The sequence below is a fragment of the Occallatibacter sp. genome (genome assembly GCF_049582745.1).
GTDB lineage: Bacteria > Acidobacteriota > Terriglobia > Terriglobales > Acidobacteriaceae > Telmatobacter.
Genome location: NZ_JBAUUO010000146.1, coordinates 1 through 51,144 on the forward strand (window position 1 = coordinate 1; position 51,144 = coordinate 51,144).

The window sequence follows — 51,144 nt, forward strand, 5'->3', positions numbered from 1 at the left end:
CACCCTTCCCACAGACCTTGGAAATCGATAATGCCGATTCCCACATTCCCGCGCCACGACTACGACGAGGATGAATATCTCCTCAAACCCGCAGGGCTAAGAGATACGCATTCTGAGGGCAAGGTCAGATCGGGTGCATTCATAGGGAGAAGATCGAAACTCTTTGGCCCAATCCAAGCCCTCTGATCCAGACGAAAGTTTTTCACCGTTTCGTCTATCGATTCCTTAGTGGCTTCCACTTGGGCTTTCGAGGCGTCCGCTCCTGCTTTGGCGGCATCTGCGGCGATTCTGGCTATTCGGGTAGATTCTTTGGTTTGAATCCAAAGAGCCACATTCGCGCCTGCTACAACAACGCCGATTATCAGAGCAGTAACTTCAACGTAAAGTCTGATTCTGTCTCGAAATTCCGCGCTGGATGCGCGTATCTCCTTATGGGTTTCGCGGGCGCTTTCTGCCTCTATCTCGGAGCGATCACGGTGCAGAACAGCGGTCACTTCAAGTTTTTGCTCGGGCTTTTCCTTGGCATTTTCGGCCTTATTCTCTGCGGATGCGGATTCAATCTTGCTGCTTATTCTTTCTATTCCGCTTTGAATGTCGGCAGCCAAACTCTGTATAGACTCGGCGATTTGCCGCAGCACTTTTCCGTAGTACATGCTCCAGCCCCTCCTTATGTTGATGGGAGTAACTGCGTCAAGTATCTTATTGGCCTTTACTCCCCCACTATACGAGGCGACAATGAGCCATGCCTAAAAAAGAGACGTGGATCTTCATCTTTGCCGCGCTCGGAGGTTTCGGGGGGTTGGCCTGCATACTCCAATGGCTTGAAATCACGCCAAAGGATTTATCGATGACCAAGCTAGTCGGTATACCTCATGTCCTCTGGCTAATTACTGGGCTAGCGTTGTTTGCCGCAAGCCTTTGGTCGTCGTTGCGTTCTGGATTCATTCAGAAGAAAACCATTAAACATCTCAAAGAGCAACTATCCAAAGAAATTGAGGATTCGAAGGGTTTTGCACGGCGAAACTTAGAGTATCGAGCCAAGTTGGATGAGTTGTTCGAAGAAGGCAAGGCGCATAGAGCTGAGCTAGAAAATTCGCAAGAAGCATATCGGCAATGCATGGTGGAGCGAAGTGCTTTCATGCAAGGAGCTAAGGAGAGTATGGCGAAGTTAGCTATGTTTTCGTCGCTCCAGATTGAAGCATTCCAGCTAGCAAAAGAGATGAGAGGGTTTTTAGGGAACTTTGAGCCAATCCCACCCCCTATCGATTACGGGGCCACAGATAAGCAGAAGATCATTCAATCAACTGAGCGAAGTCGATGGCGACAGAAGATCATGAGCGCCTACGAGCTACAATTCGCGGATCGTAAGCGAAAAATTACTCTAGAGTTTGGGGCATTGGGTTTCCCCATGGCGCTGTCTCACGCCGATCATGGAATACATGAGCCAATACCTGCAATCGAATGGGAGGCCGATGTTATTACAGCGATGGCTCATCGCATAGATGGAGCTAAGTTGACTGTGGAGAGGTGAGATGAAACCTGAATACCGCAAAGGCGCAGGAGCGCGAAAGAACTTCGAAGGAACAATGCAAAAGCTCTTCCGCGCTCCGAAACCAGTTAAAAAGGAAAAACCAACTGCAAAGGTGGCCGTGAAAGAGAACGGCAAGTAATGCGCTTACCGCGACCCCATCTACGTTTTACGTCAGTCCGCACCTTGCCACGTCAGTTGGGTGTAGGTAAGGCGACGGCCAACCGTCTGGATCATCGCCAGCGCGAAGCGGTCTTCATCGGTGAGCGGGTTATCCTTCGTGGCGCGATTGTTGAAGCGGAAAACTTGCTCACTCAGATAACGGTCCAAGTGGAACGGCTCGACGGCGACGTAGGTACCGCGCAGACCTCTCTTGAGCAAACTCCAGAAGTTTTCAATCCCCTGCGTGTGAACATTGCCGTTCACGTACTCATGCGAGTGATTGATGACCTTGTGAACGAATTGTCTACTCAGGCCGTCATACTGCATTGCTTCGTCGGTGTAGACCCTAGCAAACGGAGTCACGTTATTGAGAATCGCATTCTGCAAAGTCTCGCGCTTCACGTTCGGCATAACCTTAGCGCGGACTTGGCGAAGCTCACGGTCAAGCATTCCGTGGACAGCGGTCTTGCCTACATATCCACCCTTGAGTCCATCGCGCGCCTGCACCTGAGCCTTGCGGCTCTTGTGCATCTTGGCAGGGTTCGGGCCAATGTAAACCTCGTCCGCTTCTACGGGACCGCCAAAGCCAAACTTGTGCGATGCGTCGGACTTCATCGCCTCACGAATCCGATGCAGCATGAACCACGCCGACTTCTGGGTAACTCCAATCGAACGGTGGAGTTCATAGCTGCTAATTCCGTTCTTGCAGTTGCAGATCATCCAGACCGCTGTCATCCACTTGTCCAGACCAATAGGCGAGTCCTCAAAGATCGTCCCAACTTTGACGGTGAACTGCTTCTTGCAACCCTTACAGAACCACAGTTTCCGCGTGCTCACAAACGAATTGGAGTCAGAGTCGCAACGGGGGCACGTAACCTTGTCATCCGGCCAGCGCATCCACTTGGCATACTCGAAAGCTCTGTCTGGGTCACCGAAGTAAACTATTGCCTGCTGAAGAGTTACGGGCTTTTTCATTTCCTTGAACCTCGATCTATAAGCAGAATACTACTTACGATCTTGTGTGTCAAGTATGTTATTGCCCCGCCAACTCACACACTATAGGGTATTTAGCCAAAAAGACCCCTGGGGGGGAGGGGGTGCCCCGGAGTGATCCACTCCCGAATTTGAGGTCTGCGCGAGGCAGACCGAACTCGGCATGACTTCGAGGGGGATTGTCCAGAAAGCCTGGGCGGCTCAATCCTCAATCCATTGAAAGGCTCAATTGATGCCGCACATCCGCGCCGCGAACCCAGAAGATCACGTCCGTCGCAATATTGGCGGCGTGGTCCGCGATCCGCTCCAGGCTGCGCGAAACCATCAGCCCATTCATCGCCTGCTGCGTAAACTTCGGCTGCTCCTGGATCATCTTCAGCAGGTCGGCATGCGCCCGGCGGTTCATGCGATCGATCTCGTCATCCATCTCGCGCACCGCATCGGCCAGCCGCGCGTCTCCCTCCAGCAGCGAAAGGATCGCCGTCCGGATCATTCGCCCTGCAACCTCGCCCATGGCGCTGAAGTCCACCGGCAGTTCCGCCGGCTCGGTCTTCATAATGTCGCGCGTGCGCCGCGAGATGCCCATCGACTGGTCGCCAATGCGTTCGAGATCGCCATTGATCTTGATCACGGCCAGGATAAAGCGCAGGTCGATCGCCATCGGCTGTTCCTTGGCGAGAAGTTCGTACGCCATTTCGTCCAGTTCGCGCTGGGCTGAGTCGATTGCCGTTTCGTTCTGCTTGACGAATTGGCACAGATTCTTGTCCCGCAGGAGATAGGCCTCGACCGCGGACTCTACCGCCTGCTGCGCCATCGCAGCCATGGCAAGGAGTTTGTCCTTAAGTTCAGCAAGCTGAATTTGAAAGTGAATACGCGGCACGGCCCGTTTTTCTCCTAACGACCATTGTGCATCAACCTATGTTACGGGGAGACAAATTTCCCCGAGGCATCCCATTTGACATTACTTACGCCTCAGCGTTGTCCCTGCGCCCGTTCGCATGACGGCGATGATCTAGCCTAACAGAATGAACGAATCGAGTTCGACTCCAAAGTCCATGCTCAGCATCGATCCCGCCGCGCACCCGCAAAGGCAGATCTACAAATTGATGACCGGGATCATTGTCCCGCGGCCCATCGCCCTGGTCTCCACCGTTGACGCCGACGGCAACGCTAACCTTGCCCCTTTCAGCTTTTTCGCCGGAGTCGGCGCGGCGCCGCCGACTCTGCTCTTCTGCACCGCTCTCCGTCCCGCGGGAACCGACCAGGCCGGCCAGCGCAAAGACACTCTCCGCAACGTCGAGCAGACGCGCGAATTCGTCATCAACATTGTCAGCGAATCCATCGCCGCACAGGCGAATATATCCGCCGCCGAAGTCGCCCCGGAAGTCGACGAATTCAAGCTCTCTGGCCTCACGCCCCTAGCCAGCGAAGCAGTAAAGCCGCCGCGCGTCGCCGAGTCCCCCGCGCAAATGGAGTGCCGCCTGATGCAGGTGATCTACACCGGCAACCAGCCCGCCAGCGGAGTCGTTGTGCTCGGTGAAGTGTTGCGTTTCCACATACGCGAAGACCTGATCGAAGACTTCCGCATCGACCCCGCCGGCCTCGACGCCGTCGGCCGCATGGCCGGCAACACCTGGGTGCGCACCCACGATCGCATTGAACTCATCCGCCCGAAATAGCCTGCCCCTCCGCGCTTTCCACAAGACTATACTGGTCCCCACGATTCGTCGGTTCCACCAAGGCGATTGCAAAGGAGGCATGCGGGATGCATCTCTGCGAATCGACTTTACCCTCCACATTCGTCGACCATTCCGCGAGCCTCATGGCGCGCATTCTGCTGCTTCTTGTTCTCCTGCTTTGCGCTCCCTTCTTCGCCGGATGTCGCACCAGCAATCCACCCGCGGCGATCCCCTCCGTCGCATCCGCTGCAACCGACGCCTCCATCACACTATCGAGTGACAGCCTCGCCGGTGGAACCGTTCCGAAGGAGTTTACCTGCGACGGCGCAGACCAGTCGCCGCCGCTCAAGTGGACCGCCCCGCCCGCCGATACGAAGAGCTTCATCCTCACCGTCACCGACCCCGATGCTCCCGGTGGCACCTTCACCCACTGGGTCGTCTTTAACCTGCCGGCAAACACCAGCGCATTAGCGGCAGGCGTACCAACACAAGATCAACTTCCCGACGGCTCGCGCCAGGGACGCAACGATTTTGGCAAAGTCGGCTACGGTGGTCCCTGCCCGCCACGCGGATCTACGCACCGTTACTTCTTCGACCTCTTTGCGCTCAACTCGACACTCGTTTTGCCTGCGCGTGCCACGCGTGCGCAGATTGAGGACGCCATGAACACCCACGTCCTCGCTCGCGGCAAGCTCATGGCACGCTACGGACGCTAACGACCAGCTGATCGAGAGCTCCTTCAATCCGCCGACATATCCCTGCCCCTCACCTCATGCCCCAGCGAAGCCAGCAACGCCAGTGCGAGCGCCACAATCACCACCGAAATCGCCAGCACGTTCCGATAGCTTCCCCACTTCTCCGCCGCCAGCGACTGCGCATTCGCATTCCACGAAGTCACCAGTCCGCCGAGTTGATATGCCAGTCCCGGCGCCGTCGCACGCACCGGCGCAGGCGTCAGCTCGGCAAGATATGCCGGCACCACGCCCCAGGCGCCCTGCACCATGAACTGCATCGCCACCGCGCCCATCGCCAACGTCACCGCCGAGTGCCCATACGCCCACGCCGGTATCGCCACGAGCGACAGCAGTGCCGCCGTAATAATCGCGCGCTTGCGGCCCCACTTTTCCGATAGTGTCCCAAAGACGAATCCGCCCAGGATCTGCGCAAATCCGTAGATCACTCCGATCGTCCCCACTGCCCGCGGCGACAATCCTATCTGCACCTGGAGAAACGTCGGATACACATCCTGCGTCCCGTGCGAAAACGACATGAACGCCGTCATCAGCACGATCAGAAAAAGAAACGTCGGCAGGAACGACTTGAGGGACGCAAGTTTCTTCGCATAAGAATCTCCAGCCGGTTCAGATCGCCGCTTGCGCTCTACCGCGAGCCATACCGGCGATTCTTCAACCCGCGCCTGCACATAAAACACGAGCAGTGCTGGGCTCGCCCCTACCATGAACAACCCGCGCCATCCCAGCGAGTGAAACAGTAATGCAAACGCCGCCGACGCCAGGATCGATCCGAATGCGTATCCCTCCTGCAGGATCCCCGAGAAGCCGCCGCGTCCCTCTGTTGGCAACGACTCAAACGCCAGCGCCGCTCCCACTCCCCACTCGCCACCCATGGCGATGCCGAACAGCGCGCGCAACACCAGCAGCACGACCAGAGACGGCGCAAACGCGCAGGCCAACTCAATCACCGAAAAGCTGAGAATGTTGAACATCAGCACCGGACGCCTGCCATAGCGATCGGCCAGCATCCCGAACACCAACGCGCCAACTGGGCGAAATATCTGCGTCAAAAGTACCGCGGTGAATACATCCGACGGCTTCGCGTGGAAATCCGCCGAGATGGCTTTCACGCAAAAGATCAGCAGAAAAAAATCAAGGCTGTCGAGCGTCCATCCAAGGAAAGACGCAACAAAGGTGTGACGCTGCGACGAACTCAGACGCTGGAAATCGCGAATGAACGACATGAGCGGGAGGATACATTAGCAGGCGTCCGGCGAGTAGCCGACGCCTCGATCGCGCAGAAAAACATTCAGCAGCGTTCGGTGTACCTTGATCTGGCCGTTGTAGTCGATAAACCCCATGAACCAGTAACACTCACCTGGAACACCTCCAACCCGTCGCCACCGCGCCGCCTCCTGCCCCGGCGCCCACAGCTAACATCTCGGCTTCCCCAACTGCCGTCACTGCCGGTGCCTCCATCGGTGGTCTCGGAGACGTTGCCACCTCCGGTACAAAGACAGTCACCCCGAGCGCGTCGACTACTTATCACCTGATGGCGAAGGGCAATGGAGGCACCGCCGACGCCTATGGCCGCGTAACTGTCACGCGCGCTCCGGTCGCCGCGGCCGCTGCGCCCAGCATGTCTGAGGAAGAGACCTTCCGCCAGCACGTGAAAGACATCTTCTTCGACTACGATAAATACAATGTCCGCAATGGCGATGAATCGGTCCTCTCCCAGGATGCTGCATTCCTGAAGAGCCATCCCGAAATGAAGGTCGTCATCGGCGGATACTGCGACGAGCGCGGTTCCGACGAGTACAACGTTGCGCTCGGGCAGAACCGCGCCAGTTCCGCCGAAAAACTGCTGATCGGCTCGGGCGTCGATGCCAACCGCATCCGCGTCATCAGCTACGGCAAGGAAAAACCCTTCTGCGCCGATGACAACGAATCCTGCTGGCAGGAAAACCGCCGTGCAGGCTTTGCCCTTGATCGATAGAAATTCAATTGAGCCTGAACCACTCGGCTCCGTGAGGTAACGTCGCTCACGGAGTCTTTTCTTTACGACGACTCAACTGAGCACGCTGAAATCAAGCAGCCCCATGCTGGCTAATTGGCAATTACCATCAGCGAAGTGCTGTGAAGACTCAGTGTCGACTTGGGAACAAATGGAACGCTCAGGGGAAAACTGTAGGTGACTCTTACTTGCACTGCGTCGCCCGCCGCATTACACGGAGTTCCGCACGCCGTCCACGTTATAGGAGGAGCAGAACTCGGACGTATCATGTCGTCGTCGCGGTTGTGATTCGCGGAATTCATTCCAGGATATCCCAGGCTCTGCACATAACTCTGAATCTGCGCTGAAGTCACTCCGCAGTTGGCGAGTTAAGTGCAGGACGATCCACGTACGATGGCATACCGTGTCGCTTCCCTTGCGGCGTCCGAAACATAGTTGTAGGTGTACATTGCCAGCGACAGCTCAATGATTCCAAACAGAACCACGAACAAAAGCGATCTCACCACGGCCATCTCGACAATGGCTGATCTCTGTTCGCCAATCAAAGCCTCAGAAACTCTTGCAGTGACTTTCTGTCCACCAGTTTTCCCGGCTCGCGATTCTCCTTTTTCGCGTCTTCGGTTTCCGGAACAACGAAGGAAAAACCCACGCCGTCCGGGCCCCAGCGGATCACCTTTGAGTGTACGGCGATCGAATTCCCCAGTTTGTCCCCTTTGCTCCCCGTTCTTTGCAGCGTCATCAGAATCAGGGTTCCGGGATATGGGCGTTCGTCGGTGAGGAGGAAGAATCCGGATTCGCTTATGTTGCCGAGTTGGTAGGGTTGCGGCGCCCCCCCGCTCCAGTGATATGCAACCAGACCCGGAAGAATCTGACGGTTTGATCGCTGGCTGCTCGCCGATTCGGAGGAAAACCACCGCTTTATCCAAGCGGCAAATGAAGTCCCCTTCTCCGGCGCCGCCTCACCCCCGTCCGCGATCTGCTGCACGGGCACACCGTGTGGGCCGGAAGTCGATCGGAGAAATTCGTCCCGGTCAGCTTTTGATTGTTCCGCAATCGCCGCGCCATGTGCGTCCACCTCCTCATCGCCGATGGCGAAGGTTTCCAGGATGCCCTCGAGCTCTTCGACACCGCATATCGAGAGTTGATCGCCTGAGCGGAGCTGCGACGCAAAGATGGTGTGCGCGGGCAGAAGCAGCGCGCTCGCCGGCTCATCCTCTAAAACTGTGAATTGGGGATTGGGATAGTGATCGACGTTCCACGCGACGCGGTTCTCTTCATCGAGATAAACCAGATCGAAGAATCTAGCGCCCTGCGAAGCCGGAACACCTCGGTACGGCTTTAGCCATAATCCGGTCGCGCTGCCATGGATAAGAAAATCGAAAAGCCTTTTCAAGGGCTCAGCGGTCGTGTCGAAAATTGCGACTTCTAAGCTGAGAAAGGCTTCCCTGGAGCGGTTGTAGACCCGGAACGGTTCGTTTTTCTTTGGCGAACGTCCGCCTGCATCGTCCGATACTGGAGCGTGGTGCGTCGGATTTGGATCTGCGCCGGCTGGAAGCATGCATTCACCCAGTCCACTCGTCACGAACCAAGAGGAGTCCAGTCAGATCATAAGTGCATTTCGCCTTAGGGTAAATACCCCCTTGGCTGTACGAACGGTACTTTTGAATCACCACGCCCGGCGATCTCCACTCCCAAAATCGCTCAGCACATCCAAGTCAAATTGCAAGAACTTTCAAAGATCAATTAATTTGCAGAGCCCTCGCGGGGAAATTAGTGGACTTTCGTACTGAACTTCGAGTTCTTTCGTTACCGAAGCGTTAGGTACCCCGGCACGTTTGAACTATTTCACAATAACTCGATTCTCCCTAGAATTCGCTTAGGCTTGCGTTCAGCGGTGACACTTCCACCGTCGCCTCTGGAGGCGGACGCACTGCCCGAAATGAAAGGGCTACGATGTTCGTCCCAGACTTTGCGACCACACCTTCCGCGGTTGGCGATGTTCCGCCTTCCCATGTTTCCTCCAAACTCTCGGGATCGAAATCAAGACCCAAGCGAATGCTTCGGTTTTCGATTCGGGGAGACCACGGCGGTGCACTCGTTGAAATGGCGCTCGTCATGCCCATCATGCTTGCGATGCTGACCAGCATCTTCTCCTTTTCCGTCGTTCTCTATCAGAAACTCCAGCTTGGCGAGGCCGTCAGCAACGCCGGCCGCGTTATGGCTCTGGAGCGCGGCGATAGCGACCCCTGCGCAACAACCGCCAGTGCGATCTACGCGTCCGCGCCCGCACTTGCCAAATCCAACATGACGCTCACCTTTATCCTCGGCGGCACCAACACCAGCGGCACTGTCTCTGGCGGCACCACGTATGGCGGCACCAAGGGCGCGGCGCCCTCGTGCACGGCAGCGGGCAACGGTGGCGCTGCTGCCCTGCAATCCGGTTGGCCTGCCCAGATACAGGCGACGTATCCGTGCAGCTTCTTTGTCTACAACACCAAATTAGGTGCCTGTTCAGTCACGACCCAGGTAACGGAGGTAATTCAATGAATTTGCAAACGCATTCACTGTTCGGCCGCTTTCTCAAAGACGAGCGTGGCCAGATTATCCCCTGGATGACGTTCCTCAGCGTGCTGGTTATCGGTGCTGGCGGAATCACTGTCGATCTGGGTCGCGCTTATGTCTGCTACCGGCAGCTACAGGCAACCACGGATGCAGCCGCGCTTGCAGGCGCATACGCAATGGGCCAGGGGTCCGCCACCACTGACACCGTAACGAGTGCGGTCGACCTCTATACTTCGACGACAGGCGGAGCCAACTTCAACACTAATCTTCCCAGTCCCACCAGGTCCGTCACCTTTAGCTGTGTCACGGATTCCGCCATGGTCGCAGCACCGTGCCAGGCTTCGGGTACGGGATACAACGTAGTTCGCGTTACGCAAACCGCGACCATTCCCACTTTTTTCATTCGGGTGCTTTCGGTCATGGGTGTGAATTCGGCTCGCTCTCTCACCTTGACGTCAACTGCAACCGCGACCATGGCCAGCGGGCAGAACGACCAGGTCAATGTGGCCATGGTCGTTGACTCTACGGCATCCATGCAAACCCAGGACAACGACGCAAGCTGCGGAAATACCCGCATCTACTGCGCGCTGCAGGGTGTCCGCACGATGCTGGGCCTTCTTGCGCCATGTACGGCAAGCACGTCGAAGTCTTCGGCAACATGCACTCCGTACGATCAGGTCAGCCTCCTTACGTTTCCGACCGTCGCCTCGACCACGGCTTCACTCTCCGCCGAGACCGACTGCAAAACGAGTACAACGCCTAGCGTTGTTCCCTACACCACCCCTGCTGCCGGGGCAACCTGGTCTGCTCCCACCGGAGGCGCGGGCACCTATCAGATCACCGATTACGCGAGCGATTGGACGGCCTCGAACTCTGTTGGTGGGTCTTTGAGCAGTTCTTCGACTCTGGTCAATGGTTCGGGGGGAACATCGGGCAACTGCGGCCTCGACGCAAAGGGCGGGGACGGAACCTATTATGCAGGCGCCATTTATGCCGCGCAGTCTTCGCTGGTCGCCGCGAAGGCGGCAGCACCGGGATCGCGCAACGTCATGATCATCCTCAGCGACGGGGATGCCAGTGCATCGAGCGGAAAGATGGTCGACTCCAAGGGCAAAAACGTTGGGAACAATGGCAACACCTATCCCTCTCTCGATGACCAATGCCACCAGGCGATCACTGCGGCGCAGTACGCTGCAAGCAATGGCACAACTGTGTATACGATCGCTTATGGCGCGTCCAGTTCGGGTTGTTCTACTGACAAAGGCAGCTTGTCCATTACACCCTGTCAAGCAATGATGCAGATGTCTTCCGGATACGTGTCATCCACGAATGCGCCCAATTTTTACTCTGACGCTACTGCGACTCAGAACAAGGGTCAGTGCACCTCGGGCAGCAATCCAAATCTCTCTCTCAAAGGAATTTTCGGGAACATCTCCGCGCAGCTCACCAAGGCGAGGCTGATCCCCAACAACATAACCTAAGAATGTAAGCCAAGTCTGATCGGAAAGGCCGGAGCAACTTCTTCGGCCTTTCTTTTTTGCGCCAGGTTGATCTTGCCCATCAGGTGCGACGCATGTGTTCACCGATGCGAATCTCCCGTCGACGCACAAGCACCCTTCGATACACGTGACCGCAAAAAGTTGCGCATATTTATTTCGCACGTCATGCCGCAACCTTCGCGAACCGCGGTGTTTGTACACACCATGAACGGCGCGGCAGGAAGCAGCAAGAGCCAAGCTTCCAGGGCCGGCAGCCGAAATGGTTTTACCAACGGAAGGACGGAGGAGTTATGAAAAACTTTGGCAAATTCATGCTGGGTGCAGCGATAGTGGCTGGCGGGTTGGGCCTTGGAGCGACCACGGCCCAGGCAGCCGAGGTGAGAGTTGTTGTGGGTGGGCCGGCGGCCTACATTCCTCCGTGCCCTGGTGCTGGATACGTCTGGGTGGCCGGCTATTACAACAACGGCTATTGGGTCCCCGGATATTGGAACTACACCGGCGTTGGTTTCGTTCGTGATCGCGGCCCTGTCGTGGTCCACAATCGCGACCGCGATCGCCGCGTCTACGCCGACCGCGATGATCACCGCTTCGACGGCGACGACCGTCGTGGCGGAGACCGCGACGGCCACTTCCGCCGCTGAACGTCAAGTTCGCCAATTGAACTGAACTTGTCCGACCTGCCTCACGGCCTCTCCTTCCCGGAGAGGCCGTTCTTTTATGCTCGCCTTCCTTTGAAGATGCGACGCACTCCAACCGCTACGGCCACCGGAACCGAAAATAGCACGGCAAATCCCACCACGTTGCCTGCCATTTCGATCAGCAGCAGACCTGCTGTCTGAATCGCATTCATCTGGCCAACGCGGAATCCGTGCGCGGCAGGTAACAACAAGGGAAGCACCGCAGACGAGTTTCGATGCAGAAATCCGCCGATCTCAATCAGGACAGCGTACACCGCTCCAAAAACCGCTCCCATCCCTGCCGCCACCAACACAGGATGGTTCCGCCATACGCGCATTCCGACTTTGAGCATCGCTCCATTCTAATAACCGCGGGCGGGGCTAAGAGCGACCAGGCCTTTTGCTTTTGCCTTTTATCGCCTCTACTGCATGCCCCGCATTTGACTGGTTAAGACTTGCGCATATCCGTAATGTGCCAGAGAACGCCGGCCGGATCGCTCAGGTAGAGCACCCGAATGCCCCACGGCTGCAGCTGCGGAGGCTTGCACATGATTCCAGGGTACTTCTTCGTTAACTCGAGCCTTTGAATGTGGTCCCACCAGGCATCGGCGTCCTCCACGGACAGGCTCATCATGAAATTGCCCGCATGCTCAGCCACGTAGAACGTCTGCAGCAGAAATCGGAACGCACCGATCTGCAGTTCTGCAATCTGCTCATTACTCCAATTGATCGTAAAACCGAGATCCGTATAAAACTTCTTCGAAAGCTCAGCATCTCTGGCAGGCACAAATGTCTTGAGATCAGTAACCGGACTAGGCATCATGGATCCCCACTTCACCTCAGGCGTTCAAAAAAACAGCGCCAGAGTAGCAGACGGCTCATTCCTGATTCGACCGGCGAGGCGACGCACGAAACATCCTTTGGAGCAGCAAGACTAGCGTTGGTCGCGATCATGATAAAGAAATATAGCCCGGCCGCGTTGAGAGCCGACTCGAGAGCTCGCCGGTTGAGGCAGTGTCACTATTGCCCGGATAGGGAAACCCAAAGTGCCCGGTTTCAAGGGGTAAAGGAAAGTTCTCAACTGACCGCAACTTATTCCCAGATCAGTTGTTCAAATGTACAGTAGCCGGGACAAGCGAAACGCTGACCGGTATGTGCTGAAAGCCAAGATCCTGAGTCGGAACGCCCGTTCAGGCGGCACAAGGAGGACGTAATGAAAAGTTTGAAGTTGATCCTGTTCGCGATGATCCTGGCGCTGCCCTTCGCAGCAGTCTCTGCTAACGCTCAGGTCGCAGTGGGGATTGGGGTTGGACCGGATGTGGTTCCGGCGCCGATGGATTATGGTCCTCCCGTATGTGATTGGGGCTATTACCCTTATTACCCTTACGCTTGCGCGCCCTACGGCTATTACGGTCCCAACTGGTTTGACGGTGGCCTCTTCATCGGTGCAGGTCCCTGGTATGGCTGGGGCTGGCGGCATGGATGGGGCGGATACGGCTATCGCGGCGGATACGGATACCGTGGCGGATACGGATACCGTGGCGGATACGGATACCGTGGCGGGTACGGCTATCGCGGCGGTCATGACGGTGGATACCGCGGCGGTTATGCCGGTGGTGGATACCGCGGTGGATACGCCGGCGGCCAGAGGGGTGCAGTGGTTCCGCGGGCCTTTAATGGTGGTGGATACCGCGGCGGATACGCTGGTGGCGGGCACGTAGCCGGCGGCGGTGGATTCCGAGGCGGCACTGGTGGCGGATTCCACGGTGGTGGCGGCGGTGGCTTCCATGGTGGAGGCGGTGGCCACGGCGGTGGCGGACACCGGTAAGGCTTAGAAATACATACAATTCAAAGCCCGGTTGCTTCGGCAGCCGGGCTTTTATATTGCAGCTATCACTTCGTCCAACGGCTTGGCCCCAGACAAATTGCTAAAAACTGGGCAGGCATGGTTTTCTCAGCATTCAACCCGAGGGCCAGTCAGCCTTTACCGCAGCCCTCATCTCGGCCGCAGCGTCTGATACTTCGCGATCGTGTAACCAAGAGCCGAACCAAGCCAAACGTCCGATGGAAAATGAGCTTGCTCGGTGATCCGCGAGCCACTGATGGCGGTAGCCAGCGTATAACACAGCACCGGAATCCACGGCTTGCCCCGATGCCGGTACCGTTCCGCGACGATGGTCGCCACTGACCACACTGCAGTCGAGTGCCCTGAAGGAAAACTGCTTCCCTTGAGCGGCGATTTGCCGCCGTTGAAGAACGTGCCGGTGAAGGGAGCGCCCATGGGAACATCGGCAGGTCGTTCCCTGCGGGTCACGGCCTTGATCGCCAGATTGACGATCAGGCTGTCTCCATAGGCTTCTGCAGCCAGAAGTGCAGTGTTGACCTCTCGGTCGTCATGGCGGATGTATCCTGCCGTCATCAGACCGGCCGGCAGCGAAATCACTTCCCCGGTCGTGATCAACGGATCGAACACGTCGTTAAAGTCATCCCAGTTCCGCTGGTGCGTTTGGAAGTAAGGCATGGCGTGCGGGTCAGCGTAGATCAGTCCAGCCGTTCCCCCGACGACAATGAGCGTCGGCACCCAGTGGCGCCCGCGCGCAAGCTGCTTGGGAAACGTCCACCAGATGTCCTTCTGGTCGTGGAGAAAGTCACCGGGCAGACTTCGCCACGTAGCCTCTCTTTGCGGAACACCGGTGGTGGTGTCGACTGTCGGCTTCATCGTCTGGCCGTGATCATCGGGCAGGTTGGCGTAGTCTTTGGCGAGACCCTCGGCCGCAGGTTTCACGCTGAGGCCGGGATCGTCGGGCAGGTTGGCATATTCCTGGGCGAGCCCCTGGGTCACCGCACAGGTCAGCAAGAGAGAAGTCGACACAAGCCAAGTACAGCTCTTAATCCTGATCATCAACAGAGTTGGATGCAGGATTTCAAGAAAGCCGTCAGCTTTTAGCTCGAAGCTCCTCCTTGAACCACTTTGCCGTCCCGGGCCGGAACAGCAGCCACGCGATCACAATGCAAAGCGCCGCATGAATCAGGAGTTCCCTGAGCGGGTGGAAAATGCTGATGACCACGTGAAAGATCACCCATGCCAGCGCAAGCCACCGCGCCCAGTTCTGCCGCAAAAGCAAGCCGACGCCGGAAACTACCGCCAGCAATTCCGTCAGTTCAATCGCGATCGCATCCTGATGGCCTGAAGTCAGCTCATTGAAGTGGTAGACGAATCCCATCACACCCACCAACATGTAGACAGCCACCACGATCAAGACGGGAACAGGTCGCTTGCCCATGGCAACTAGTATCTACGATAGAAATGGAAGACCAGTCATGCCAATGCATCTAAAATGGCGTTGAGGGAAATTTTTTGCCAGCCTACGAGTATCTTTGTGAAGAATGTGACCGCCATTTTGATCAGCGCCAGAAGATGTCAGATGCCCCGATCGACCAGTGCCCCGAGTGCGGAGGTCACGCCAAACGCCTAATCAGCGGCGGAGCCGGCGCCATCACCAAGGGAGCGAACCAACCGCCGGCTCCTGCCTGTGCGTCCGGTGCCTGCTGCGGCCAGGGTGCTTGCGCAGGCAATATGTTCTGCGACAATTGAGTTCGACGCGCGGCAGAATTCCACTTGCGCCGCGCGGAGCAATGCCTTTTCGCCGGGTTCGCCCGCTTGGCAGTTTACGCGAAGACCAGCCCGAGTGCCGAGTCAATCTGCTGCTTCATCGGGATTGGGTCGGCACTCATCTCCTGTGACATAAAATCCACGGACGATGCTTCAGAGCCGGTCCCGACCAGGACTTTCAGCGCACTGATCGCTGAGTCAATCTGCTCCATGCGATTCCGCAGCCGCTTGGCCTCCTCGAACAGATTGTCCAATTCGCCCGTAGCCGCTTCCATCGCTGCGCGATAAGGACCTGAATAAGCTTGATGGTTCATTTCGACCTCCATGGTGAGAAGTCTAGCCCTGCCTCAACCCAAATCCCATTACACAAACCGTGCGACAGCAGACCACTTTTGTGCTACAACGTGATCGCTTCGGCGTCTCGTGGCAACTGAATTTTTCCTGAGACCCGAATCTGTCAAACTAGAACACAGTGAAAGATCCATCAACAAAATCTCCGCTTCCCTCGCCACTTCGCGTGCTGATCGCAGGCGGGGGTACGGGGGGGCATATCATTCCAGCGCTGGCGGTGGCGCACGAGCTGGTCACGCGGCATGGGGCCGACGTCCTGTTTGTGGGGACGCCGCGCGGGATGGAGTCGCGGCTGGTCCCAGCTGCGGGGTTCCAGTTGCGGCTGATCGACGTGGGACCACTCAAGAACGTCTCTCTTGCCACGCGGCTGCGCACGCTGGTCGATATTCCGCGCAGCCTCTTCGCGTGCCGGCGACTGATCCTTGAGTTCAAACCGGATGTCGTGTTCGGAGTTGGTGGCTACGCTTCGGGGCCGGGAATGGCGGCTGCGGTGATGATGGGGGTTCCGACGATGGCATTCGAGCCGAATGCGATGCCGGGGCTCGCGAATCGGCTGGTGGGGAAACGGGTGCAGGCTGCTGCGGTGAATTTTCCGGCGGCGGCGATTTTCTTTCGCAATGCGGTGGTGACCGGCATCCCGGTCCGGCCGGATTTCTTCAAGCTGCCGCCGACTACCGGGGATGCCCCGCACCTGCTGGTCTTCGGGGGATCTCAGGGGGCGCGGCTTTTCAACAACACTCTGCCGGCCATCGCGCCTGACCTGCTGGCGTCTGTGCCAGGACTCACCATTCTGCACCAGGCCGGCATGCGTCATGTCGAGGCCACCGAGGCTGCCTACAAGGCCAGCGGCGCCAATCCCGCACAATGGCAGGTCAGCGGATTCCTCGACGACATGCCCACGCGATTCGCGCAGGCCAACCTGGTCATGTCGCGCAGTGGAGCCTCCACCGTGGCCGAACTTGCCGCCGCGGGCAAGCCGGCTGTTCTCGTCCCCTTCGCTGCCGCGGCCGACGATCACCAGACGCGCAACGCCGAGGAGATGGTCAAGGCTGAAGCCGCGGTGATGTTGAAGGAATCCGATCTCGCCGATCACGACAAGGTCATCGACACCCTCATCCAGCTACTCGGATCGCATGAACGGCTGGCGGCCATGTCTGCCGCCGCGTTGACTCAATCCCATCCGCAAGCTGCCGAGGATATCGCCAACCGGCTGGTTTCGCTGGCCCCGGCTTGACATTCCGGCAAGGTCCCCTGGCTCAAGAGGCAGAAGCTTGTTCGGGGGGGTATATTCCCCCCTCTGGAACGAAAGTTTCTGTTTTCAATGGTTTACCAGCGAATATCGCCGCAGAGAATTGCAAACAAATAAGATCGCCGTAGAGATTCCCAAGGAAAGGACTTACGGGCGTTTCCGTGCCCAGAAGGCGGTGCCGGTCAACGCCCCGAAGTTCTCCTATTTCCATTATGAACAAGTCGGCGAAATAACCTGCAAATTTCCGGCCGATTTTCCGGATTTATTTTTTGAGGGTTCGGTGAGCCCTTCGGAGCGGGCAATTCTACAGCCGGCGCACTGCCTTTGCGCTATACTTCTCGCCTTCGAACATTGCTGAGCAATTCCCCCCGAAGAAAATCTGCGTTTGAAAGAGGTCTGCATGAAAGTAATGTCTACGTACAGTGTGCGTCCCGGCTGCATTAAAGAGGCAACAGCGCGATTCCTCGCCGGAGAAGGAGCGCCCGTGGAGGGCGTAAAGCTGTTAGGACGCTGGCATAAAGCCGACGGCAGCGGTGGATTTGTGCTGCACGAGTCGGACAGCCCTGAAGCCCTGATCAAGGGATCGATGAAATGGGTGGATGTACTGGAGATTCACGGCAGCATCGTGGTCGATGACAACGCGGCCGGAGCAGCCATGGCGGAGTACTACGGCAAGTAGGGTGAGTTCGTGGTTCTAAGTTCTGAGTTCGTAGTTTACGGCCCGAACTTCTAGCTTCCAGTTTCCCAGGTCCGATAAACCCCGATCTCCACCCGATGGGCGAGACCTGTCGATGGGGACCCGGACCTGGGGCGTCTGCACATGCTTCAGTGTGCGCTATTTTTTTTTGCGCATCGAAGGCGTAAAGGTGATCCCGATCAGCAGTCCCTCGGGCGCGAGAAAACGGCTGACAATTTGTCCCCAGGGTTCCTTCTTGTTCTTGATGAGCATGCGGCAGCCTCGCGACTCCAGTTCCGCAGTGGCTAGTTCAACATCGTCGACATCGAATTCAAGCCACGCCTGCGGGACCGGTATGCCGTCGGGCCAGAAGTCTTGAGCGAAACAGGACTGGGCTGCTTCAGAGAGCGGCCACAGCGCGAAGGTCTTTGCGCCGTCCAGGGATTCCGTATGGAGATAGCCGCCGGTCTCCTCTTTGAAGCGAATGCCGAGAGCATCGCCGTAGAGTTTTCGGCTTGTCTCTCTGTCAGGAACGATAGGGCCAAAGCCCGCGACGAACAGAATCCTGCTGTTCTCCATGATGCGACCTCTGCTGAGGTTTGAAGCAAGGGATCGGCTCCTGGTTTACCGGCTATCCGGCAACGAATATCCGTCTTCTGTAGTTGTTCGGATGGATACTCAAGGCACCTGCGTTAGCGGATCGAATTTAGGGCGTCTTGAACGTGTTCATCTTCCGGCCCTTTCGTGGATGAAGATTTTCAAGTTCTCTTCGCGTTCATGGAGGGGGTTGCAGACAGACTAAGGAGCTTGAAAGCGCCTCGATGTTTCGGTATGTTGAGTTGTTAAATCACAACTTCAAATTGAACAGCGGCAGAGTGGAGTTGAAATGGCATTTGGAGAAGAAGTAGAGTTTCAAGAAGGAATGGCGATTGGAGAAGATAGGATCCTGGATCGACTGTATGCGTCCGAAGAGTTTCTTCAAACGCAAGCGGACGCGCTCGATGCCAAAGCAGGATTTCTTCTCGTCATTCTGACCTTCCTGGCAGACATCCTGACCCACCTTCACTTCACCTATGGGATGCATATTTGCGAAATCGCTGCAACGGTTGTGTCCGGTGCTCTCGCAATTGTCGCACTGGCGATCGTTGGATATCGAGTAGAAGTCCCAGAGGATCTGAGCAGCAACAGGGACGAAGTAGCCGCAGCAAACGATGGCTGCACAAAAGAAGAGATAAAGACGGTCTTCCTCTTAGGATTAATGGATGAATCTAAGCGACGCATTCATGTGAACAAACGACTTAACTTCAATAAGGCCCGATTGCTTATCCTCGCGTATTTCTCGATGATTTGCGCCGTCGCAACTCTAATCTACGGAATCATCTGATTCGCGTAACCAATCGGTAACTCGAAGAGCCCAGTCCGACTTCGGATTGATCTTCCGTAGCTTCTTCAGGTGATGAGTCCCGCCGCCTCCACCAGTTGCTGGACGAGAATCATTTCTCGGACCCGAATCCGAACTGGTCCCCGCCCCTGAATCAGACGTAGGAGTTTGATCATTTTCATCGGTCATGTTGGAAAGCGTAGCCCTAAGTGCAATGTCAGTCAATTCAATTTAGCCTGATCCGGAGGCCCCAATCATGCGCGCTGCTTGCGCATGATTGGGGTTCCTCACATAACAACGGCCAGCACGGTTCTACGATGTTTCCGTGCAGAACCACCTGAAGCGCTACCACACGGAAGGACATTTTCACTTTCGCCGCTTCGGTTGTTATCACCGCTTGCCGTATCTGGCCAGCGATCGTTCCCGCACGGTCTTTCTGGACACGCTGAAAATACTTCGTCAGCGGCACGGACCACGCTCGTCAACCCAAGAAGCAGATCCTTCGCTCCGCTTACCCCACAAACGCGGGCGTTTGCGGGGCCCCAAGCTGCTTCGCTCAGGATGACAGTGCCTTAGGAGCGATGGTGTGGCACGACTGAAGTCGTGCCCTTTCAAAGCGCGTGCTTCCGGCTCATGCGCAAACTACGCGCATGAATGGGGCTTGGGATTTCAGAAGCAGGTCCTTCGCGATGCTCAGGATGACACCGCTGTGTTTACGATCCTGGGCAGGGAATGGCGGAGGTCGGCAACACTGTCTCGTCGGGGAAGCTGAAGGCGCCGTCGATGGCGCTGGATGTTGCTCCCATTTCGAACCACTGGTGGAGCGCGATGTTTTGTGGGTGGTAGATGGTGTTGGCGCCGCCCTGCTTGACCTTGATGGCGCTGGTTGCGTTGGCCAGTCCCTCGATGGGATCACCGTTCTCAAGATTGGCCTGGCACACGGTGGAGTTCGCGGGCTGACCCGGGAACTGCCAGTTGGGGGTCGCGTTATCGATAAACGGATTATCGAAGGATTCGCTGGTTTCGTGCGAGAGCGCGGTCACATCCTGAAATCCAGCACCGAAAAGACCCGGCGAGATCCAGCTTGCGAATTCGGTGATCCAGCGCGGCTGCGGGAAGACGCCGCCTTCAAGAAAATAAGTGTGGAAACCAAGTTCGCAGCAGCTGCCGGGAGTGTTGGGGTTGCTGGTGTTGAGGTCGAAGAGGAAGGTGTTGGGGAACAGGGTCATGTCGATGCTGTTGGTGGTGAAGTTGCCGAGGTTGATCTCGTTGACGACTTCGTTGTCCCAGAGAAAGTTGAAGAGCGGCGAAAGCATCAGGACGTAGGTACTGCCATCGGCGGCTGTTCCGGTGAAGTAGGAGCGGGCCTGTACGATGTCGCCGTTCTCAAGCTCGATGTTGACAGCGTAGGGAACGGCAATGGTGACGCGATTGACCACCTGGGGAAAGATGACGGTATGCCAGTTGTTCTTCATGGTGTTGTAGAACTCGGCGCGGTGGACAGCATCGGCATATTCCACGTTGTGGCCGGAGCGGTAGTCGAGGGGCACAAAGTTGGGTGAGTTGAGGACCTTGTGCTCGAAGGGGGCGAAGGGAACGGTTTTGAAGATACTGCCGTCGGCGGCGAGGAGTTGGAGAGAAACCTCGTCGATGTTGGCGGGGTAAACGGTGGATCCGCCCACACGGGGATCGTTGCCGATCATGGTGAAGCGGAAATTTCCGTTTTGGCTGCCGCCGGCCTCGGCGACGAATGCGCCGTCGAAGGTGGCGATGGTGTTGAGGCCGTCGATGGTGGTCTGGTTATTACGGGTGTCGCCCAGGTCGAAGTTGTTGTTGCTGCCGGCTTCGGTAGCGGCGTTGCGGTTGGCGGTGATGTGCGCGGTTCCTGAGGCGCCGCCGATGACTTTGCCGGTGGCGGCATTGATGGTGATGTCGTTAACAGCGTAGCCGGCGGAAACGCTGGAGACCTTGACGGGCTGGCGCTCGGCGTATCCAGGATGGGCGGCGGGGGCTACGGAGATACTGACTGCCTGAGCAAAGCTGAGAGTGGGGACGCAACACGAGAGACACAGCAACAGAACACGCGGGGGGATGCGCATGGAGCAAATCTCCTTGGAATGTCTGGAATCAAGAAATTGTTGGACTTGAAAGTGCGAACGCTTCACATTACGGAACACGCGCGAGCTATGGAAGCAAGAGCAACAATGAAGGGATTGGAGCGGGATGTCAAGAAAAAATGGGGTGAAGCAGCGCGGCAGGACGCAAGATGCGAAACGAGTTCAGTCGACCTTCTTGCTGATGTTGAGCAGGATGCCGATGCCTGCCAGCGTGAAGAAGAGGCTGGTGCCGCCGGAGGAGATGAAGGGGAGCGGGATTCCCTTGGTGGGCAGCAGCGATAGAACGACACTGATATTGAAGAAGGCCTGCAGCAGAATGGCGGTCGTGAGTCCGAAGGCGGTGAGGCGCGCAAACGGATCGGTGGACAGGTAGGCGGTGCGGAGGCCGCGGTATCCGAGAACGACGAAGAGCGCGAGGATGCAGATGGCGCCGATGAAGCCGAGTTCTTCGGCGATGTTGGCGTAAATGAAGTCGGTGTGGGCTTCGGGAAGATAGAAGAGCTTCTGCATGCCTTCCATGTAGCCGCGGCCAGTGAAGCCGCCGGTGCCGACGGCGATGAGGGACTGGTTGATGTGGAATCCGGCGCCCTGCGGGTCGAGGTCGGGGTGCATGAAGGCCAGCATGCGGGCGCGGCGCCACGGCACCCAGAAAAGCAGCGCGGCGAGTGGCGGCGCGGCGGCGGCGAGGGCGACGAAGAGATACTTCCAGTCCATGCCGGCGAGGATGAGCATCATGGCGGAGACTCCGCCGACGACGAGGGCGGTGCCGAGGTCGGGCTGCTTAACGATGAGCAGCATGAAGACGACGGGCATCATGGCGGCGCGAAGCACGGTGTTGCGCCAGTCATGCATCTGGCCGAGGCGCGTGGAGAGGAACCAGGCGAGGAAGAGAATGATGACGGGCTTGGCGATCTCAGAGGGCTGGAAGGAGAATGCGCCGAAGCGCATCCAGCGGTGCGTATGGTGCGAGTCGTGAAAGAAGAGGACGATGACGAGCAGAAGGGTGGTGACGGTGAGCGCGGTGTAGATGAAGCGCGGCGAATTGTAGCGCGTGTAGTCGATGCGCGAGAGCACGATCATGGTGAAGATGCCGGCGAGCGCCCAGAGCGCCTGGCGGATGACGAAGCCGTAGGGGGAGTGGTAGCGCTCTTCAGCCACGACGGCGGAAGCGGAAAAGACCATGACCAGGCCGGCGACGACCAGCAACAGAGTGGTGAAGAAGATCCATTTGTCGACGCCTACGCGCTTTGCCATTTGCCTTCTCGACTTGAAAGTGTCTGGGGGTATGGTTTCACGCGCAGGCTGTGGAGATTCGGGGGCGGGCGCCGGTGTGAATCAAAGTGATTAATTTCGGCGGAAGCCGTGCGATGGAAGAAAACCTCCCAGGTCTCAGAATCGAGACCGGGGGTGCCCAGTATTTTGGAGCTGGCTACGCGTTCTGCCAGACTTTCCAGCCGCGCCACTCGTTGACCAGCTCTTTGAAAACGCGGCCGCGGTGTTCGTAGCTTTCGAACTGGTCGAAGCTGGAGCAGGCGGGGGCGAGCAGGACGGTGTCGCCGGGGTGAGCGGCGGCGGCGATGGCGCTGACGGCCTTGTCTAGCGTTTCGCAGGAGTGGATAGTGACGACGCCGCGCAGTTGCGACTCGATTTTAGCGGCGGCGGAGCCAATGGTGTAGACCGCTTTCACGCGGGAGCGAAGCAGATCAGAGAGCTCGGTGTAGTCGGAGTTCTTGTCTTTGCCGCCGAGGATGAGGTGGATGTTGCCGGGGAAAGCGGCAATGGCCTTGGCGGTGGCATCGACATTGGTGGCTTTTGAATCGTTGTAGATTTCGACGCCGTTGAGGGTCGCGACGTATTCGAGACGATGCTCGACGGCCTTGAACTGTTCGACGGCGGTGCGGATAGATTCGGCGGAGGCACCAGCGAGGCGCGCGGCGCAGACTGCTGCCAGCACGTTCTCAACATTGTGCTCGCCCTTAAGCGGAATGGTGCTGAGCGGCATGACGGTTTCAGGCGCGGCGCCGGGTGCGGAGCAGAACAGGATGGCGCCGCCATCGACCCACCCACCCTGATCGACCGCGTGCTCCAGCGAGAACCAGTAGACCTTGGCACGGGAGCGTTTCGCGGAGGCGGCGGCGCGGATGTTGTCGGCGTTGAGGATGCAGAAGTCGTGCTCGTCCTGCTCGGCGAAGATGCGCTCCTTGGCGAGGGCGTAGTTTTCGAAGTTGCCGTGGCGGTCGAGGTGGTCGGGTGTGATGTTAAGGATGACGGCGATGGCGGGGTGGAACTGCTCGGTCGATTCGAGCTGAAAGCTGGAGACCTCGAGGACATTCCACGTGGCGTCCGTGGAATCGTCGATGAGCGCGACGACGGGAACGCCAATGTTGCCGCCGACCAGGGTGGGCATGCCGGCTTTTTCGAGGATTTCGCCGAGCAGCGAGGTCGTGGTCGTCTTGCCGTTGGAGCCGGTGACAGCGAGGATTTTGCCCTTCAGAAAGCGCGCGGCCAGTTCGAGCTCGCCGATGATGGGACGGCCGAAGTTGCGGGCCTGCACCAGCTCAGGTGTGTCGAGCGGCACGCCCGGGCTGACGACGATGAGGTCCTGGCGGCGGAAGGTGAGCAGGCCGTGCCCGCCGGCCTCGACGTTGATGCCCTCCTCAAGCAGCGCGGGAATGTCTTTGGCAAGGGCTTCGGCGCTGCGAATGTCGGAGACGGTGACCTGGGCTCCGCGGCGGCGCAGGAAGATGGCGGCGGCCAAGCCGGATTTGCCCAGTCCGACGACGAGAACCTTTTTGCCTTTGAGCTCCATCATGATTGGTCTGTCCAAGGATACTTTATCGCGCCGAGGGGAGGCTTGGGTGTGAATGGCTGGGAAGGGCTAGCGAAGTTTCAACGTCGTGAGCGCAAACAGGGCGAAGACCAGCGCCATGATCCAGAAGCGGACGATGACTTTGGACTCGCTCCAGCCCAGTTGCTCGAAATGGTGGTGCAGCGGAGCCATCTTGAAGATGCGCTTTTTGCGGAGCTTGTAGCTGCCCACCTGCAGGACGACGGAGAGCGCCTCGAGAACGAAGATGCCGCCGATGAAGGGCAGCAGGAACTCCTGGCGAATGAGGACGGCGACCGTGCCGATGGCGCCGCCTAGTGCAAGCGAGCCCACGTCACCCATGAAGACTTCAGCGGGATGGGCGTTGTACCAGAGGAATCCGATGGATGCACCGACCATCGATCCGCCGAAGACCGTAAGCTCGGCGATGAGGGGCATGCGCTGCAGTTCGAGATAGTCGGCGAAGACCACGTGGCCGCTGACGTAGGTGAGCACCGTAAGCGCTCCGGCGGCGATGATGGTGCAGCCGATGGCGAGTCCGTCGAGGCCGTCGGTGAGGTTGACGGCGTTGGAGGTGCCCATGAGCACAAAGATGACGAAACAGACGAACGGCACAAACGCAAGAAGGCCGAGATGCGGCAATGTGCTGGGCCAGTGGTGCCACAGCAGATCGGGACGCCAGAATTTGACGAATGGAACGCTGAGCTGCGTCGAGAACAGCTTGAACTGCGTGAGCACAATGAGGGCGACGGCAACGCCGGCCCCAGCAAGTCCCTGCCAGAAGAGCTTGGCGCGCGCGGTGAGTCCGAGATTGCGCCGGTTGACGACCTTGGTGTAGTCGTCGGCGAACCCAATGGCACCAAAGGCGAGCGTGGAGCAGACGGCGATCCAGACGAAGGGGTTCGCCGGGTCAGACCAGAGCACCGTCGGCAGCAGGATGGCGATGACAATGAGGACGCCGCCCATCGTCGGCGTGCCCGATTTCTTCTGATGCGACTGCGGTCCGTCTTCGCGGATGTACTGGCCGATCTGGAACTCGCGCAGCTTCTGGATGACGTAGGGGCCGATGAACATGGCGATCAGCAGCGCTGTGAGCGAGGCAAAGACGGTGCGGAACGTGAGGTAGCGAAAGATCCGGAAGGGATGAAAGAACGGAAACAGCTTTTCGTAAAGCAGCCAGTAAAGCAAGAGGACTCCAATGCCGGATCAAGGCGGGATTTCAGGTTGATTCTACTAGCGGCGGGTGAGGCAATGGATGTGGATCGAAGGGCTCTGAATCTGGAGAGTGAACGGCGATCTGTCAGTTCAGCCTTGCAAAACAGGATGAAAGGCCATTTGTCGTTCTATGGACGTACAAGAGATTCAGAACTACGCCGCCCGAGGTTCCGGTATTTTCCGAATAGCCGGTCACTCAGCCCGAATGCCCTTCGTGCCATACTCAACCTATGAAACCCCGAGGAATTGCCATTGGCGCTGCTCTTGTTGCATTCCTGGGCCCCGTGCTCTCGTTTGCGCAGAACGCAAAAACGGTTGGAACTGTCGCGCCGAACCTCGTGGAGTTCAGAATTCCTCTGGAACAACCCGCGGGCGCCACGTGGAAATGGAATCGCGCGGAGACTCTCGACAACGAGGGAGAATACACCTGGCAAGTTGCGGTTCCGAACTCTGAGGGAAGATATTCATTCGGCTTCTACCTCTACAAATTGCCAGGTTCAAAACCGGCGCACGGAAATCTGCAGGCTTTGCTTAAAGCTGGGCAGACGTCGGTCTTCAAAGAAGATTCCGAGGGGCGTGGCAATGAGATTCAAAACGCCCTTGTTGGTGTGTCGACGGAAAACAACATGATCGTAATCCGCATCACGGATGCGAAGTTGATCCAGACAATCTTTGGCAACCACCCCGAAACTGTCACGATCAACACCCGGGCAATCGGCGCGAATTTCGAGACTGTGACGGTTGAGTATCGCAAGTGAGAGTTGGCGATTTCTTTTTGTTCCCTGGGCTGAGAAATGCGGTCAGTGCTTCGCGGCAGATTGCTTCTTCAACTCAGCTTGGAACGCTTGCTCGCGGTCCGCGATGTAGGCCTTGTAGCCGACCGGGTCGATGAAGGCGTTTTTGTCGCCCTTCTTGAAGCGGTCGTACTTAGCCAACATGTCAAAGTATCCGCCGTGGGCGCCGAGGAAGACGTCGCAGGGAAGGCTCTTGAGCACCTCAAAGCCGCGCCGATAGTCGGCGGCGATCTGCGGATAGGTCCGGTTGTTGACCAGCTTGTAGCCCGGATTCACGTTGGGGCTACCGACGATGACGACGTGCAGGATGCGTACGACTTCACCTCGTAGGTTGGGGTCGCCTTCCGCTTCGTTCAGTGTCCATGTTGTTGTGCCTTTGGTGTGCCCGGCGGTGAGGTGCGCTGTCAGCGTGGTGCCGCCCAGCGACACCGTATCGCCGTCGTGCAGGATGCGGTCAACCTTCGAAGGCCGAAACCACATGGTCTTGTCCGCCGCGTAATGAAAATCGTTGTGACCGCCGGATTGGACAACAGGAACATCCTGCGCCATCACCTCGTATTTCGCTCCGGTTTCGCGCTTGATCTCCGCGCTGCCGGCACAATGGTCGTAGTGGCCGTGACTGATCAACAGGATTTTGGTGTCGCTGTACTTGAAGCCGAGTGCTTCGATGCTCTTTTTGATCTGCGGCGGCGAGGACTGAAGATTGCTGTTGATGAGGATGTTGCCCTTGGGCGTAACGATCAAGTACGCGGCAAGGTCCTGGCTGCCAACGTAGTAGAGATTTCCGGCGATGCGGAAGGGCGCAAGCAGCGTTGTCCAGGAGGCGAGAACCTGGGCTGCAAGTTGCAGGCCAGAGATCACAAGTATGAATACAGATACGATGCGGGGAAGAGTACGACCAGTCACTGGCTCTCCGTTGAGGTGAAGTGGGTTTTCAAGATTTCGATGGCGCGTTCGAGTTGCACTCCGCGCGAGCCCTTGACGAGGACGACGTCACCTGGCTGCAGATTCTTCACCAGCCACTCGCCCGCGGTGGGGGCATCGGGCAGAAAGATGGAAGCGACTCCGCAGAGGCATGCCGCGGCTGCGAGATGCTGCGCATTGCCCCGCACGCCCACAACGAGATCAATACCCTCATCGGCGGCCGCCTTGCCGCAGGCCGAGTGCAGCATCGAGGCATGTTGGCCCAGTTCGAGCATTTCGCCCGCGACCAGAATGCGGCGCTCGGCGGGCCGCAAGGCCAGCGTGTGAATCATTGATTGCAGGGCTTCGGGGTTGGAGTTGTAGCTGTCGTTGAGAATGGTGGCGCCGGCAATCTCCAACGCTTCTCCGCGCTTGCTGCCGGGAGTGAGCGATTCGAGCGCGGCGACGGCAGCATCGAGCGGTACACCAGCCTCAAGCGCAACAGCGAGTCCTGCGACGGCATTCTGCGCGTTGTGTCCACCGAGAAGATTAAGGTGGAAGCTTCCCTCGTGTTGACCGGTACGGAAACGCACATCGAGGCCCGAGGAATCTTCCTTTACATCGAGAATTGCCGGATCACCGCAAGGGCCGATGCCGAAGTACACAACCTTGCCGTGAAAATCGCGGCCGAACTGCGAGGCGTATGCATCGGAGCAATTGAGAAACGCGACGCCGGTTCCAGGCAGCGCGGCGATCAGCTCGTATTTGGCGCGGGCGATGCCGGCCTGCCCTTCGGCAAAATTCTCAATGTGCGCGGTGCCGACGTTGGTCACAACGCCCCAGTCTGGCGAGGCGATGCGGGCGAGAGCAGCGATCTCGCCGAGGTGGTTCATGCCCATTTCGACAACGGCGTATTCGTGCTCGGGCTCAAGCCGCAGCAACTGCAGCGGCAGGCCGAAAGCGTTGTTGAGGTTGCCCTGCGACTTCAGTACGTTGAACTTCGCACCGAGGGCGGCGGCAATTGCTTCTTTCGTCGTGGTCTTGCCGGCTGAACCGGTGATGGCGACAACCCGCTTTCCCCACTTCCGACGCACGTTCAAGGCAAGGGCATGAAGCGCGATGAGCGTGTCTTCCGCAATCAGCAGCGGAACCGCAAGCGCAGCATCGGGCAACGTTGATGCCTTGGCGCGCGAAACAACTGCGGCGACGGCGCCGCGTTCAAGGGCGGCGGTTACGAAGTCGTGTCCGTCGTGACGCTCTCCGCGCACGGCAAAGAAGAGATCGCCGGGCGATGCGGTACGCGAGTCAATGGAGTAGCCAGTGACAGCAAGCATGCCCGCGCACGAGATGCTGGACGGCGCTTCGAGAACCGCGGCCGCCCCGATCGCCGCCTCTGCGAGGGTCAATTTCATGACACACCACCGTAACCCAAATCGCGCAGCGCGGCGAGTGCAATTTCAGAGTCGTCGAAGGGAATGGTGCGATCGGCGAGAATCTGCTCCTTCTCGTGGCCTTTGCCGGCCAGCAGGACAACGTCGTTTGAGGTAGCGGATTTGAGCGCGAGATGAATCGCCGACGCACGATCAGGTTCAATGGTGTAGTGGACGCCGCTGGCCTTGAGCGCGGGCTCAATTTCGTTGAGGATGGCGCGCGGATCTTCGGAGCGCGGATTGTCGCTGGTAGCGACGACGAATTCACTTCCCTCACCCGCGGCGTAACCCATCTTGGGGCGCTTGGTGCGGTCGCGGTCGCCGCCGCAGCCGAAGAGCGTGATCACGCGGCCTCCGGATTCTGCGACGAGTTGACGCGCGAGCGCGATCAGGTTGCGGAGCGCGTCGTCGGTGTGTGCGTAGTCCACGATCACAGTAAAGGGCTGGCCGCCGTCGACGGGCTGAAAGCGGCCGGGCACCGGCGTGAGGTGCGGAACCGACACCACGAGCTGATCGAACGGAATGCCGCGCGCATGTGCTGCGGTGAAGGCAGCCAACAGGTTGAGAATGTTCACTTCGCCCGCGAGATGCGAGGTGACATGCGCCGAGCCCGCGGGTGTTTCAAGCTGGATGCTGGCGCCGCCGGGAGTGAGCGTGTGCGACGCGGCGCGGAAGTCGCCGAGGCCGATGCCGTAAGTGCAAGTCTCGGAACCGGCGTTGCGGGCGGCTTCAATCAGATCTGGAGTTCGTTCGTCGTGCGCGTTCAGCACGGCGACGCGGGGCGCGGGATAGATGCTGCCGTCGAAGAGAAGACGCTTGGCGGCGAAGTACTGCTCCATGGTGTGGTGGTAATCGAGATGGTCGCGCGTAAGGTTGGTGAATACGGCGACGTCGAATGGAATACCAAAAGCCCGGCCCTGGTCGAGCGCGTGGCTTGAGACTTCGGTGACCAGCTCTGTAGCGCCGCTACTGGCACCCTCGGCCATCAGCTCGAACAGATCGCGCGACTCGGGGGTGGTGTGGAGCGAGGGACGCACTTCGCCGGCGAGATGATATTCGATGGTGCCGATCAGAACGGATTTGCGCGCGGCGGCATTGAGCAGTGCTTCGGCGAGGAAGGCCGTCGTCGTCTTCCCATTCGTCCCGGTGATGCCGGTGGCGGCCATGCTGCGCTCCGGGTGGCCGAAGAAGGCCGCGGAAGCTTCGGCAAGTGCGCGGCGGCCGTGCTCGACTTCAGCGACAGCAATGTCCGGTTTGTAGACAACGAGATGATCAAAGGTCGGCGATGAGTCTGTGATGATGCCGATGGCGCCGGCGGCGAGGGCTTTATTGATATAGCGATTGCCGTCGGTGGTGCCGCCCTTCATCGCAACAAAAACGGAACCGGGATGAACGCGGCGCGAGTCGTACTCGATGCCGGCGATGGGCTGGCCGGAAGTCCCGGAGGAGCCGACGGCGGTGATTTCGGCGATGAGTTCGGGCCAAAGCATGTCTGGATGATTGTAGATGGCGGGGGCGCGCACGATGCGTGACGAAGGGGATATTACCGTCCGCAGCGAACGATAATCTTGGTGCCGCTGGGAACCTGGGTGCCGGGTGCGGGCGCCTGCTCGCGCACGGTGCCGCTGCCGGTGATCTCCACCTGCAGGCCTTCCGCGGCAATCATTTCAATCACGTTGCGAATGGGCAAGCCAACCAGCGAAGGGACGCTGAGTTTTTTGCCATCGCTGACGCTGACGTAGGTTGACACGCGGTCCTGCTGCGGCGGAACGAGCGTAACCGCGGGCTGATTCGATGCTGTTGGTTGCGCAGATGCGCCGGGTTTGTCGTTGGCAGGCACGGGCTCGTCCGATTGTGCTGCCACTGTCTGCGCGGGTGCCGCTGCGGTTTGCTGGCGCAATGGATCGTCGGCCGGCAGATCGTTGGCCGCCGCGAATAGCGCATTTACCTCCGCTTGATCCACATCCGCGTCGTCTTCCTCTACGGGCTTTTCTGCCTTGGCCTGCTGCAGGGGTGTCTTCGCTGGGCGCACTTCAATATCGTGCGGAACGTTCAGATATTCGAGCACCTCCTGCGCAACCTCCGCGAAAACGGGCGCTGAGACCGCGGTGCCGTAGTAAGAGGGGCCGCTGCGGGGGTTGTCGATGACGACGGAGACAGCGATGACCGGATTGTTGACGGGCGCGATTCCGGCAAACGAGGCGATGTGCATCGTCTTCGAATAGAGGTGTGTGGCCGGATCAACCTTTTGCGCGGTGCCCGTCTTTCCACCAGAGGAGTAGCCGTTGAGCTGCGCCGGCTTGCCGGTTCCGAACAGAACGACGCCCTCCATCATCTTGCGCATCTGCGCGGCGGTCATCTCAGAGATAACACGATGCGCGCCAGGAGGCAGCGGATTGGGCAGGTCTTCGCCGGGCCGGAATGCCGCGGGGACGAGCGCCGCGGGCTTTGCATTGTGCGTCAATTGATCCGGCATCAGCACACGAGGCGGAAGATATGTTCCGCCGTTTGCGATGGTGGAAACCATGGAAACAAGCTGCACTGGCGTGACGGCCACTTCCTGCCCGATGGCGAGGGAGCCGATCGAAGAGCCGTTCCATTTTTTCGGGGGACGGAGCAAGCCGCGCGTTTCGCCGGGGACCTCTACGCCGCTGCGACTACCGAAGCCGAAGTCGCGCATGTAATGGTAGAAGCGGTCGGGGCCGACCTTGAGCGCGAGTTTCACGGCGGCCACATCGCTGGAGCGTTCGAGCGCCGTAGTCACACTGACGACGCCCATGCCGCGATCGCTCTCGTCGTCGTGAATCACACGGCCGGCGAGGGTTATCTGGCCACCCTGGCAGTCGATCATGTCATCGGGTTTGGCCGCGTTGGAGTCAAGAGCAGCGGAGTAGGTAACCAGCTTGAAGACCGACCCAGGCTCATACACGTCGCTAACCGCGTGATCCTTCAGCAGAGCCGGCGTAGTGTGGCGAAAATCGTTGGGATTGAAAGTAGGCCGAATCGCGAGGGCAAGAATCTGGCCGGTGTGCACGTCCTGCACCACGATGGTTCCGTTGTCGGCGTGGGTCTTTTCCATCACGTGGTTGAGGGCTTTCTCGGCCATGAACTGGATGTTCTCGTCAATGGTGAGCTGCAGATTCTGTCCAGGCTCAGGCTCGTGAGCGACGGAGCCAAGCACGCGGCGGCGGGCATCCATGGCGGTGAACATACGCCCTGGGACGCCGTGAAGCGCACCATTGAATTTGCCTTCGAGACCGCCAAGACCGTTATCGTCGACGCCGACATATCCGAGGACCTGCGCGGCAATCTGGTTGTCGGGATAGAAGCGTTGGAACTCATTCTGGAAATAAATGCCCTTCATATTGAGGGCGCGAATTTTCGTGGCGATCTCGGGTGTAACGCGCCGAGCGATCCAGGCAAAGCTCCTGCCCTCGTCGAGGCGATGTTCGATCTGATCCTCGCGCGTCAGCCTGTCTTCTGGATCGGTGTGGACGATGGCGGCGAGCACGCGGGCAGCATCTTTCTGGTTGTCGATCTCCGAAGGCACGGCATAGATCGACTCAACTTGCACGGTCATGGCCAGCTCGTGCATGTTGCGGTCGTAGAGAATGCCGCGGCGCGGCGCGACCTCAAAGGTGCGCTGCTGCTGTTTGTCGGCGCGCTCCACGTAATCGTTGTGGCGAATGATCTGCAGCCAGAAAAGCCGCGCCGCAATGGCAACAGCCCAGAAGAGAAAGAAACCGCAAACAAGCCAAAAACGCGCCAGCTTCATGGGCGTGGCGCGCTGCGTGACGGTAAGCGGACGGGTTGCGCGGAGAGCTGCCTGCATTTTTGATCAGCGATTCGAGTTTCAGATTAGAGTATCGACATGCGACACACAGTGACGAATCACAGGATGTGCACGACAAGGTATCTTATGGATAATCGGCGCGGCTCAGTTCACCGGATTTGGCTGCGGCGCATTGTTCTGCGCCATCACCGGCGCGCTCGAGTCGAAGTGCGAGGTTGCGCGGACAACCTGTCCGGGCTGCGGCTCGCTCATTCCAAGCTGGCGCGCCATGCCATCAATGCGTCCGGGCTGCGAAAGCTGAGCTTCGGTCAAGCGGAGCTGGCGATTTTCTTCGCGCAGCTGGTCGCGCACCTGCTTCTCCGATTCGATGCGATAGGAGTTCTCAATCGCGTTGAAGTGCTGCAGGCCGTACACCATGACCAGCGAAAACAGCACGGTTGCCGCTGCCGAGAAGATGCGCATCTGGCGCGCACGCACCGGATCGGGCGCCTTGACGAGGCGCGTGTTGTCGATGTGGTGCGCGAAGATGACTTCAGGCGTGCGCACTCCGCGGCGGCGCATGGGCTGCTGGGCCAGTAGTGCGGCATTGCGCTCGGCCACACGAGCGGTCCATCCGGGTTTCGTATCGAATAATGTCGCAGCGCATGCAGCCATGTTCGTCTCCTAGCTTCTAGCCGCTAGCTTCTAGCTGCTAGCCGGAATCTTGCTGAATTTTTTTCTTCGACTCATCGCAGTAAACAAATCAGAGCGTGGGCCTTTGTTGTGATCCTGTTCCCTGTTCCCTATTCCCTGTTCCCTGTTTTTCTGCTGCTCGCAACTTGGCGCTTCTTGAGCGTGGGTTGCGATCCGTTTCTTCTTCGCTGGCGGTGACCGGTTTCTTAGTCAGCAGCTCAACGATTCCCTTGTGCGCGTATTCGCGCAGAATATCTTTCGCGATGCGATCTTCCAGCGAGTGAAAGCTGATGACGACCAGTCGTCCGGAGGGCTTAAGCAACGATGGCGCGGCCTCCAGCAGCGTCCGAATTTCGTCCAACTCGCGATTCACATAAATCCGGAGCGCCTGGAACGTGCGCGTCGCCGGATGAATCTTGTCCTGTTTCATTGCCGGGGCGGCTGAGGCAACAATCCGGGACAACTGCCCGGTAGTTGCGATTGGCCGCCCGCGAACAATGGCTCTGGCGATTCTCCGCGACCTCCTTTCGTCTCCGTATTCGTAAATAAGGTCGGCAAGCTCGCGCTCGTTCGCCTCATTCACCACTTGTGCGGCGGTGGGACCCGATCGCGTATCTTGCCGCATATCCAGGGGTCCGTCCGCCATAAAACTGAATCCTCTACGCGCTTCGTCGAGCTGCAGACTGCTGACACCAAAGTCGGCCAGGATGCCGTCGAGCGAGGCCGGTCCGACATGGTCGCCAATGGAACTGAACGCATCGCCGATCAGCGTGATTTGAGGCGCCTGGCTACCGAGTTCGCTTGCGACCTGGTCGAGGCGGGCTTTTGCAAGCTCGAGTGCCTCTGGATCGCGATCGAAGCCGATCAGGCGTCCTTGTGGGCCAAGACGGCGGACGATTTCTGCCGCATGGCCGGCAAGGCCGAGGGTGCAGTCTGCAATGACGCTGCCTGCGCGTACATTGAGAAACTGAATCGCATCTTGTAAAAGAACCGGCACATGACGTTCGCTTTGCTTCGACATGTGCTCCCCCTGAGGGGCTGAACCCTAGTTCTTGTGGCGAAGAATTTCCGCCATTGCCTTGCGATCGTCGGCGGTTAACTGATTGGCCGCCAGATTCTGTTCAAAAATCTCCCGGTTATGAACTTCGAGATACGTCCTCATGCCAAATACCGTGACTTCGCCATCGAGCCGGGCCGCATTGCGGAGGATCTGGGGGAGGAGCAGTCTTGCCTGGTTATCCATTTCCACCTGCTGGCCGTAGTAGCTGGTCACGTTGAGATACTTGCGAACCGCGTCGTCCATGGTGCTGGAGTCGGCGAGCTGCTGCTCCCTTTTCTCCCACTCGGGCAGCGGCCAGATCTCGGCGCTCTTGCCATCGGTGGAGGTGACATAAAACTGGGTTACACTGGTGGCGTCAACCAGCTGCTTGAAGGCGGAAGGCAGTTTAAGCCTTCCTTTTTCATCGACTTTCGCTGGATGATTGCCTCGAAACATACTTTCCGTTCGCCTCGTCCTGGGTTGCTATGGCTGGTTCCGAACCTGGGTTGGAGCTTCGGAATCGACCCTGAAGAGGAGTAATCTTGATTTGGAAGTAAGCTCTTAGGTCCCTTTTGCTCCACTCCACTCCACTTCAGACACGATAATAGCCCACGAAGATTTCCACACCAATGGCAATTTCTGTCGAAATCCTGCAACTTTAGGGGGTTAGGAGCGAAACCGGCATGAATTCCGTTTCCAGGAAGCTTCTAATAGGGCAGCGCAGACGCTGACCACAAGATATGGTGTTTATTGTTTTGAGTACCTTGGACGGAAGCCCCTTCTCAAAAACCTCATTTGGCTATATAGGAGAACAAAAAGCGAAACACGCTTATATGATCGAACGATCCCGTTAAAGCGCTGGTTCCTGCCGCATAAGAAAAGTCAGGACTCGTCGTTTCCAAACGGTGTAGCCTGCGCCTGTCAGGTGTATCCCGTCCACTGTGTACCGGCCAGCGAGTTCGTTGTTTTCCAACAGATCGTCATGAACATTGATATAGAAGAAGGATTTGTTGTCGGCATAGCCACTGATTGTCTGGTTCATCTCTCGAACCCACTGATTCAGCCGAGGGCCGCCATTCCGTCCAAGCATTTCAACAAAGGATCCCGTAGAGAGCACGGGAAGCACGCTCTGCATGTAGACCGCGGTGGCTGGGTCTGCTTTGTGGATCGTATGGAGAATCTGTTGATATCGCCCGGCAGCAGCGGCGACGCTTGATCCTTCTACAGCGTCGTTGATTCCGATCATGAGATAGATGGCTTTGGGGTGAAGAGCCAAAACGGTATCGAGCCGATTCAGAACATCGACCGTGGTGTCGGAGCTGATGCCACGATTGAGAACCGGTGCATCGAGCAATTCATTCCACTCACACAATTCAGTCAGGCTGTCGCCGAGAAACACGGTTGGAGATTGGGCGGACGATGGTTCGAGCGTCTTAAACAGGGACCGGCGCACGCGGCTCTCGATTGTGGCGTTGGCTGCGATGGGAGAAGGGGTACCAAAGCGTTCGATAAAGCGGGCCACTCCTCCATGCTGGCGCACATAAAACACATAAAGCGCCCCAGTTGCCCAAAAAAGCAGATTTGCGAGAAGCGAAACAAAAAGGAGAACGCCCAAATTGCGTACTTTGCTCATGGCAGGATTCTAGTTGAGATAACAGCGGTCGAAGATGCTCCCTGGTGGCGCTGAGCTCATCGCAGTTCCCCGCTTGCGATCAGGCGCCGCACAACGAACAGCGACCCGGACGGATTGAAATGATCTCGGTCATTCATCAGGGGGACGGTCCGCGCAGCATCCGCGTATTCGATGCACGTGCCGCCCTCGCACAGCGAATCGTACAACGACACAAACGGGACATGCCACTTGTCTTCCACGACGTTGCGCAAACGGGCATCCAGCGTGCCCTCCGCGCGTACAAGGTGCTTGCCGGCCAGGTCAGACTCGTGCCAGGCGACGGAGTAAGCAAGAAGGCGCGCCAGCGGTGCATCGTAAGACGGGACACACCCCATGACGACGACTGGTACCTGGTGCATTTTGGCCCACGCCAGAGTCTCCTCAAGAGGTGCGACGCTTCCTGCATTCCACTTCGCCTCAAGAATCAATGCCTGCACCGGATGACTGGGCAGGTAGGTCTCAAAAACATAATCCATCACGTTGCGGCAAAGGCCGGGCATGGCATGGTGAAGCGTCGGCTCGCAACCGCCGACAGTAGCCTGCATGACATTGACGTTGGGGAGAGATTCGGAAAGCGCGAGCCAGACAGCCGCCGCGTGACTATCTCCTATCAGCAGATAATTCTTTCGCGCCGGGTCTTCTCGAAGGCATGAGTCCAAGTTGAATGTTGTTACCTTGTTCTGATCGAGAAAGCACGTTCCAAGACGCATCGCTTTCTCAGCACTCTCGAGCGCGTCTCCGCGGTCGAGATAGGACGCGATCTGGTTGGTCTGCGCGGAAAAACGCCCCGGCAGACCTCGAGAGGAAAGCACAAGGGATGAAAAAGCGACGCAGACTAACATGACCGCTGCGGCCGTTGCAAACAAGTGCGAACCGGCCAGACGCAACTTTCCCTTGCGAAAGGGCCGTTCTACGAATCTCCAGGAAAGGATTGCCAAAGCGAACGACACCAGCAAGATCACAAGGTGTTCGAAGCGGCCTACAGAAAGCAGCCCGCCGAAGTGCCGCTCGAATTCGGAATTCAAGTCAACCAGTCCCATCTGGTAGACGATGAGGACTGGCCAATGCCACAGGTAGAGCGAATAGGAGATTAATCCGACAAACACAAGCGGACGCCATGCCAAGAGCGAGTAGACGGCGCTTCGCCCTGAATCCCCGGCCCCGATGATCAGCGCGGAACCAAGGCAAGGGAGCAGTGCGCTCGGACCCGGGAAGAGCGTTCCACCGGTGTACTCGAAATCCGCGCACGCGATCATGACCCGCCCCGCAAGCGCAGCCAGGTCGCGCATCCAACGCGATTGCATCTCAGGAAACATCCCCAGCGATAGCATGGTCCCCAGCAGCAGCTCCCATGCGCGCGTATATGGCATGAAAAAGGCGGTGACAGGGCTGAAGATCACGACCACTATGCTGCTCAACAAGGAGGCAGCAAAGAGAAATACCACGGAAACCCTGAGCCACTGGGCGAAGAACCGGCGGACCAGCACGAGGAAGATCGGGAAAAGGATGTAAAACTGCTCCTCAACGGCCAGTGACCAGGTGTGCAGCAGAAGATCCGGATTGTGGACATCAAAGTAGCCGCTGTGTTGCCAAAAATAGAAATTTGACGCTGAAAAGGTGGCCGCAAGCATCGATTTGCTCAAGTCGACCAATTCGGCGGGGAGCAAGAATGCCACGCCAAATGCTGAGAGCAAGAGCAGCATGGCGAAGAGCGCCGGGAAGATACGCCGAATACGCCGCTCATAAAAACCAATCACCGAAAAACGGGCGCCCGCAACCTCAGAAAAAACAATGGAACTTATCAGGTAGCCGGAAATCACGAAGAATACGTCGACCCCAACAAAACCGCCAGTCAGATGAAAGATGCCGAAATGAAATGCGATGACACTGAGGACGGCTACCGCCCTCAAACCGTCAATATCGGGGCGATATACCAGCGCGTTCTTGTGAAGCGTCTAATTGCGCATTCTTCTAAGTTAACCTGCGAGTTTCGGTGTCAATGGACTGCCCGATGATCTGCTGCGCTGGAGAAATCGCTGGTGCAGATATCCTCGCGGTTGCTGGCCCAACGCTTGCCGGCCCTCAACGAGCCCAGTCGCAACGGGTGCTGTGAAAGCAAGGGAAAGTGGACTGGACGGGGAGGGAACAAAAAGCGAAACTACTCCGCTGGATTCGGTTCAACGGGCTTGCGTCGGCGGGAGACGATGTTCATCAAGTAGGCGAATACCAGCACATTCACCACCAGAAGGCCAACGCGCACCCAGGTGAGCCGGTGGAAGATCTCGAATATCTCCCAGGGCAGGAATGATGCGGTAATGGCGAGGGTGAGGAACTCACCCCAGGCTTTTTCGAGATAGAGGCCGATGCCCTCAGCCAGGCCGAGCGCGGCGTAGCTGAAGGCCAGGGCGCCGATTCGCTTGAGAAGCGGATCGTTGACGAGGGATGCCCTGTCGTAGAGGAAGTTGACGAATTTGGATTCAGGGTTGAACCGGAGCAGATCGCCCAGATGACTGATGACGTCGTCGATGTCCTTGTGCAGAAGACGCAACGCACCCACGCCGACCGCAATAAACATCAGGGCCAGAAGGAACTTGTATGCCGCGATGAGCACCAGCCAACGATTGTGTTTCTGGCGCTCCTGGTCGAGCTTCCGATTCGAATCAGTCATGCTCTCCGGCAGTTCGGAACCTGAACGAACCGTCAATTTCATCTTACGTGAGGGTGCGCCCGGGAGTTCACCGGAGCGCAGCGGGGCGGCCATCTCCGCCTGAAGCACAGCAGCCTTTTCCCGACCGCCCAAGCCGAGATGTTTTGTGAACTGGGTCAAAGTCTTGCCTGATCCCTCGACTCCAATAGATGCGCTGAAGTGTTCCATGAGAGTAGTCAATTCCCCCATGGGGAGGCAACAAAGCAGGCTTCATGCGCGCACGATACTCGTAACCGCGGTAACCCCGATCGCGTTTTTCCTTCATGTCGGAATCCCCGATGGCCGAAAACGACCTGTTCCAGGGGAAGATTGAGGCATTTTTCAGTGGATGATGGCAACTCAGGAGGTGCAGTCTGCCCAGGATGCTCGATATGGCCGGGCGGCACAAGGCATAGGATTTCCGGAAGGATGGCTCAGCCGCCGACACCATCGCGAGGAGGCTATCTGCGCAATTTCAGCAGCGCCTCGCGGTCCATCACATTACCGTCGACAATCAGGGTAGAGATGCGGCGTGCATTCCAGATATTCGATGTGGGATCGGCATCGAGAACGAGGATATCGGCGCGCCGGCCCGGCGCAATCTGCCCCAGCTCATTCCAGCCGAATTGAATGGAGTAATTATTGGTCGCGGCGGCAAGGGCTTCGCGGGGCGACAGTCCGATGCGCACCAGCATTTCCAGTTCAGTGTGCAGCGATATACCGGGCATGGTGCCCATGATGGCTGCTCCGGAGGCCGCAAGGTAATGCGGGTAGGCGCTGAAGATGGCCTGATTGATGCGCCACCAGCGCATGGCCGACTGATCGGCTTTCTTGCGCTGGCTCTCTTCCATCCACCGTACCGAAATGTTGGGGAGATGGCGCGCCCAGGGCGCGAGAGGATAATCAAGCTCGCCCGTCGAGCGATTCGAAGGCATATACATGTTGACGGGATTCAGAATCGACGCTGCGGGCTCCGTCCACAGATTGCGATGATTGGGAAGGTTGAGGTAGTAGAGGCTGAAGGTGGGCATCAACGCGGAGTGGTGTGCTGCGATGAAGTGGCCGTAGTTGCGAAAGTGCGGATCGGTGGGCGGCAGGTGTTCCGCGTAGTCGTACGCCGTGGAAGCGGCCGCGCCGTAGGGATCGCCAACCAGGGGACGCTGCAGTTCGTCGGGAATCACGCCCAGTTCGTATCGCCCCATGTGCAGCAGCACGTCCACCCCGGAATCGATGCCCACCGTATACGGCGTGGAGATGAACTCCCCATAGGTGACAAGGCCGAGCTGATGCGCGCGGGTAATGATCCATTGCGCGTTGGCAGCGGTGATATCCCACCCCAGCCAGAGCACGCGCGTGCCAAGATGCGCAGTGGCATTGATCTGTCTCGCGGTATCTTCGGGGCTCAGTTCCGCGGGATGCGCGCCTTCATGGAGTTTCTCAGTCCACTCGCCGTGGCCCATCAGCAGACTCCAGTTGTCGGTGGTTCCAACGGAGTCGAGCAGGTAAAGATGCGGACTGGGATTTGCAGAAAAGTCGATGTGCCCGCGGTGGTAGTCTCCACTCGCGACAATGGTAGTGACGCCCATGTAAAGATCGGCGTTGGCCTGCCCCTGGCTGTTCATCCCGGTAAATCCGTCGATGAGACCGGGGATGAGATATTTTCCGGTGCAGTCGATGACGTCAGCGCCCTTGGGGACCGGAATGAGGAATCGCGAGCCGACGTCGGTGATTTTGCCGTTCTCGATAATGACGATGGAGTTCTGCTGATCGAGCGCGGAGCGGCCCCAATCCGTGACGTCGATGATGGTGCCGCCGACGAGAACGAGGGCCGGCGGAGGTGGGTTGGGAACGACCGGCGCTGGATTCTGCGCTGAGCCCGAGATGCCGCACGACAGCGCGAGAAGCATCCATGTCAGCACAATTCGATTTGGTCGCATACGAAAAATGTTACGCACTGAATTGTCGCACACGGCCATGTCGGGTTAGATGACGCGATTGCCATTACGAGAATGATTCGTTGATTCAGCCGCACTCAAGAAAAGGTTATGAGATGACGATCGGCTTTCGCCGGCATTCGATCCTTCGCGAGAAGTTTTCAACTCGCGACCAGCGTGCGGCGCTTGCGCGAGTGCAGCAGGGGCAGCACCTGCGTATATGCGTCGTCGACGGTGAGACCGTATTTTGCGCGGAGCGACTCGATCTTTCCGTGCTCGATGAACTGGTCGGGCCAACCGATGCGGACAACGGGAACGGCAATGCCGATATCCTGAAGTGCCTCGATGACGGCTGAGCCAAAGCCGCCCATCTTGACATGATCTTCAAAGGTGACAAACGCTGCAACGCAGCGCGCATAGACAGCGAGCATCTCGCGGTCAATGGGCTTCACGAAGCGCGGATTGATGACCGCGGCTGAAAATCCATCGCGCTCGAGGCGATCGCCGAGTTCGCGCGCAAGTGTCGTCATGGGACCGAGTCCGAGAATCGCAACGTCGGAGCCGTCGGTGAGCACCTGCGCTTTGCCGACGGGGATCGGTTGCGGATAGGGTTTGCATTCGACGCCAACCACGGCACCGCGCGGATAACGAATCGCGCTGGGACCGTCGATGGTAAGCGAGGTCGCCATCATGTCGGCGAGTTCGTTTTCGTCCTGCGGAGCCATCAGCACCATCTCGGGAATGCCGCGCAGATAGCTGATGTCGAACAAGCCGTGGTGCGTCGGACCATCGTCGCCAGAGAGGCCGGCGCGATCCATGCAAAAGGTCACAGGCAGCTTTTGCAGGGCAACGTCGTGCACAACGGGATCGAAGGCGCGCTGCAGAAATGTAGAGTAGATGGCGCAGAACGGACGGAATCCGCGCGTCGCCATGCCGGCGGCAAACACCACCGCATGCTCTTCTGCGATGCCGACGTCGAAGTAGCGTTTGGGATGGTGCGGCCGGAAAAGATCGAGGCCGGTGCCATTGGGCATAGCGGCCGTGATGGCGACAACGCGCTCGTCCTTGTCGGCAATTTTCGCGAGGGTGCCCGCAAACACTTCAGCGTAGGTCGGCAGGCCGGCAGGCTTGGTCATGCCGGTTTCAGGATCGTAGGGGCCGAGGCCGTGAAATTTCTTCTGGCCGTCGAGGGCGGGCTGGAATCCGCGCCCCTTCTGTGTGAGCACGTGCAGCAGGACGGGCCGATTCTCGGCCTTGAGGAACTTGAATGTCTCGATCAGAAGCGGCAGATTGTGTCCGTCGATGGGTCCGAAATACTGCAGGCCGAATTCCTCAAACATGATGGAAGGCCACAACATGCTCTTCGCGGCTTCTTCGGCGCGGCGTACAACTTCAACCGCAGTCTTGCCGCCAATCTTTTCCACAATGCGGCGCGCGGAATCGTGCAGCCGGTTGTAGTGCTCGTTGGTGACGATGCGGTGAAAGTAGCGCGCGATGGCGCCAACGTTGCGGTCGATGGACCACTCGTTATCGTTGAGTACGACGATGAGGCGCTTGGTCTGGTCGGCAATGTTGTTGAGCGCCTCGAAGGAGATGCCGTTGGTGAAGGCGGCGTCTCCGGCGACCGCAACCACATTCTCGTTACCACCCGCAAGATCGCGCGCAACGGCCATGCCCAGCGCAGCAGAGAGCGCCGTGCCTGCGTGGCCGGCACCGTAGCAGTCGTGCTCGCTTTCAGTGCGGAGCATGAAGCCGTTGAGGCCGCCGGGCTGGCGGATCGTCGCGAAGCGATCGAGGCGGCCCGTAAGAATCTTGTGAATGTAGGCCTGGTGGCTGACGTCAAAGAGGATTCGATCCGTGGGAGTGTCGAATACGGTATGGAGCGCGAGAGTCAGCTCGACAACACCGAGATTGGGTCCGAGATGGCCGCCTGTTTTCGAAAGCGTCTGGATGAGGAATGCACGAATTTCCTCGGCCAGTTCCGTCATCTGGGCGGGATTGAGAAGCTTGAGGTCGGCGGGCGAGTGAATCGTCTCGAGCAATGCTCCCATGTTCACCCTTTCCCCGGGAAAAGCCGGGCGACCGTGGCAATCAGCCCTCATCGGGCTACCGCTTGAGAAGCCAGCTTTGCCAACCAAGAGTATACCAATGGGGCAGTTTCCGGCGCTGTGATGTTGGACGCGATTTGAGCCCTAAGGTATTGCTGTGATGGGAGAAAACGCCGACCTGCCTTTCGCACGATTCGGCCCGATTGTGTACGATTTTGAGTGGAAGACAGGTGTGCCGATGAAGGTGTTGCGGTTTGCAGGGGCAGTAAGTCGAGGATTTCTGTGCGGTGTAATGATTGTTGGACTTCTGGCATGTGCAAGTTCGCGGCCTTCGTGGGGTCAAATACCCCTCCCAGGAGAGCAACCGCAAGCGAATCAGGCGCCGAACCCCCTGATGGATCCGACGACGAACCCTGGGAAGGTGTTGCTGTTCGATCTGGACGCGCGCTTTGCCAAGGATGTGCTCGCGCGCGGCGGCGCGGCATTTGCCGACTGGTTCGCACCGGATGGCGTCGCGCTGAACAACGGTCAGGCTCCGTTGGAAGGCCTGGTGGCCATCGCGAAGTCGGCCAACTGGGATCCTAAGGTTTATCAACTTACGTGGACCACCACCGATGCGCAGATGGGGCCATCAGGCGATATGGGCTATACATGGGGACACTTTGAAGGCCACAGCAAAGATGCCGCCGGCAACCCAGTGACAACCTCGGGCCGGTACATCACGGTCTGGCGCAAAGAGAAGGACGGCAGTTGGAAGGTAGCGCTTGACGCCGGCGCGAACGAGCCTGCCTCTGCAGGCGATTGCTGCAAGCTGCCTAATTCCTGAATTAGATTTGATACCACGAAGCTCCAATCTCCCATGTTTCCGGGTGGGGTTCCACCCAATGACTCACCGTAGTTCAGTCCGCGCAGCTTTCAATGGAGACGCCGATGGCGGAGGCAACAAGAGATAGAGAGAAGCTGAAGAAGCTGTCATCAATCTGCCTCGCCCTTCCCGAAGTCGTGCGCGAAGACCAGAGATCGCACGCGAGCTTCAGGGTTGGGAAGAAGGTCTTCGTCTACTACCTGAACGATCATCATGGCGACGGCATCGTGGGCTTCTGCTGCAAGGCATTGCCCGGCGACAACGAACGCCTGATTGCTTCCAATCCGCGAAAGTTTTATATGCCGGCCTATGTTGGCCCGCGCGGCTGGGTAGGCCTGCGCCTCGACCGGCCCACAGTCGATTGGTCGGAGGTTAAAGAGCTGGTCCAAGGAAGCTACATGCAAACCGCCCCGAAGAAATTGCTCCGCCTCATCGAACCATCCTGATTCACTGGGAAAGAAACGCCTTCATTGACCTCTAAAAGTGAACGGGACTTCCGAAAAAGATTTAAAACCGTCAGAATGGTGAGTGGACTCCACGCCGACATATAAAGCCCGGCCCCTCGCCGAAACTATCCGTCCTGCGCGCCTCTCCTTGCGTGCAAGCCGGGCGAAGCGCGTGCTGACCGCCATTTTGGCGCTTGTGGTTTGTCCGCTTGCCGTGGCACAAGCCCCTCAGCAAGATAGTCAGGCCGCGAATCCGGGTAGCGCCAGTCTCGGCACCCCTACCACCGTGCACGGCATCGTCCGCAATGGCGCATCCGGCGATCCGCTGCCGAGCGCGCTGGTGCGCATCAATGGAGACGCATCGACCGGCGTGCTGACCGATGGCGATGGCCGCTTTGAAATTCCAGACATTCCCTCCGGCCCGCAGGATTTCACCGTCGTCAAGCCGGGATTCATTGACCAGGTTGAAGCCGCCGCGGACAGCGACGCGCGCAATCAGCACGGCTTTGGTCACAACGTCATGGTCATTTCCCAGATGGGCGACATCGTATTCACGATGGTGCCGTTGAATTCCATTGAGGGAATGATTCAGCTCTCCACCGGCGACGTGGCCGAGGGCATTCAGGTTACGCTGCTGCGGCGGACGGTGCAGGATGGGCGCGTGGTATGGCAAACGGAGTTGGGCGCCAAGACCAACGTCGAAGGCATATATCGCTTCGGTGAGCTTTCCGATGGATTGTATGCGGTCTACACCGAGCCCACGATGGAAAGCAACTCAGCCACCAATCTCGTGGAAACCGGCAGCGGAAACAACGTGGAACGCGAAGGATACGCAAGCACCTTCTACCCCGATGCGCGCGACCTCGCGGGAGCGGCGAAGATCAAAGTCGCAGGCGGCGAGCAGGCGCAGGCAAATATCAACCTGACGCTCGAGCCTTTTCATTCCGTCACTGCGACGGCAACCATGCCGAAGGCGAGCACCGGCGCGGCAGACGACGTTGCTGTGCAGGTGATGAATGCGCAGGGACACTCCCTGCCGTACCCGGCTCAATACGATGCAGCAACGCATATGGTGCAGGCGAACCTGCCCGATGGCGCCTACACTTTTCTCGCGAGTCTGCAGACGAATATGCCGCATGTCGTGTCAACCCGAAACGGAGAAGTCCTGAATCTGGCTACAGCGTCTCCGCGCCCCGTCCGAGGCGAAGTCAGCTTTGCGGTCGCGGGCCGTGCGGTTTCCGGATTGCAGGATCCATTGTCAGAGCTAGGCGGCAACTCGATTCAGGTGATCATGACCCGGAATCCAAACAGCAGCGCGAAGACAGGTGATCCGAACATTTATGTCACGCTCACCCAGACCGGCGGATGGATGGGCGATGGAATGGTCGGCGCCTATGCAGAAGGTTCCGGCCTGGCGCCGCTGCAGACGCAGCACCCTCCGCCGGGTTCCTACTGGGTGCATATCGCTATCGGTTCAAAGACGGTGTGCGAAGGTTCATTTACGGCAGGCGGCGCAAGTCTTGCGCGGGAGCCTCTGGTGCTGAACAGTTCGGGAACCACGGCTCCGCTGGTGCTCTCGCTACGGGACGATTGTGCCGCACTTACACTTTCTCTGCCCGGTTCTGTGGGCAGCGCCGCAGGCGAGGAGCCGTTTTACACCGCGTATGTAGTTCCCGACTTCGACTCGACCGAGGATGTGGTGCCGCAGACATTGCGGCTCTCTACGGGCGGCAGAATCAAGATCACCGGACTTACTCCTGGTAACTATCACGTGTATACCTTCGACCGGCTCATTGCGCTCGCCTATCGCGATCCGGCAGTGCTGGCGTCGCTGCCGGGGCAGGCAGTAACACTCTCCCCCGACGCCGATGCCGATCTCACGCTTGAGGTGCCGCAGCGATGAGAGCTGAAGTATTTGCTTTCCGCATCGCTACTGGCAGTCTCGCGGGAGTTTTGGCGTTCAATGCATTGCTCGCGACCGCGCAGAATCGACAAGGCTACTCAAGAACCGCGGCGAGCGCAACAACGTCAGACCCTTACCGCATCGCCGGCACTCTGGTGAATGCGGCAACGGACGAGCCCGTGCGCCGCGCAACCGTCGAAGCACTTGAAGAAGCCGACAGCAGGGCCGTGGCCTCATGTGTCACCGATAACGAAGGACATTTCGCGCTCACAGGCCTTGCAGCTGCGAAATATCAATTGACCGCATCGAAACGCGGATTTCGCACCGCCTTCTACGACGAGCACGACGAGTTTTCGACCGCCATCGTGACCGGCCCGGATCAAAACACAACGCAACTCCGATTCAAGCTGATGCCGGGTGCCGTGTTGCACGGCAACATAACCGGTGACGACGGCGAACCGGTAGCGAATACGCGCGTGATGTTGTTTCAAACGCCCAAACATTCGGCCGAAGGTGCGCGCACGATGCAGGTCGATGCCACCACGACCGACGATACGGGCGCGTACGAATTTGGCAACCTTGCCGCCGGGGAATATCTGTTGGCCGTGATGGCGGAGCCATGGTACGCCGTCCACGAAGGTTCCACCGCCCGAGCGATTGACGGCTCTCCGGCAAAACGAAATCCAGCGCTCGACGTGGCCTATCCCGTCACCTACTTCGATTCGACCACCGAAGAAGGATCGGCGACGCCGCTCGTGCTGACAGGCGGAAGCCGTGAAGAGGCGAACATCAGTCTGCACGCGGTGCCGGCGCTGCACATTCAAATTGATTCAGCGGGCAGACCCGATCGTGCCGGCGTCGCACCCAACCTGCAGCAAACGGTCTTCGGCTTGCCCGTTGGATTGGAGGGAGGCGGCAATATCTCAGGGGACAGGCAGAACGGCGCGATGGAGATTACGGGCATCGCACCGGGACATTACGAACTTACGCAGGGCGATCCGCCCCGCATCGCGGAACTTGATCTCTCGTCGAGCCAGCAGGTGGATCCAAACGCGGGCAGCGCCGCACTCGCGGTGACCGGCAGGCTGCGCACGGCCTCGGGCGCTCCGGTACCTGGAGATCCGACCATCACCCTTGCGCGCATGGACCGAGGAACAGGGCAGCCCGTGTTCGCAACACAGGCGCACCGGGGACAATTCGCATTTGACGGAGTTCCGGCGGGCCAGTGGGCGGTGATGGCGACGGGCGAAGGCACATTCAAGCCGGTTGTGGCGGTATCGGTGGGAGGCGTGCAGCGGGCAGGAAATCTCGTAACCCTCCGCGACCGCGCGACGAATCTTGTCGTCACGCTCAGCGATGCGGAGACACGCGTCGAGGGATATGCGCGGAAGAATGGAAAGGGATTTGCGGGGGCGATGATCGTGCTGCTCCCCAGGAATCCGGCGCTCTGGAAGGCACTCACGCGCCGCGATCAATCCGACTCCGACGGTAGCTTTGCGCTGCAGAATGTCGCTCCGGGAGAGTACACGGTGGTTGCCATCGAGGATGGCTGGCCGATCGATTGGACCAGTCCTGCGTCGATGGCCCGCTACCTTCCCGCCGGGACGAGCGTCACAGTATCAGAGAAATCAGGCGCGCTGATCCATTTAGCTTCATCGGTAACCGTCGAGACGCCCTGATGCGCTTCGGAATCTGATGCGTTTCGGAAATCTGACGCGTTTCGGGAATCCGGGTGCGAGCAGGTAGTCTATGAGGGTACCTTTTTGATTGGCGGCACCGGGGCGGCGGAAGCCAGCGTTGGCTGATGCGCCCCACCATGGTGTTGAGGAGAATCTGCATTGATGAGTAAGAAGTTACTTTCCTTTTTGGCCGCGGCTTCGGCCATTGTTCTTCCCTTCTCTGCTGCAGGCCAGGTCGCCCCTGAGCGCGCACCCAAGGATTTGACGGGGCCGGATTACAAGTACGAGGCTTACGTCGGCTACGGCTACACAAGTTTGAACCAGGTGAACCAGTCGCGCAGCGGCTTGCAGGGTGTCAGCGCCTCGGTCATGCGCGATCTGGGCGATCACTTTGGCGTGAAGGTAGACGGCGGCCATTACGCATGGGCAGTCACGGCCACCAACGCCGGGCATCCAACCGTGGATTTGTTCCTGGCGGGCCCCGTCGCTCATGCCAATCTCTTTGAAAAATGGAGCGCCTACGCTGAAGTCCTGCTGGGCGGAGCGCACACGGGCGGTGTCACCATTCAACCGAAAGTATCCTTCGCTGGCGGCTTTGGTATGGGCGTCGACTACAACAAAACTGCGCGATGGTCGATCCGCGCTTTCGGCGATGACATTGGATCGTCATTCACTCTGACTCCCTACCAGCCGGGCGACTCGCCTCACATGCGCTGGAATGCGCGCGCGGGCATCGGAGTGGTGTACCACTTCTGATTGCCGATTACGCACAACGGAAAGGCGGAGGCTCCAGCTTCCGCCTTTGTTGCTGCGCAGCCGTTTAGATCGCAGGTTCGGTTCCAACGCGGTACGTGAGTGAAACGATGCCGCTGGGGAATGTCCGCGAGTCCTTGAACTGAAGCGGCCAGCGCCGTCCTGCGGGAATGAGTGGAATTCCGCCTCCAAGCAGCACCGGAATGACGGAGACTTCGACGCGGTCGACCAGCCCTGCATCGAGCAGGCCGCGAAAGGTTGTACCGCCGCCGAAGAGCCAGATGTCCTTGCCGGATGCGCGCTTCAATTCCGCTACCGTGGCAGGCAAGTTCGAACCCACGATCGTTACCTCGCGATGCTGTTCCGGGTCAAGCGTCGTGGAGGCGACAAAGACCCTCATGCCGAGTTCTTTCGGAGAGCGGCCTTCGCGAATCATGAACTCATAACAGTGACGTCCCATCACCACGGTGTCGAACTGGCGAAAGATTTCACCGAAGTCGATGGTGGGGTCGCGAACGATCCAGTCGTACTCCCCCTTCGGGCCGGCGATAAAGCCGTCGAGGCTGGTGGCTACGCTGTAGACGAGCTGACGCATGGTTGCATGAAAAGAATACCGCCTGACCTTGACTATTTCCTTAGTTCAATCGCGAACACCTGGCCATCAACACTCTTGTCGGTGGTTTCGGCATACTGCACCTGCGCCTTCATCCCGTTGAGGTCCTTGCATGGATTCATGGATCCGTTAAATGTGAGTCCGACAACCGTAAAGTCGATTTTCGTAAAGTCGTTGCTGTAGACCTTCACCGTGCTCTTCGCGCCTTCCACCTGAATCTCCATCACAGACGGATAGCTGCAGGTAATCTGACGCATGACGCCCACGAAGGTGTGCTTCGGCCCATTGGCTTCGTCGGGATGCCTGGGTGCGCTTTTCACATCAACGATCTCCGTAACCGGTTGGCCCTGTCCTCCGTTCTCGTCGTGCGCCTTCTCAGCCCGCGCCTGCGCCTGTTGGAGCTGGTTGAGTTGGTCGATGCGCATTTGCACCAGCTCGGCCTGGCTGCGATTGCGCGCCAGCTTCGATGCGATCTGCAGTATCGCAATCGCGTCGGCATAATGACCCATGCTACTTGCAACGTTGGCCGCATTCACGCGAAAGTACAGGTTGCCGGGATCGAGTCTCACGGCGTTGTTGGCCAGCGATGATGCCTCGTCGAGATTCGCATGGCGCATGACCAGGAACGCCGCCAGTCCGTCGTAGGCCGGCCCGAACTTCGGATTCAGTTGGATCGCTGCCCTGTAACTCCACTCGATCGCCGCGTCGTCACCGCTTCCCCCGCTTCGCATGGAGATGGTTGCGAAGTAGTAGTTCGCCAGGTAGCTCTTTGAGTCGAGCTTGACGGCCTCGTCATACCACTTGCGCGCGGCCTGGGTATTGCCGGAATGAAGTTCGATGCCGCCCATCGTTTCCATCGCGCGCACATTGTTCGGATCAGTCTTCAAGATCGCGTCGATGATCTCGCGGGATTCCTTTTCGCGCTGCACCTGGGCGAGAATCTCCGCGCGATCGGCATCGGCGTCAACCTGCGAGAGGGGCTTCACCGTGAACGAGGCTTCATCAATTTTCGCGGCGGCGCTTTGCATGATGAACTGCTTGTACTGGCTCGCGTGTATATAGTTCTCGAGACCCGCCTGCAACCGTTTGAGATCGCCGAATGCTTTTTCCGCGGCGACTACCGAATCTTCGTGGTGCGCCATCAGGTTCAGGTAAGTCTGGAGCCGCTCGGTCTTGTTCTCCCGATCGGTAATCATCAGCATGTGGGTGAGCGCCCAGGCTTCGGCATAGAAAATGCTGCCCTTCTGCTCTTCGTGATAGTACGGCGAACTGGCGTCGACCTTAAACAAAACGGGAAGGGGGATCAGTGTCTCCTGGCGCAGGAACATGAGCTCATTAACATTGGCCTGGCCGAGAATCACATCCTTTTCGTGAATATCGGTGTTCTGGAAAAACTCCGCCAACCCCTCGTTGAGCCACAGCGGCATCCACGATCCAACACTGCGAAACTGCAGGTGCGTGTACTCGTGATACACGGTCGCGTAGGCGTGCTCCTGCTCAGCGTCGAGACGAACGAGAATGTAGTTCTTGTCCTGCGCGGTCAGGAAATAGCCGGCCAGCGAGAGCTGCCCTTTGGCGAGGTAGGCCTGCGGCTCCACGGACTGAAAAGTCTTCCCGTTCTTCGCCGCGTAGACCTCGATCGGCGTTGGCGGATCGACGTTGAGTTTGGGGAAAAGCGTCTGGAACACCCACCGCATCCGCTCGAACTGATCGAGAATATGCCGTGCCTGCTTTTCGCCGGCGTTCGTCACCACTTGAAAATGACTGCTGCTGACTTCCGTCCATTGGTCGCCGCCCGCCACGGCCGCTGGACACGCACCTGCAAGCACCAAAACGAGAACCAACAGTTTCTTCAGCATAGTTGGCGACAAGTCTAGCAAGATTTGGAAATTTACGAATTACCTTTCGGAAGAAGGGCACTTTTTCGGCCATGTGCCGTCCCGTCGGAGAGCACTTCCGGCCTCGGAGTAGCGCCGGGAGCGGAATACGACTAGCGATCAACGGGCTTGGCAGGCGGCAGAGTGATGTTGGGATTCAGGTGGGTTTTGCCTGCAAGCGCATCCTTTGCCAGTTCTCGGATCTGCGGGTTTTCTTGTGGATCGTTCGCCATTCTCAGCACACGATCTTTCGCCGCCGCGTGATACGCGGTTGTCGAGTCTGCATAAGTCACTACTGCCATTGCACGGACACTTGGGTCAGTATCGTCCAGCCTCATGACTAGATATTGGTTTACTTCTTCGGGAAGGCCAGGCACCCAACCCAGGTGATGCACCAGATCAATCCGCGTCGAAGGGGTGAGATCGCTTCGTTGCAGGAATGCCAATGCGGACTTCAATGCTCCTGGATCTCTCCGACCAAAGGTTAGAAGAGGCCCAATCATCTGCTCACCCGCATCTTGTGGAGTCTGCGGTTTCTGCAGCGCTGTTTGCAGAGCAGACAAGTAGGGTTGGTTATTCGTTCCGGCTTTTCCGATCACGTAATCCATGGCTACGAGAGCACCCCGCTGGACCCCATTGCTGTCCAAAATAGCGGATATCTGTTTGACCCGAGGAATGTTTGAGGAGGCTGATCCCCAGTTACTCTGAAGTGGGTTCCCAGTCAGGACCACCTTCAGAGAAGAAAGGATCAGCCATGCTT

At 58.3% G+C, this 51,144-nt stretch carries 50 protein-coding genes; 19 read left to right on the top strand and 31 right to left on the bottom strand.

What is annotated here, in order from left to right; translation table 11 throughout:
• Nucleotides 1-59 precede the first annotated feature (59 nt).
• Complete coding sequence (locus tag WCA10_RS20620) at nucleotides 60-653, bottom strand: hypothetical protein (RefSeq protein WP_472824409.1); 594 nt, start codon at nucleotides 651-653, stop codon at nucleotides 60-62.
• Between the two features lie 89 nt (nucleotides 654-742).
• Here WCA10_RS20620 and WCA10_RS20625 point away from each other — a divergent pair, with 89 nt between their 5' ends.
• The gene (locus WCA10_RS20625; RefSeq protein ID WP_472824410.1) at nucleotides 743-1,531 is read left to right on the top strand and encodes a hypothetical protein; all 789 of its coding nucleotides are present in this window, start codon (nucleotides 743-745) and stop codon (nucleotides 1,529-1,531) included.
• Nucleotide 1,532: 1 nt separating this feature from the next.
• The gene (locus WCA10_RS20630; RefSeq protein WP_472824411.1) at nucleotides 1,533-1,670 is read left to right on the top strand and encodes a hypothetical protein; all 138 of its coding nucleotides are present in this window, start codon (nucleotides 1,533-1,535) and stop codon (nucleotides 1,668-1,670) included.
• 32 nt (nucleotides 1,671-1,702) lie between these two features.
• On the opposite strand, the gene WCA10_RS20635 is transcribed toward WCA10_RS20630, so the two are convergent.
• Together WCA10_RS20635 and phoU are read right to left on the bottom strand one after the other, a co-directional pair.
• Nucleotides 1,703-2,665, bottom strand: coding sequence for an IS1595 family transposase (locus WCA10_RS20635; RefSeq protein ID WP_472824412.1), 963 nt, complete (start codon nucleotides 2,663-2,665; stop codon nucleotides 1,703-1,705).
• Between the two features lie 226 nt (nucleotides 2,666-2,891).
• Nucleotides 2,892-3,563: a phosphate signaling complex protein PhoU gene (gene phoU, locus WCA10_RS20640; protein ID WP_472824413.1), complete on the bottom strand. Its 672-nt coding sequence runs from the start codon at nucleotides 3,561-3,563 to the stop codon at nucleotides 2,892-2,894.
• A gap of 145 nt (nucleotides 3,564-3,708) precedes the next feature.
• Between phoU and WCA10_RS20645 the strand changes: the two genes are divergently transcribed.
• Both WCA10_RS20645 and WCA10_RS20650 read left to right on the top strand, forming a co-directional pair.
• Nucleotides 3,709-4,362, top strand: a complete 654-nt coding sequence (locus WCA10_RS20645; protein ID WP_472824414.1) for a flavin reductase family protein — start codon at nucleotides 3,709-3,711, stop codon at nucleotides 4,360-4,362.
• Nucleotides 4,363-4,448: 86 nt separating this feature from the next.
• Nucleotides 4,449-5,078, top strand: a complete 630-nt coding sequence (locus WCA10_RS20650; protein WP_472824415.1) for a YbhB/YbcL family Raf kinase inhibitor-like protein — start codon at nucleotides 4,449-4,451, stop codon at nucleotides 5,076-5,078.
• 23 nt (nucleotides 5,079-5,101) lie between these two features.
• Here the strand turns inward: WCA10_RS20650 and WCA10_RS20655 are convergent, their stop codons facing one another.
• Nucleotides 5,102-6,340 carry an MFS transporter gene (locus tag WCA10_RS20655; RefSeq protein WP_472824416.1) on the bottom strand — a complete coding sequence of 413 codons (1,239 nt, stop codon included), beginning with the start codon at nucleotides 6,338-6,340 and terminating at the stop codon, nucleotides 5,102-5,104.
• 308 nt (nucleotides 6,341-6,648) lie between these two features.
• Here WCA10_RS20655 and pal point away from each other — a divergent pair, with 308 nt between their 5' ends.
• Nucleotides 6,649-7,092: a peptidoglycan-associated lipoprotein Pal gene (gene pal, locus WCA10_RS20660; RefSeq protein WP_472824417.1), complete on the top strand. Its 444-nt coding sequence runs from the start codon at nucleotides 6,649-6,651 to the stop codon at nucleotides 7,090-7,092.
• A gap of 386 nt (nucleotides 7,093-7,478) precedes the next feature.
• Here the strand turns inward: pal and WCA10_RS20665 are convergent, their stop codons facing one another.
• Nucleotides 7,479-7,655, bottom strand: a complete 177-nt coding sequence (locus WCA10_RS20665; protein WP_472824418.1) for a TadE family protein — start codon at nucleotides 7,653-7,655, stop codon at nucleotides 7,479-7,481.
• Nucleotides 7,652-8,668 (bottom strand): hypothetical protein, encoded by a 1,017-nt coding sequence (locus WCA10_RS20670; protein WP_472824419.1) that lies wholly within the window; start codon nucleotides 8,666-8,668, stop codon nucleotides 7,652-7,654. The genes WCA10_RS20665 and WCA10_RS20670 overlap by 4 nt, the downstream gene beginning before the upstream one ends.
• Before the next feature lie 497 nt (nucleotides 8,669-9,165).
• Between WCA10_RS20670 and WCA10_RS20675 the strand changes: the two genes are divergently transcribed.
• The 3 genes from WCA10_RS20675 (at nucleotide 9,166) to WCA10_RS20685 (ending at nucleotide 11,812) form a co-directional block, all read left to right on the top strand.
• A complete protein-coding gene (locus WCA10_RS20675; RefSeq protein ID WP_472824420.1) occupies nucleotides 9,166-9,657 on the top strand; it encodes a TadE family protein in 492 nt (163 codons plus the stop codon).
• A complete protein-coding gene (locus WCA10_RS20680; RefSeq protein ID WP_472824421.1) occupies nucleotides 9,654-11,153 on the top strand; it encodes a pilus assembly protein TadG-related protein in 1,500 nt (499 codons plus the stop codon). Before WCA10_RS20675 ends, WCA10_RS20680 begins: the two co-directional genes overlap by 4 nt.
• Before the next feature lie 308 nt (nucleotides 11,154-11,461).
• Complete coding sequence (locus tag WCA10_RS20685; RefSeq protein ID WP_472824422.1) at nucleotides 11,462-11,812, top strand: hypothetical protein; 351 nt, start codon at nucleotides 11,462-11,464, stop codon at nucleotides 11,810-11,812.
• A 74-nt stretch (nucleotides 11,813-11,886) separates the two neighbouring features.
• On the opposite strand, the gene WCA10_RS20690 is transcribed toward WCA10_RS20685, so the two are convergent.
• On the bottom strand, nucleotides 11,887-12,201 hold the full coding sequence (locus WCA10_RS20690; RefSeq protein ID WP_472824423.1) for a hypothetical protein: 315 nt from the start codon (nucleotides 12,199-12,201) through the stop codon (nucleotides 11,887-11,889).
• Nucleotides 12,202-12,296: 95 nt separating this feature from the next.
• A complete protein-coding gene (locus tag WCA10_RS20695) occupies nucleotides 12,297-12,671 on the bottom strand; it encodes a VOC family protein (protein WP_472824424.1) in 375 nt (124 codons plus the stop codon).
• Nucleotides 12,672-13,061: 390 nt separating this feature from the next.
• On the opposite strand from WCA10_RS20695, the gene WCA10_RS20700 reads away from it, so the two are divergent.
• Nucleotides 13,062-13,676 (top strand): hypothetical protein, encoded by a 615-nt coding sequence (locus tag WCA10_RS20700; RefSeq protein ID WP_472824425.1) that lies wholly within the window; start codon nucleotides 13,062-13,064, stop codon nucleotides 13,674-13,676.
• 168 nt (nucleotides 13,677-13,844) lie between these two features.
• Here the strand turns inward: WCA10_RS20700 and WCA10_RS20705 are convergent, their stop codons facing one another.
• Nucleotides 13,845-14,720, bottom strand: coding sequence for a phosphatase PAP2 family protein (locus WCA10_RS20705; RefSeq protein WP_472824426.1), 876 nt, complete (start codon nucleotides 14,718-14,720; stop codon nucleotides 13,845-13,847).
• 64 nt (nucleotides 14,721-14,784) lie between these two features.
• Nucleotides 14,785-15,132, bottom strand: a complete 348-nt coding sequence (locus tag WCA10_RS20710; protein WP_472824427.1) for a hypothetical protein — start codon at nucleotides 15,130-15,132, stop codon at nucleotides 14,785-14,787.
• Nucleotides 15,133-15,206: 74 nt separating this feature from the next.
• On the opposite strand from WCA10_RS20710, the gene WCA10_RS20715 reads away from it, so the two are divergent.
• Nucleotides 15,207-15,443, top strand: a complete 237-nt coding sequence (locus WCA10_RS20715; RefSeq protein WP_472824428.1) for an FmdB family zinc ribbon protein — start codon at nucleotides 15,207-15,209, stop codon at nucleotides 15,441-15,443.
• A gap of 74 nt (nucleotides 15,444-15,517) precedes the next feature.
• On the opposite strand, the gene WCA10_RS20720 is transcribed toward WCA10_RS20715, so the two are convergent.
• The gene (locus WCA10_RS20720) at nucleotides 15,518-15,775 is read right to left on the bottom strand and encodes a hypothetical protein (RefSeq protein WP_472824429.1); all 258 of its coding nucleotides are present in this window, start codon (nucleotides 15,773-15,775) and stop codon (nucleotides 15,518-15,520) included.
• Between the two features lie 158 nt (nucleotides 15,776-15,933).
• Here WCA10_RS20720 and murG point away from each other — a divergent pair, with 158 nt between their 5' ends.
• Both murG and WCA10_RS20730 read left to right on the top strand, forming a co-directional pair.
• Nucleotides 15,934-17,046 (top strand): undecaprenyldiphospho-muramoylpentapeptide beta-N-acetylglucosaminyltransferase, encoded by a 1,113-nt coding sequence (murG, locus tag WCA10_RS20725; protein WP_472824430.1) that lies wholly within the window; start codon nucleotides 15,934-15,936, stop codon nucleotides 17,044-17,046.
• 415 nt (nucleotides 17,047-17,461) lie between these two features.
• Entirely contained in the window at nucleotides 17,462-17,740 is a 279-nt protein-coding gene (locus tag WCA10_RS20730) for a DUF3303 domain-containing protein (RefSeq protein ID WP_472824431.1), read from the top strand.
• Between the two features lie 156 nt (nucleotides 17,741-17,896).
• On the opposite strand, the gene WCA10_RS20735 is transcribed toward WCA10_RS20730, so the two are convergent.
• Nucleotides 17,897-18,316, bottom strand: a complete 420-nt coding sequence (locus WCA10_RS20735; RefSeq protein ID WP_472824432.1) for a VOC family protein — start codon at nucleotides 18,314-18,316, stop codon at nucleotides 17,897-17,899.
• Nucleotides 18,317-18,623: 307 nt separating this feature from the next.
• Here WCA10_RS20735 and WCA10_RS20740 point away from each other — a divergent pair, with 307 nt between their 5' ends.
• Complete coding sequence (locus tag WCA10_RS20740) at nucleotides 18,624-19,121, top strand: hypothetical protein (RefSeq protein WP_472824433.1); 498 nt, start codon at nucleotides 18,624-18,626, stop codon at nucleotides 19,119-19,121.
• A gap of 710 nt (nucleotides 19,122-19,831) precedes the next feature.
• On the opposite strand, the gene WCA10_RS20745 is transcribed toward WCA10_RS20740, so the two are convergent.
• The 4 genes from WCA10_RS20745 to mraY all read right to left on the bottom strand — a co-directional run bounded on the left by WCA10_RS20745 (nucleotide 19,832) and on the right by mraY (nucleotide 25,250).
• A complete protein-coding gene (locus tag WCA10_RS20745; protein ID WP_472824434.1) occupies nucleotides 19,832-21,217 on the bottom strand; it encodes a hypothetical protein in 1,386 nt (461 codons plus the stop codon).
• A 180-nt stretch (nucleotides 21,218-21,397) separates the two neighbouring features.
• Nucleotides 21,398-22,489: a putative lipid II flippase FtsW gene (ftsW, locus tag WCA10_RS20750; RefSeq protein ID WP_472824435.1), complete on the bottom strand. Its 1,092-nt coding sequence runs from the start codon at nucleotides 22,487-22,489 to the stop codon at nucleotides 21,398-21,400.
• 175 nt (nucleotides 22,490-22,664) lie between these two features.
• The gene (gene murD / locus WCA10_RS20755) at nucleotides 22,665-24,044 is read right to left on the bottom strand and encodes a UDP-N-acetylmuramoyl-L-alanine--D-glutamate ligase (RefSeq protein ID WP_472824458.1); all 1,380 of its coding nucleotides are present in this window, start codon (nucleotides 24,042-24,044) and stop codon (nucleotides 22,665-22,667) included.
• A 69-nt stretch (nucleotides 24,045-24,113) separates the two neighbouring features.
• Nucleotides 24,114-25,250, bottom strand: coding sequence for a phospho-N-acetylmuramoyl-pentapeptide-transferase (gene mraY, locus WCA10_RS20760; RefSeq protein WP_472824436.1), 1,137 nt, complete (start codon nucleotides 25,248-25,250; stop codon nucleotides 24,114-24,116).
• A 257-nt stretch (nucleotides 25,251-25,507) separates the two neighbouring features.
• Here mraY and WCA10_RS20765 point away from each other — a divergent pair, with 257 nt between their 5' ends.
• Nucleotides 25,508-26,035 (top strand): hypothetical protein, encoded by a 528-nt coding sequence (locus tag WCA10_RS20765; RefSeq protein ID WP_472824437.1) that lies wholly within the window; start codon nucleotides 25,508-25,510, stop codon nucleotides 26,033-26,035.
• A gap of 42 nt (nucleotides 26,036-26,077) precedes the next feature.
• Here WCA10_RS20765 and bla read toward each other — a convergent pair whose 3' ends face one another.
• The 12 genes from bla to dxs form a co-directional block, all read right to left on the bottom strand.
• Complete coding sequence (bla, locus tag WCA10_RS20770; RefSeq protein WP_472824438.1) at nucleotides 26,078-26,977, bottom strand: subclass B3 metallo-beta-lactamase; 900 nt, start codon at nucleotides 26,975-26,977, stop codon at nucleotides 26,078-26,080.
• Entirely contained in the window at nucleotides 26,974-28,386 is a 1,413-nt protein-coding gene (locus WCA10_RS20775; protein ID WP_472824439.1) for a UDP-N-acetylmuramoyl-tripeptide--D-alanyl-D-alanine ligase, read from the bottom strand. Before WCA10_RS20775 ends, bla begins: the two co-directional genes overlap by 4 nt.
• Nucleotides 28,383-29,894 (bottom strand): UDP-N-acetylmuramoyl-L-alanyl-D-glutamate--2,6-diaminopimelate ligase, encoded by a 1,512-nt coding sequence (locus WCA10_RS20780; protein WP_472824440.1) that lies wholly within the window; start codon nucleotides 29,892-29,894, stop codon nucleotides 28,383-28,385. The genes WCA10_RS20775 and WCA10_RS20780 overlap by 4 nt, the downstream gene beginning before the upstream one ends.
• Nucleotides 29,895-29,947: 53 nt before the next feature.
• Nucleotides 29,948-32,236, bottom strand: a complete 2,289-nt coding sequence (locus WCA10_RS20785) for a penicillin-binding protein (RefSeq protein WP_472824441.1) — start codon at nucleotides 32,234-32,236, stop codon at nucleotides 29,948-29,950.
• Nucleotides 32,237-32,341: 105 nt separating this feature from the next.
• The gene (locus WCA10_RS20790) at nucleotides 32,342-32,851 is read right to left on the bottom strand and encodes a cell division protein FtsL (RefSeq protein WP_472824442.1); all 510 of its coding nucleotides are present in this window, start codon (nucleotides 32,849-32,851) and stop codon (nucleotides 32,342-32,344) included.
• A gap of 88 nt (nucleotides 32,852-32,939) precedes the next feature.
• Nucleotides 32,940-33,890 carry a 16S rRNA (cytosine(1402)-N(4))-methyltransferase RsmH gene (rsmH, locus tag WCA10_RS20795; RefSeq protein ID WP_472824443.1) on the bottom strand — a complete coding sequence of 317 codons (951 nt, stop codon included), beginning with the start codon at nucleotides 33,888-33,890 and terminating at the stop codon, nucleotides 32,940-32,942.
• Between the two features lie 24 nt (nucleotides 33,891-33,914).
• Complete coding sequence (locus tag WCA10_RS20800; protein ID WP_472824444.1) at nucleotides 33,915-34,364, bottom strand: division/cell wall cluster transcriptional repressor MraZ; 450 nt, start codon at nucleotides 34,362-34,364, stop codon at nucleotides 33,915-33,917.
• 394 nt (nucleotides 34,365-34,758) lie between these two features.
• The gene (locus WCA10_RS20805; protein ID WP_472824445.1) at nucleotides 34,759-35,541 is read right to left on the bottom strand and encodes a GDSL-type esterase/lipase family protein; all 783 of its coding nucleotides are present in this window, start codon (nucleotides 35,539-35,541) and stop codon (nucleotides 34,759-34,761) included.
• Between the two features lie 56 nt (nucleotides 35,542-35,597).
• Complete coding sequence (locus tag WCA10_RS20810) at nucleotides 35,598-37,490, bottom strand: acyltransferase family protein (protein WP_472824446.1); 1,893 nt, start codon at nucleotides 37,488-37,490, stop codon at nucleotides 35,598-35,600.
• Nucleotides 37,491-37,738: 248 nt separating this feature from the next.
• The gene (locus WCA10_RS20815) at nucleotides 37,739-38,248 is read right to left on the bottom strand and encodes a DUF2127 domain-containing protein (protein WP_472824447.1); all 510 of its coding nucleotides are present in this window, start codon (nucleotides 38,246-38,248) and stop codon (nucleotides 37,739-37,741) included.
• A gap of 479 nt (nucleotides 38,249-38,727) precedes the next feature.
• Nucleotides 38,728-40,203, bottom strand: a complete 1,476-nt coding sequence (locus tag WCA10_RS20820; protein WP_472824448.1) for an amidohydrolase family protein — start codon at nucleotides 40,201-40,203, stop codon at nucleotides 38,728-38,730.
• A gap of 158 nt (nucleotides 40,204-40,361) precedes the next feature.
• Complete coding sequence (gene dxs, locus WCA10_RS20825; protein ID WP_472824449.1) at nucleotides 40,362-42,251, bottom strand: 1-deoxy-D-xylulose-5-phosphate synthase; 1,890 nt, start codon at nucleotides 42,249-42,251, stop codon at nucleotides 40,362-40,364.
• A 391-nt stretch (nucleotides 42,252-42,642) separates the two neighbouring features.
• Here dxs and WCA10_RS20830 point away from each other — a divergent pair, with 391 nt between their 5' ends.
• The 5 genes from WCA10_RS20830 to WCA10_RS20850 all read left to right on the top strand — a co-directional run bounded on the left by WCA10_RS20830 (nucleotide 42,643) and on the right by WCA10_RS20850 (nucleotide 47,897).
• A complete protein-coding gene (locus WCA10_RS20830) occupies nucleotides 42,643-43,074 on the top strand; it encodes a YybH family protein (protein ID WP_472824450.1) in 432 nt (143 codons plus the stop codon).
• Between the two features lie 104 nt (nucleotides 43,075-43,178).
• Entirely contained in the window at nucleotides 43,179-43,559 is a 381-nt protein-coding gene (locus WCA10_RS20835) for an MmcQ/YjbR family DNA-binding protein (RefSeq protein ID WP_472824451.1), read from the top strand.
• A gap of 172 nt (nucleotides 43,560-43,731) precedes the next feature.
• Nucleotides 43,732-45,462, top strand: coding sequence for a carboxypeptidase-like regulatory domain-containing protein (locus tag WCA10_RS20840; RefSeq protein ID WP_472824452.1), 1,731 nt, complete (start codon nucleotides 43,732-43,734; stop codon nucleotides 45,460-45,462).
• Entirely contained in the window at nucleotides 45,459-47,141 is a 1,683-nt protein-coding gene (locus tag WCA10_RS20845; RefSeq protein ID WP_472824453.1) for a carboxypeptidase regulatory-like domain-containing protein, read from the top strand. The genes WCA10_RS20840 and WCA10_RS20845 overlap by 4 nt, the downstream gene beginning before the upstream one ends.
• A 162-nt stretch (nucleotides 47,142-47,303) precedes the next feature.
• Nucleotides 47,304-47,897, top strand: coding sequence for a hypothetical protein (locus tag WCA10_RS20850; RefSeq protein WP_472824454.1), 594 nt, complete (start codon nucleotides 47,304-47,306; stop codon nucleotides 47,895-47,897).
• A gap of 64 nt (nucleotides 47,898-47,961) precedes the next feature.
• On the opposite strand, the gene WCA10_RS20855 is transcribed toward WCA10_RS20850, so the two are convergent.
• The 3 genes from WCA10_RS20855 to WCA10_RS20865 all read right to left on the bottom strand — a co-directional run.
• On the bottom strand, nucleotides 47,962-48,489 hold the full coding sequence (locus WCA10_RS20855) for a dihydrofolate reductase family protein (RefSeq protein ID WP_472824455.1): 528 nt from the start codon (nucleotides 48,487-48,489) through the stop codon (nucleotides 47,962-47,964).
• Between the two features lie 32 nt (nucleotides 48,490-48,521).
• Nucleotides 48,522-50,351 (bottom strand): DUF1570 domain-containing protein, encoded by a 1,830-nt coding sequence (locus tag WCA10_RS20860; RefSeq protein ID WP_472824456.1) that lies wholly within the window; start codon nucleotides 50,349-50,351, stop codon nucleotides 48,522-48,524.
• Nucleotides 50,352-50,497: 146 nt separating this feature from the next.
• On the bottom strand, nucleotides 50,498-51,144 hold a 647-nt coding region (locus WCA10_RS20865), incomplete at its 5' end, for a hypothetical protein (RefSeq protein ID WP_472824457.1).

Coding starts and splice junctions, on each gene's coding strand:
- WCA10_RS20620 (WP_472824409.1), bottom strand. CDS start 653: ATGTACTACGGAAAAGTGCTGCGGCAAATCGCCGAGTCTATACAGAGT.
- WCA10_RS20625 (WP_472824410.1), top strand. CDS start 743: ATGCCTAAAAAAGAGACGTGGATCTTCATCTTTGCCGCGCTCGGAGGT.
- WCA10_RS20630 (WP_472824411.1), top strand. CDS start 1,533: ATGAAACCTGAATACCGCAAAGGCGCAGGAGCGCGAAAGAACTTCGAA.
- WCA10_RS20635 (WP_472824412.1), bottom strand. CDS start 2,665: ATGAAAAAGCCCGTAACTCTTCAGCAGGCAATAGTTTACTTCGGTGAC.
- WCA10_RS20645 (WP_472824414.1), top strand. CDS start 3,709: ATGAACGAATCGAGTTCGACTCCAAAGTCCATGCTCAGCATCGATCCC.
- WCA10_RS20650 (WP_472824415.1), top strand. CDS start 4,449: ATGCATCTCTGCGAATCGACTTTACCCTCCACATTCGTCGACCATTCC.
- WCA10_RS20655 (WP_472824416.1), bottom strand. CDS start 6,340: ATGTCGTTCATTCGCGATTTCCAGCGTCTGAGTTCGTCGCAGCGTCAC.
- pal (WP_472824417.1), top strand. CDS start 6,649: ATGGCGAAGGGCAATGGAGGCACCGCCGACGCCTATGGCCGCGTAACT.
- WCA10_RS20670 (WP_472824419.1), bottom strand. CDS start 8,668: ATGCTTCCAGCCGGCGCAGATCCAAATCCGACGCACCACGCTCCAGTA.
- WCA10_RS20675 (WP_472824420.1), top strand. CDS start 9,166: ATGCTTCGGTTTTCGATTCGGGGAGACCACGGCGGTGCACTCGTTGAA.
- WCA10_RS20680 (WP_472824421.1), top strand. CDS start 9,654: ATGAATTTGCAAACGCATTCACTGTTCGGCCGCTTTCTCAAAGACGAG.
- WCA10_RS20685 (WP_472824422.1), top strand. CDS start 11,462: ATGAAAAACTTTGGCAAATTCATGCTGGGTGCAGCGATAGTGGCTGGC.
- WCA10_RS20690 (WP_472824423.1), bottom strand. CDS start 12,201: ATGCTCAAAGTCGGAATGCGCGTATGGCGGAACCATCCTGTGTTGGTG.
- WCA10_RS20695 (WP_472824424.1), bottom strand. CDS start 12,671: ATGATGCCTAGTCCGGTTACTGATCTCAAGACATTTGTGCCTGCCAGA.
- WCA10_RS20700 (WP_472824425.1), top strand. CDS start 13,062: ATGAAAAGTTTGAAGTTGATCCTGTTCGCGATGATCCTGGCGCTGCCC.
- WCA10_RS20710 (WP_472824427.1), bottom strand. CDS start 15,132: ATGGGCAAGCGACCTGTTCCCGTCTTGATCGTGGTGGCTGTCTACATG.
- WCA10_RS20720 (WP_472824429.1), bottom strand. CDS start 15,775: ATGAACCATCAAGCTTATTCAGGTCCTTATCGCGCAGCGATGGAAGCG.
- WCA10_RS20730 (WP_472824431.1), top strand. CDS start 17,462: ATGAAAGTAATGTCTACGTACAGTGTGCGTCCCGGCTGCATTAAAGAG.
- WCA10_RS20735 (WP_472824432.1), bottom strand. CDS start 18,316: ATGGAGAACAGCAGGATTCTGTTCGTCGCGGGCTTTGGCCCTATCGTT.
- WCA10_RS20740 (WP_472824433.1), top strand. CDS start 18,624: ATGGCATTTGGAGAAGAAGTAGAGTTTCAAGAAGGAATGGCGATTGGA.
- WCA10_RS20745 (WP_472824434.1), bottom strand. CDS start 21,217: ATGCGCATCCCCCCGCGTGTTCTGTTGCTGTGTCTCTCGTGTTGCGTC.
- ftsW (WP_472824435.1), bottom strand. CDS start 22,489: ATGGCAAAGCGCGTAGGCGTCGACAAATGGATCTTCTTCACCACTCTG.
- murD (WP_472824458.1), bottom strand. CDS start 24,044: ATGGAGCTCAAAGGCAAAAAGGTTCTCGTCGTCGGACTGGGCAAATCC.
- WCA10_RS20765 (WP_472824437.1), top strand. CDS start 25,508: ATGAAACCCCGAGGAATTGCCATTGGCGCTGCTCTTGTTGCATTCCTG.
- WCA10_RS20775 (WP_472824439.1), bottom strand. CDS start 28,386: ATGAAATTGACCCTCGCAGAGGCGGCGATCGGGGCGGCCGCGGTTCTC.
- WCA10_RS20780 (WP_472824440.1), bottom strand. CDS start 29,894: ATGCTTTGGCCCGAACTCATCGCCGAAATCACCGCCGTCGGCTCCTCC.
- WCA10_RS20785 (WP_472824441.1), bottom strand. CDS start 32,236: ATGCAGGCAGCTCTCCGCGCAACCCGTCCGCTTACCGTCACGCAGCGC.
- WCA10_RS20790 (WP_472824442.1), bottom strand. CDS start 32,851: ATGGCTGCATGCGCTGCGACATTATTCGATACGAAACCCGGATGGACC.
- rsmH (WP_472824443.1), bottom strand. CDS start 33,890: ATGTCGAAGCAAAGCGAACGTCATGTGCCGGTTCTTTTACAAGATGCG.
- WCA10_RS20800 (WP_472824444.1), bottom strand. CDS start 34,364: ATGTTTCGAGGCAATCATCCAGCGAAAGTCGATGAAAAAGGAAGGCTT.
- WCA10_RS20805 (WP_472824445.1), bottom strand. CDS start 35,541: ATGAGCAAAGTACGCAATTTGGGCGTTCTCCTTTTTGTTTCGCTTCTC.
- WCA10_RS20815 (WP_472824447.1), bottom strand. CDS start 38,248: ATGACTGATTCGAATCGGAAGCTCGACCAGGAGCGCCAGAAACACAAT.
- WCA10_RS20820 (WP_472824448.1), bottom strand. CDS start 40,203: ATGCGACCAAATCGAATTGTGCTGACATGGATGCTTCTCGCGCTGTCG.
- dxs (WP_472824449.1), bottom strand. CDS start 42,251: ATGGGAGCATTGCTCGAGACGATTCACTCGCCCGCCGACCTCAAGCTT.
- WCA10_RS20830 (WP_472824450.1), top strand. CDS start 42,643: ATGGATCCGACGACGAACCCTGGGAAGGTGTTGCTGTTCGATCTGGAC.
- WCA10_RS20835 (WP_472824451.1), top strand. CDS start 43,179: ATGGCGGAGGCAACAAGAGATAGAGAGAAGCTGAAGAAGCTGTCATCA.
- WCA10_RS20845 (WP_472824453.1), top strand. CDS start 45,459: ATGAGAGCTGAAGTATTTGCTTTCCGCATCGCTACTGGCAGTCTCGCG.
- WCA10_RS20850 (WP_472824454.1), top strand. CDS start 47,304: ATGAGTAAGAAGTTACTTTCCTTTTTGGCCGCGGCTTCGGCCATTGTT.
- WCA10_RS20855 (WP_472824455.1), bottom strand. CDS start 48,489: ATGCGTCAGCTCGTCTACAGCGTAGCCACCAGCCTCGACGGCTTTATC.